This window comes from Pseudotabrizicola sp. L79, assembly GCF_036553525.1.
Lineage (GTDB): Bacteria > Pseudomonadota > Alphaproteobacteria > Rhodobacterales > Rhodobacteraceae > Pseudotabrizicola.
Map to the genome: position 1 here is coordinate 389,534 of NZ_JAZHDA010000053.1, position 57,010 is coordinate 446,543.

Sequence of the window (57,010 nt, forward strand, 5' to 3'; positions counted from 1 at the left end):
CGCCCGGCCCGGCACCGATGAAAAGCCCGGCACGGGAATGGGGCCGCGCCACAGATCAGGCCGCCACGTCCAATCGGTGCCAAGCGGTTTGCGAATGGCGTTCGACCCGATCACCGGCAGCGCAAGGCGGTGTTCGGCCTGATGCAGCACCCTGTCCAGATGCCGCCGCATCGTGCGCGCGCGGCTGCGCAAACTGCGCAGGGCGTCCAGATCCATCTGCGGCGCACGTTCGGCCAACGATGCCCAGCGCCGTTGGACTCGTTTTTGCAAGAACTGGTCCATCCAGTCGGTCAAAGAGCGAGCCATTCACGCATCCGAAACATTCCCCAAACCCCAAGGCCATTGTTTACAGCCTGGAAACGATTCCTTTATTGCCGCAAACGGGTTAAGACTCCACCCCCTTGCTGGGATGTTTGCGTGGGGTCAGCGCGTCCGCCCACCTTGCGCCTAAGGCCGGTTCGCCCGTTGCAAGGCTTTGGCCGCCGCCTCAACCAGCTTGCGGCCCTCGGGCGGGGGCAGGTTCGGCCCCGTCGCACTGACCGACACCAGATAGCCGGCCACGGGCAGCATCGCCCGCCAGTAATTGCCTACCGCCTTGTCCTCGATCCGGGCCAGAAACACCCCCTCTGCCATCAGCGCCGTGCCGATGGTCACATCCCCGGCCCGCCCCCTGCGGCTGACCGAGGCACGCCCGGTCTCTGACGCCAGGAACGCCGCCAGCGCGGCACCGCCCGCCGTCATCACACCAGAGCTGCCCCGCGCGCCCACCGAAACGGTCAGCACCGCAGGCGGGGCTTCGCTTTCGGCCGAACAACGCCCAAGCAGAATGGCGGCCGAGCTTTCGGTCTCGCGCAGGCTTGACCGGTCGGGGCAGTAATCCGTGGGCCCGGCAATGCGCACCGCCCCATCCCGCACCGTGACGGTTTGGGTCGGTGTCAACAAAGACAGCGCCGGCAAGGTCGGCAGGCCCTTGGCCGGCTGACACGCCGCAAGGGCCAGGGCCAGCGCGATCCAGCCCCCTTTACTGATCCGCATAGACATGTCGCTCCGCCTGCGCGCCCGGATGTGTCACAGCCCCCCACCGGGCGCCGCCCACCATCTTGGCAAATTTCCACACCGCCCCCGACGCATATTGCGTGGGCCGCGGCCCCGCCCAAGCGGCCTTGCGCGCCGCCAGTTCATCGTCTGGCACAGCCACGCTCAGGGTGCCCGACACCGCATCAATGGTGATCACATCCCCCGTCTGCACAAGGGCAATCGGCCCGCCATGCGCCGCTTCGGGGCCAACATGGCCCACACAGAACCCGCGCGTCGCACCGCTGAACCGGCCATCGGTGATCAGCGCCACCTTCTTGCCCATCCCCTGCCCCGACAGCGCCGCCGTCGTGGCCAGCATCTCACGCATCCCCGGCCCGCCCGCAGGCCCCTCATTGCGGATCACCAGCACCTCGCCTTCGCGATAGGCGCGCGTCTTGACCGCTTCAAAGGCATCTTCTTCGCATTCAAACACCCGCGCAGGCCCGGTAAACACCTGATCAGCCGCACTGATCCCCGCCACCTTCACAATCGCCCCATCCGGCGCCAGATTGCCCCGCAGCCCGACCACCCCCCCGGTGGCCGTGATCGGCGTCTCGACCGGATAGATCACCCGCCCATCCGCCGCCCCGGTGATCTTGTCCAAAGCCTCGCCCAGCGACTCGCCACTGGCGGTCAGGCAGTCCAGATGCAACAGCCCCGCACGCGCCAGTTCCTTCATCACCACCGGCACGCCGCCCACCTCATAAAGATCCTTGGCCACATATTTCCCACCCGGCCGCAGATCGACGAAATAGGGCGTATCGCGCATGATCTGCGCCACATCGAACAAATCAAAGGCGATCCCCGCCTCATGCGCGATGGCGGGCAGATGCAGGGCCGCATTGGTGCTGCCCCCCGTGCAGGCCACCACCCGCGCCGCATTCTGCAAGGATTTCAGCGTGACGATATCGCGGGCCCGGATGTTCTTTTCGATCAACCGCATCACCGCGGCCCCACTGGCCTCGCCATAGTGATCGCGGCTTTCATAGGGCGCCGGCGCACCCGACGAATTCAGCAGCGCAAGGCCAATCGCCTCGGACACACAGGCCATCGTGTTGGCGGTATATTGCGCCCCACAGGCCCCCGAGGTCGGGCAGGCCACCCGCTCCAGCACATCCAGTTCGGCATCGCTGAAATTGCCCGCCTGATGGCTGCCCACGGCCTCGAACACATCCTGCACCGTCACATCGCGGCCCTGATACTGGCCCGGCAGGATCGACCCGCCATACAAGAACACCGACGGCACATTCAGCCGCACCATCGCCATCATCATGCCCGGCAGGCTTTTGTCACACCCCGCAAGGCCCACCAGCGCGTCATAGCAATGGCCGCGCATCGTCAATTCCACCGTATCGGCAATGGCATCTCGGCTGGCAAGGCTGGCGCGCATGCCTTCATGCCCCATGGCAATGCCATCGGTCACGGTGATGGTGGTAAACTCGCGCGGCGTGCCCCCTGCCGATTTGACCCCCCGCTTGGCAACCTGCGCCTGACGGTTCAGGCTGATGTTGCAGGGTGCGGCCTCGTTCCAGCAGGTGGCAACCCCAACCAGCGGCTGATGGATCTCCTCCTCGGTCAGCCCCATCGCATACAGAAAGCTGCGATGCGGGGCGCGTTCGGGGCCCTCGGTCACATGGCGGCTGGGAAGGCGTGATTTGTCGAACCGAGGCTTCGTCATGGGGAACCCTTTCCAGATTGTCACCCTTGGGAATAAGGGCGAAGCGCCCACGGGGCAAGGCGCGCAACCCCGCAGACGTGGAAAAGCCCGCAGACTTGGAAAAGTTGGCGCACAAGATCGGGGCCTTTCGCTTTGCCACGCCCTCGGCTAGCCTGCGCCAAAGGCCCCACAGGCCCAGCAAAGAAGACCCATGGCCCCGCCCAAACCTGCCCCGCGCCACCCGGCCCCGCAACGCATCGTCGCGCTGGATCACGCCCGCAGCCTTGCGCTGCTGTGCATGGCCGTCTTTCATTTCGCCTTTGACCTGATGCTGTTCGGCCATGCCGCGCCCGGCCTTGTCTTTCAGGGCTTTTGGCCATGGTTCGCCCGCGGCATCGCCTCCAGCTTTCTGCTGTTGGCCGGGGTGTCGCTGTGGCTGGCCCATGAACGGCAGATCCGCTGGCGGCCCTTTGCCAAACGCTTTGGCATCGTCGCCGGAGCGGCCGTGCTGGTCACACTGGCCACCTATTACACGATGGGCGCGCAATATATCCGCTGGGGCATCCTGCACATGATCGCCGCGGGCAGCCTGATCGGCCTTGCCTTCCTGCGCCTGCCGCTTCTTGTGGTGCTGGCCACGGCTGCCGCGGCCTTTGCCGCGCCGCATTACCTGCGATCGCCCCTGTTTGATGCCCCCGCCTTTATCTGGCTGGGCCTGTCCACCCAAACCCCGGTGACGATGGATTACGAACCCATCCTGCCGTGGATCTGCCCGGTTCTTCTGGGCATCGCCGGGGCGCGAATGATGTCACGCGCGGGGGTTTGGGCACGGCTGGCGCGCTGGCAACCGGGGCGGTTTGGCCATGCGCTGGCCTGGCCGGGGCGGCACAGCCTTGCGATTTACCTGATTCACCAGCCCGTGCTGTTCGGCGCAGTCTGGGCCTATACCCTTTGGATAAAGCCATGATCCCCGACCAGCCCGATCTTTACGCCGCCCTGCGCCAGTCTGGTGTCGCGCCCCAGGATCTGCCGCAGCTTTTGGCCAGCGCGGCGCCGCAGGTGGCCCAGCGCCTTGCCCCCATCGACAAGGGGCTGCTGGCGGCGATCCTGCGCGCGGGAGCGGGGGGCCCGGCCATTCCGCAGGCCGCTGAAATCATCGCCTATCTGCGCCGCACCCCACCCACGCCGCTGTTTCACCCAGACCCGGCCAGCGCCCGCCTGCTGGCCCTGCCCACCACGGGCCAGCACCCCGACATGCCCGCCTTTTCCGACCCCGCCTTTGATCCGTGGTTTGCGGCCTGCCATGTTGATTACGGCATCGGCCTTTATGGGGAAAACCGCACCGTCTATGCCACGCCCCAATTCGCCGACACCGCCAGCCCCGAGCGTCGGACGATCCACCTTGGCATTGATGTCTTTGCCCCGGCGGGCACACCCGTCTTTGCCCCCTATGCGGGCCGTGTGCATGTGCTGGCCTATAATGCCGACCCGCTGGATTACGGCCATACCCTGATCCTTGAACACCGGGCAGGCGATGTGCCGTTCTTTACGCTTTACGGTCATCTGGGGGGCAGCCTGCCCCGGCTGCTGTCATCGGGGGCCACGGTGCGCGCGGGCCAGCATATCGCCGATCTGGGCGACTGGCCCGAAAACGGCGGCTGGGCCCCGCATCTGCATTTTCAGATCATCACCGACATGCTGGAACAAACCGGCGGCAATTTCTTTGGCGTGGGCCATGCCAGCCTGTGGGATATCTGGCAAGACATCAGCCCCGATCCGAACCTGATCCTGCACCTGCCTGACAGCGCAATTCCGCGCTGACAGGGGCTGCGCGCGTCTGTACGGGGGGTGTACGCCGTCTGTACAGCAGGTGACAGCCTGCCGATTGCAATTCTCGGCCTGTTTCTCTATCTCAAGGCATCCGTCGGAACCCGAAAGGCCCGCCCGCATGAACTGGATTTCGAACTACGTTCGCCCCAAGATCAACTCGCTGTTTTCCCGCCGCGAGGTGCCCGAGAACCTTTGGACCAAGTGCCCCGAATGCGGCACCATGCTGTTCCACCGCGAATTGGCGGGCAATCTGAATGTGTGCAGCAACTGCGAACATCACTTGGCCATCTCGCCACGCGATCGCTTTAAGTCTTTGTTTGATGGCGGTATTTTTACCGAGGTCAAGGTCAAGGATCCGGTCGCCGACCCGCTGCATTTCCGCGATCAGAAGAAATATCCCGACCGCCTGAAGGCCGCGCAAAAGGCCACGGGCGAGAAAGAGGCGATGCTGGTCGCCGAGGGCGAAATGGGCCGCACCCCGGTGGTGATGGCCGCGCAGGATTTTGCGTTCATGGGCGGATCGATGTCGATGTATGTCGGCAACGCCATCATCGCCGCCGCCGAACGCGCCGTAAAACTGAAACGCCCGCTCATCCTTTTCTCAGCCGCCGGCGGCGCCCGCATGCAGGAAGGCATCTTGGGCCTGATGCAGATGCCGCGAACAACCGTTGCAATTCAAATGCTTAAAGAGGCAAAGCTGCCCTATTTGGTGGTGCTGACCCACCCGACGACGGGGGGGGTTACGGCCTCTTACGCCATGCTGGGCGACGTGCAGATTGCCGAACCCAACGCCCTGATCGGCTTTGCCGGGGCGCGTGTGATTGAACAGACGATCCGCGAAAAACTGCCCGAAGGCTTTCAGCGCGCGGAATACCTGCTTGATCACGGCATGCTGGACCGTGTGACCCATCGCAAACAGATGCGCGATGAGTTGATCACCATTCTGCGCATGCTGATGGGCCATCCCCCAGCGGTCAAAGGTGATTTGCCGCCCCCCGCCGATCTGGCCGCCGCGGGCGAAACCACCCCTGAAACGGCAGGATAATCTTGGCTCATTCCTCTGATGTGATCCTTGAGCGTATGATGACCTTGCACCCCAAGGTCATCGACCTGACCCTTGATCGCGTGCACCGCCTGTTGGCTGCGCTTGGCAACCCTGAACGCGATTTGCCACCGGTGATTCACATCGCCGGAACCAATGGCAAGGGCAGCACCCAGGCGATGATCCGCGCAGGGCTGGAATCGCAGGGCCTGAGGGTTCACGCCTATACCTCGCCGCATCTGGCGCGGTTTCACGAACGCATCCGCCTGGCGGGCGAGCTGATATCCGAACCGGCGCTGGCTGCGCTGCTGGATGAATGCGTTCAGGCCAATGGCCCGGATGAAATCACCTTTTTTGAAATCACCACCTGTGCCGCGCTGCTGGCTTTTGCCCGGACACCTGCCGATTACACCCTGTTGGAAGTGGGGCTGGGGGGTCGGCTGGACGCAACGAATGTGGTGGGAAAGCCTGCGCTTAGCATCATCACGCCCGTCAGCATGGATCACGAATCCTATTTGGGGGATACGCTGGCCAAGATTGCGGGGGAAAAGGCGGGCATCATCAAACGCGGCGTGCCCGTGATCGTCGGCCCCCAAGCCGAGGCCGGGCTTGAGGTGATTGAGTCCACCGCTGCCCGTCTGGGGGCACCCAGCCTGGTTCACGGCCAGCACTGGACCGTGTGGGAGGAGCGTAACCGCCTGATCTATCAGGATGAAAACGGATTGCTTGACCTGCCGCCACCCAATCTGCCAGGGCCACATCAGTTTCAGAATGCGGGGGCTGCCATTGCCGCTTTGCGCCATCTGGGCCATGGCCCCGAGGCCTGCGAGGCCGCGGTAACAGCGGCCGTTTGGCCCGCCCGGATGCAACGCCTGCGCCAAGGCCCGTTGGTGGATGCCGCCCCGCAAGCCGAGCTTTGGCTGGACGGTGGCCATAACCCTGCGGGCGGAGAGGCCGTCGCCGCCACGCTGGCGCGGATGCCCAAGCGTGAGACACATCTGATTTGCGGCATGCTGAACACCAAGGATGTGCGCGGCTATATGGCGCCGCTGGCCGGGCAAGTCACACGGCTGCATGCCGTTTCGATTCCCGGGGAAAAGGCCACCCTGCCCGCCGAAGCCACCCGTGATGCCGCCCAATCCGTTGGTATAGCGGCGGAAACGGCGGACAGCGTGGCGCAGGCCTTGGCACAGATCATATCCGTCGCGCCACAGGCGCGGGTGCTGATCTGTGGGTCGCTGTATCTGGCCGGGGCGATCTTGCGCGAAAACGGCTAAGTGCCGTAGCAGCGCATGAACATATGCACCGCCCCCTCGATCACCCTTTTGCGGTCGATGGGGGTGCAGCAATCGGCCATGCCGAAAATCAGGCGTTCGTGCAGATCTGCCTTGCACAGCTGCAAGAACTGTTCCGCCGCCAGATCGACATCATCGATTTTCAGCACCCCGCGGGCCACAGACTTGTGCAGGTATTCGGCCACCCGATCACGGATAAGCTGCGGGCCAGAATGGTAAAATTCGTGGCCCAAGCCCGGAAACCGATCACTCTCGGCAACGCAGATACGAAAGACGCGCTGGCCAAAATCTGACAGGATAAAAGCCAATATCCGCTCGGCCGCCAGCCGCAAGACCTGATCAACGGGCGCGGTATCGTTGATCAGTTCTTCTGCTTCATCCGCCTGCCGCCGGCATTCGGCCTTGGCCACCTCCATGAACAACAGGCGCTTGTCGGGGAAATAGCTGTAAAGCGTGGCCTTGCTGACACCAGCCTCGCGGGCGATGTCATCAACCGAGGCCCCGTCAAAGCCATCGCGCAAGAAGACCGTTCGGGCGCCATCAAGCACCTGATCAAACTTGCGCCCCTTGCGGACCTTTTGTGAAGCCGTTGCATCCATGGGCCGACCATAGGGCAGGTCTGGGGGCAACGGCAAGCGGCGCGCTTATTTGCAGACGGATGGGGTGCTGGCGGGTTGCTCGCAGCCTTTGGTGGACCCGGTGACGGTGTCATCGGCCGGCCAAGTCAGCCGCGGCAGATCAATCGCGACAGAGCCGGCAAAGGCGGGCGCACCGGCAAGGACCAAGGTCAGGGCAAGAAGGACGTTACGCATTGGAAACCTCTGATTTGAACTTGTTCGTTCAGAATCTTTTCTGAACCGTTTGGTTCAGTTTTGCAAGACAAATTTGAACCGATCAGTTCAGTTTTTGGCAAACTCATATCTTGCAACCCATTCCCAATGCAATATGTTAGAACCATTCTAAAAGGTGCCCCATGCTTTCAGCTTTGACCAACCGCCGCCGTTTCTCTGACCTGTCGGAACAAGAGGTTCTGGCGCTTGCGATTTCTTCGGAAGAAGATGACGCACGGATCTATCGCAGTTACGCGCAACGGCTGCGGGCCGATTATGCGGCCTCGGCGGCTGTTTTTGACGGTATGGCACGAGAAGAGGATGAGCACCGCAAGCGCCTGATCGAACTGCATCAAAGGCGGTTCGGTGAAACCATTCCGCTGATCCGGCGTGAACATGTGGCGGGGTTTTATGCCCGCAAGCCGATTTGGCTGATGGAAAACCTGTCGCTGGATGCGATCCGCGGCGAGGCCGAGGCGATGGAGCATCAAGCCGAGGCGTTTTACCTGAAAGCCGCCCAAGCCACCTCTGATGCCGACACCCGCAAATTGCTGGGCGATTTGGCGGCCGCCGAGGCCGGGCACAAGCGCAAGGCGGACGATCTGGTGCAAACCCATATCGATGGCGATGCCGCCGAAGAAGAGGCGCGCGCGGCCAAACGGCAGTTCATTCTGACCTGGGTGCAGCCGGGTTTGGCAGGGTTGATGGATGGGTCGGTTTCGACCCTGGCACCAATCTTTGCCACCGCCTTTGCCACCCAAGACACATGGACAACCTTTCTGGTCGGCACAGCCGCCAGCGTCGGGGCGGGTATTTCCATGGGCTTTACCGAGGCCGCGCATGACGATGGCGTGCTGTCAGGCCGGGGCAGCCCGTGGAAACGCGGCCTTGCCAGCGGTGTGATGACCACGGTCGGCGGCATGGGCCATGCCTTGCCCTATCTGATTCCCGATTTCTGGACGGCAACGACGATTGCGATGATCGTGGTGTTTGTCGAATTGTGGGCGATTGCGTGGATTCAGAACAAGTTCATGGAAACCCCGTTCATCCGCGCAGCCTTGCAGGTTGTGCTGGGGGGCGCGCTGGTGTTTGCCGCCGGGGCGCTGATCGGGGGCGGCTGACAGCGGGCGAAAAAACCGGGGCCTAGCCGCCCAAATGGCTTTCGCCGCGTTTTGCCGCCAAATCCATCTGCTTTTGCCGCTCGCGAAAGCGGGCGCGATCTTCGGCGCTGTAGTCGCCCACGCAGGCCGGGCAGCAGACACCCTTTTCGTAATCGGGGTGCTGGCGATCTTGTGGCGTGACGGCGCGACGGCAGGCCCCACAGCTTTCGTTCTGGCCCGGAACCAAGCCATGGCCAACGGAAACCCGGCCATCAAAAACAAAGCATTCGCCATGCCACAGGCTTTGGTCCTGCGGCACATCCTCTAGGTATTTCAGGATGCCACCCTTCAGGTGGAACACATCCTCAACCCCTTGCGACAAAAGGTAGTTTGTCGATTTCTCGCAGCGGATGCCCCCGGTGCAGAACATCGCAATCCTTTTGTTGTGAAAGCGGTCCTTGTTGGCCTGCCACCACGCGGGAAAATCGCGAAAGCTGCGGGTTTGCGGGTCAATCGCCCCTTCAAAGGTGCCGATGGCATATTCATAATCGTTGCGGGTGTCGATCACCGCCACATCGGGGGCGCTGATCAGTGCATTCCAATCCTGGGCGGAGACATAATGGCCAACGCGGGCCTTTGGGTCTACATCGGGCACGCCCATCGTCACGATCTCACGCTTGAGCCGCACCTTCATGCGGCCAAAGGGCATGTCGGCGGCATAGCTTTCCTTGCACTCCAGATCGGCACAGCCGGGCAATGCACGCAGATGCGCCAGCACCGCATCAATGCCCGCGCGGGTGCCCGCGATGGTGCCATTCACCCCTTCGCCGGCCAGCAGCAGCGACCCTTTGACCCCCTGTGCCGCGCACAGATCGATCAGGGGCCCGCGCAAAGCGGCGGGGTTGGGAAAGCGGGTGAAGTGATAAAGCGCACAGACGATCAGCATGCCCTGCCCCATGCCGCGAATGACAGCGGAATTCAAGCGCCTTGCTTGACGCAGGCGGGGTCTGGCGCTTACCCAAGGGAAAAGGCCACAGGAGAATGTGATGCGCGCCCCGACCCAAGCCCTGATCGTGATCGACGTGCAGAACGACTTTTGCCCCGGCGGTGCCTTGGCTGTGGCCGGGGGCGATCAGATCATCGCGCGCATCAACCGCCTGATGACCGAATTTGCCACGGTGGTGCTGACGCAAGACTGGCATCCGGGCGATCATGCTTCCTTTGCCGCCAATCATCAGGGCGCCCAGCCTTTCAGCCTGACGCAGATGCCCTATGGCCCGCAGGTTCTGTGGCCGGTGCATTGTGTGCAAGGCACGAAAGGGGCCGCCTTTCACGCAGATCTGCACACCGATCTGGGGCAGATGATCATCCGCAAAGGCTTTCGTCCCCAGATCGACAGCTATTCGGCCTTTTTTGAGAATGACCAGACAACGACCACGGGGCTTGAGGGTTACTTGCGCACGCGGGGTGTCAGTGCGGTGACGCTGGTCGGGCTGGCGACGGATTACTGTGTGGCCTATTCGGCGCTGGATGCCGCGCGGCTGGGGTTTCAGGCCACGGTGCTGCAAGATGCCTGCCGGGCGATTGATATGAACGGATCACTGGCCGACGCAATTGCGCAAATGCAGGCCGCAGGCGTAATTCTGGCAGACTAGCCGCCAATCACCCAGCCTGGCCCGATCTGCCCTTGCACCCTTGGGCCGGTTTGGGGCACCAAAGGGCGTCCGAAGGAGCCAGACATGGTCGATATTGCCACCCGCGTGCACAATCACAAATGGAAGATCGACCCGATCGTTCGGTCTTTGATCGATACCGATTTCTACAAGCTGTTGATGTGCCAGTCGATCTTTCGCAATCGGCCCGATACCAATGTCACCTTTAGCCTGATCAACCGGTCGCGCCACATCCGGCTGGCCGATCTGATCGACGAAGGCGAGCTGCGCGAGCAATTGGATCACATCCGCAGCCTGCGCCTGTCTCGCGGCGAAAGCACATGGCTGCGCGGCAATACCTTTTACGGCAAGCGCCAGATGTTCCGCCCCGATTTCATGGAGTGGTTCGAGGGCCTGCAACTGCCGCCCTATCATCTGGAAAAGCATGATGGCCAGTATGAGCTGACCTTTGAGGGCAAATGGCCCGAAGTGATGCTGTGGGAAATTCCGGCGCTGTCCGTGTTGATGGAGCTGCGGTCGCGTGCGGTTCTGAGAGACATGGGCAAATTCGAATTGCAGGTTCTGTATGCCCGCGCCATGACCAAATTGTGGGAAAAGGTGGAAAGCCTGCGCCAGATTGACGGGCTGAAGCTGGCCGATTTCGGCACCAGGCGGCGGCATTCGTTTCTGTGGCAAGACTGGGCCGTGCAGGCCCTGACCGAAGGGTTGGGCAGCAAGTTCATCGGCACGTCCAACTGCCTGATCGCGATGCGCCGCGAGGTTGAGGCAATCGGCACCAATGCCCACGAATTGCCCATGGTCTATTCCGCGCTTGCCCGCACCGATGAGGAACTGGCCCAGGCCCCCTATCAGGTGCTGGCCGATTGGCATGAAGAACATGACGGCAATCTGCGCATCATTTTGCCCGACACCTATGGCACCGAAGGCTTTTTGCAGCGCGCCCCCGATTGGCTGGCAAGCTGGACAGGCATTCGCATCGACTCGGGCGATCCGGCAACGGCCGCCGAAATCGCCATTCGGTGGTGGAAAGACCGGGGCGAAGACCCGACATCAAAGCTGGTGATCTTTTCCGACGGGCTGGATGTTGAAAAGATTGAAGAACTGCATCGCCAGTTCGTCGGGCGGGTCAAGGTTTCCTTTGGGTGGGGCACCATGCTGACCAATGATTTTCGTGGTCTGGCCCCGAATGACGGGTTGGCCCCGTTCAGTCTGGTGTGCAAGGCTGTCAGCGCCGATGGGCACCCCACGGTGAAACTGTCAGACAACCCCAACAAGGCGATGGGGCCGGCTGATCAGATCGAGCGGTATAAGCGGGTGTTCGGGGTTGGCCCCCAAAAGGCGATGGACGTCGTGGTTTAACCAAAGGCGTTCAGCACAAAGAACACGATAGCCGACAGCAGCGCAGTTGCCGGCACAGTGATCACCCATGCCGCTGCAATCGTCAGGAAATGCGCCCGGCGCACCAGTTTGCGGCGGCTGCGCTCCTCGGGTGCGACGGGTTTGCCCTTTTCGATGCCAAGCAAGCGTGATCGCCGCTCGGCATGCCATTCGCGATAAAAGCCGACACCAAACACGCCCCCCACAGCGATATGCGTGGAACTGACGGGCAGACCCAGCCATGATGCGACAATGACGGTGATCGCCGCCGACAACGCCACACAATAGGCGCGCATCGGATTCAGCTTGGTGATCTCTGACCCGACCATGCGGATCAGCTTTGGCCCAAACAGCACCAGACCAAAGGAAATGCCCGCAGCGCCAATCACCATCACCCACAACGGGATGGTGACCTTTGCCCCGGTCGCATCGTCTTGCACCGCATGGACGATGGCCGCCAACGGGCCAACCGCATTGGCCACATCATTCGCCCCATGTGCAAAGGACAGCAGCGCCGCCGACAAGACCAAGGGCAGGCCAAACAGCTTTTTCAGTGATTTCTTGCGGTTCTCCAACCCTTCGGATTGGCGATGCACAAGAGGCCGCGACACAAAAGTGGTGACCACGCCAATAACCAGCCCGATCAGCATGGCCTGACCCAGGCTAAGGCTGATGATCTTTTTCAGCCCCTTCAGCGCAAGATAGGCCGAAAAAGCGCCCGCCATGATGCCAATCAAGATCGGCACCCACCGGCGCGCGGCTGTGATCTTGTCAGGCACATCATTGATAAAGGCCTTGATAAACGCCAGAAACAGCGCCGCAATCACGCCGCCCAGAACGGGCGAGATCACCCAGCTGGCCGCAATCTGCCCCATCGTGGGCCAAGCCACAGCCGAAAATCCGGCGGCTGCGATACCGGCGCCCATGACGCCCCCCACAATGGAATGAGTCGTCGAAACCGGTGCGCCCAGCCAGGTGGCAAGGTTCAACCACAGCGCGGCCGAGATCAGTGCCGCCATCATGGCCGAGACAAAGACATTCGGATCAGCCACGGCCGAAGGCGCAACGATGCCGCCTGAAATGGTGGACACCACGTCTCCACCGGCAATCAGCGCGCCTAGCGTTTCAAACACGGCGGCAATCACCAATGCGCCCCCCATGGTCAGCGCATTGGCCCCGACCGCAGGGCCCATGTTGTTGGCAACGTCATTTGCACCGATGTTCAGCGCCATATAGGCGCTAAAGGCCGCCGCCACCACAATGACCAAGGACGACGACGCCCCACCAGCAAACAGCACAGCGATCAGCGCGCAGATCAGCACAAAGACCACGCTGACCGAAAGGGCGATCACCGGGCGGTTCGCCACAGCCAAGGCTTGTTCAAGCTGAACGATGCGGCCCAGATCTTTGTCCAGCGTCTTCCACTGGTTCTTATTCGGGGTCGAAGACTCGTCTGTCATGTGATGCGCCTGTCAGGATTGTGTCACAGCAGTGTTACAATTGCTGACTAGCGATTTGGGCCCTTGGCGGCAAGCCGTTTACCCAAGACCCAGCAGGCGACGTGACATCATCAGCGCACGATCAATATGGCTGCGGTGCACCGGATGATCCAAAGGCAGGCGCGTTGCCGCCCAGCCAACCGATGCCAAAGTGCGCGCCAGCGTAAAGGCATCAACCTCTGCGCCATCAACCGGCAACACCTGACCATAGCCCTGCAACAGGGCAGCCCGCAGTTGCGCATAGTCGGGCTGATACAGATCTTGCGACAGGACTGTGCCCAGATCATACCAGCGATACCCAAAACCACTGTCATCGAAATCAATCAGGGCCAACCCGCCCGTCTGCACGAAGACATTTTCGCGCAAGACATCTGCATGGATCAGCCCAAGCGGAGAGCGGGAGCGGCGCAGCATTGCATCCAACCAGTGACGCGCGGCGATCAGCACCTCATGCTCGGCGCTGTTCAGGTTTGGATGATCCCAGAAACGACCCCAAAACGGCGCCTCACCCACCAGCCCCTTTCGATCCCAGCTTGGGCGCTGAAACCATTCGGGCAGGGCCAGCAGATCTGTGGCGCTGTGAATCCGGGCCAAAAGCGCCCCCAAGGCGCGGTGTTGGGCCAGCTTTTCCGCCAAGGTGCCTGCCAGTGGCACACCCGCCTCGCCCAAGGCCTGGCCGTTGACCCAAGTGACGACCGACGCACTGCGGCCAGTGGTCAGGGTTTCCAAGGCAGCCCCCGCCCGGCTGTCAATCGGGCTGGCGACGGGCAGGCCCTTTCGCCCCAATTGCGAACACCACCACAATTCGGATCGGATGGCCGCGCTGGACTGATAGCCTTGCCGATGCAGACGCAGCGCGGCACGGCGGTCGCCCAGATCCAGCTCATAGACCTCATTCTCGCGCAGGCGCAGGGGCCGCAGGATGCGCCCGCCCCACAGGGCTGCGGCTTCTTCGGCCTCGGTCATCGTGCAGACAGCGCGCTTTGCAGCGCATCAGCCAAAAGATCGGCATGTTCAATGCCAAAGGGCATGGGCGGGCGCATCTTCAACGTGGCCCCGTTGCGCCCGATCCGGTTCAGCAAAAAGCCACGCTCGACCATGTCTTCAACCAGATCCGCCACGAAATCACCCGCCCCCTCGCCCCCAAATTCCAGCCCGAAAAACAGCCCCGCAGCCCGAGCATTCACGATGCGCGAATGGCGCAGGGCCGAAAGGCGGCCCAGCAGATAGGCCGAGGTGGCGGCTGCGTTCTGTTGCAGACCTTCGTCATGGATCACCCGAAGGGTCGCCAGGCAGGCCGCCGCAGAAACCGGATTGCCGCCAAAAGTGTTGAAATAGCCAAAGGCATCGCGAAAAGCGGCCATCACATCGGGCCGCGCAAGACAGGCGGCAACCGGGTGTCCGTTGGCCATCGGCTTGCCGATGGTGACGACATCAGGAGCAAAGCCCAAGGCATCGTGCCCCCAGAAGTGGCTGCCTACCCGGCCAAAACCGGGCTGCACCTCATCACACAAGATCAGCCCGCCGGCCTTGCGGACAACGGCAACTGTAGGGTCAAGAAAGCCTTTGACCGGGGCAAGCAGGCCTTCGTTGGCAAAGACCGGGCAAATCATCAGGCCCGAAAAGCCATGGCCCGCATCTTGCAGATCGGCAATGGCTGCGGCCACATTCTGCGCAAAAACCTGCGCTTGCAGGGCCAGATCGCCACCAAGGGGGGCAGAGGTTTCGGGCGCAGGCACCAGACGCACATGCCCTGCGCGCCCCCCGATGGGCGGACGACGCGTTGAGAGTTGGCTGACGGCGGCGGTATTGCCGTGATAGGTGTTGTCGGTCGCGATGATGCCAGTCTTGCCCGTTACCGCCTGCGCCATGCGCAAGGCCAGATCATTCGCCTCTGACCCGGTGCAGACCATTATGGCCTGACGAAGATCGTGGCCAAGGGTCGCGGTCAGCGACTCGATGTAATCCAGCACCAGATCGTGGTGATAACGGGTGTGGGTGTTCAGAACAGCCGCCTGCTGGCAGATCGCCTGCACCACTGCCGGGTGACAATGGCCCACATGCGGCACGTTGTTGTAGCAATCAAGATAGCGCTTTCCCGCCGCATCCCACAGCCAAACCCCCTGCCCCCGCACGATATGCACCGGTCTGCGGTAAAAGGTTGGCACATTCGGCCCCATCAGGCGGGTGCGGCGGTCGGTCAGGCTTTCGGTCATTCTTCGGGGTCCACCTTGCCACGGGCTGATTTCACCTCGCCCCTTACGGATTTGGCCTTTAGCCGGCGCAACTGGCTGCCATAGGTCGGCTTTGTGGCGATCCGGCGTTTTGGGGCGATCAGCGCCTGCCGGATCATCTCGGCCAGGCGTTCGCGCGCCAGTTCGCGATTGCGGGCCTGACTGCGGGTTTCTTCAGCGCGGATCACGATCGCACCCTCGGTTGTCCAGCGCCGCCCCGCCAGACGCTTCAGCCGTGACTTGACCGCTGGCGAAAGATGGGGCGAACGCTCTGCCTCGAACCGCAGTTCGACCGCCGTTTCAACCTTGTTCACATTCTGACCCCCCGGCCCCTGCGAGCGCGAGAAGGTTTCGACCAGTTCCCAGTCGGCAAGGGTGATGGCATCATTGATCCGCAACATGGCGTGACGTTACGCGATGCCGGGCGGCACGAAAAGGGGCCGTGCTTGGCCGGTGAAAACGAGAAAGGGTCGCCGATGAACGACGACCCTTTCCGAGTTCTAGGAGATGGGCCAGTTAGGATAACGGCCCAATCAAGTTGCGTGTTTGACTAGAGGGCTGCCCCTAGAAAACATGCCTCCCGACTGTCCCGACACCTCTCTCCAATATCACTCTAGACACTGGATCACCTCCTTTCAAAAGTTTGCCGATAGGGTAAACTTGGCACAGATTTTGTGTCTGTCAAACCTTTTTACGCAATCTTTGCCCCTAATTTGCCGACAACTATCCGGAATGGCACAAGTGCCAACAAAGCCAGCAACAGCTTTACCCCCCAATCCGCAACGGCAAGGGAAACCCACAACGGTGCGGCGGGCCCAAGACCCAACAGCGGCAAAACCTCGCCTGCCCAAGACACGTCATTGCCGGGCTCTAGGAAGACAAAGGTGGCGGAAAAGGCGATGGTGAAAAACAGTGCAGTGTCCACCGTTGACCCGACAAGCGTCGAGACAAGCGGGGCGCGCCACCAGCTGCCGGCACGAAAACGGTTGAACACCGCAACGTCCAGCAGTTGCGCCAAAAGAAAGGCCATACCCGAGCCAATGGCGATACGGGCCGTCACCAAGGGGCCGAATTCGCCCATGATCTGCGTGCCGATCAGCGAACAGATGACACCCGTCACAAACCCGACCAGCACCACTTTGCGGGCCGCTTGCACCCCATAAAGGCGGTTGGTCAGATCTGTCACCAGAAAGGCGATCGGATAGGTAAAGGCGCCCCATGTCAGCCATTGGCCGAACAGATGTTGCACCAGAATGTTTGAGGCCACGACGGTGGCGGCCATGGCAAGAATGCCGGGCAGAAGTTTTTGCATGATGTGATCCGTTTTTTATGCAAGGTCGCGGAGACTTGCCCCCCGTTCCTGGGGACGCGCTGCCCTAATCCGCTGCGGGCCCCGAGTCAATTCCCGATGCGATATTCGACAATTTCGGTGCGCTGGATGGGCAGAAAGTTGTTGTCTGAAATCATGGTCAGGCGGATCGCGCCAGTGCCGTCGCGCCAGACAGAAAGGCCTTCCAGATTGTCATGCAGGCCAATCGGGCTTTCCATTTCAACCCGCTCTGCGCCCAGACCTTTGGCCCCCACAGTGAAAGACCGCACGCGGCTGCCAAAGCCTGCGATGCCGCGAAACTGCCGCTCTAGCACATAAAACCGCCCATCCGGGCCGAAATCGGCCCCCACCGGCAGGTAATTTCCACTGCGGGGCAAAAAAAAGGGCTGGGTCCAAGTCGCGCCATCAAACCGCCAGATCGGAAAATCGGGGCCATTTGGGTTGCCCGGCTGCCCCGTGAACAGTCGCAGCCGGCGCGAGCCTGTCAGTTCTTCGGGAAGGGTGTACAGCACACCTTTGCTGTCAATGGCCAAAGCCTCGAACGCGGCGTTGCGCGGATAGCTGGCAAAGGCCTGCGGGCGCGGCAGATTTTCCGCCAGCCCGTCGATCCGATCATAGCGCAACACGCGCGCCACGCCCTCGAACGACACATAGACCGTGCCATCTTTGGCGATGGCCAAGCCTTCGCTGTCATTGCGGGTGGCGGCCAGCGGTGCCTGGGTATCGGATTTCAGCCGCTGCATCGGATGGCTGCGAATACCTGTGATGCGCCCCTGCGCATCGCGGACAAAGGTGCCGGTGACATAGCTGCCCTTGTCACTCAGCGCGGTAAAGGCATTGCCATCCGCCGACAGCTCAAGCGAGGAAAGACCCCCAAAGAGGTTATCCGGGTTTTTCCAGTGAAACGCCCCAACCAGATTTGACGGCAGACTGACACCAGCACTGCCTTGCAAACCTAAGCCGAAGAACACCACCAGTGTCAGGGCGAAGCGAGAACGTCTTGGCATTGCTTGGGCAGGTCGGCCATCGTATACTCGCGCGGATGGCGTTTGCGCGGTGCCGGATCTTTCGGCTTTTTCGTTGGTTTCGGCGGGTTCAGATAATCGGTGACCCACCACATCAACGTCTCGTCGCAGCCATTGCCGCCTTTCGACAATTCCGCAACCGTGGGTTTTTGCGTTTCACACAGCCGCGCGCCCTTGGGGCATTTCAATCGCACGTGGAAATGCGTGTCGTGGCCTTGGATGGGGCGAATTTTTTGCAGCCACTTGGTGTCTGATTTCTTGGCCGTCTTGCACATCTCGATCTTGACGGCGGCCGCCGTGAAAATCCGGTCAACACGCGGGTCAAGCGCGGCGGCCTTCATCACTTCGTAATGCTGACGTGTCCAGTTCTGGGTGACCGATTTTTGATCGGCCGAGCGCACAGGGATAGAGCTGAGCTTTTCACGGTCTGCCCGGCTAAGGTTCAGGCGTTTCGGCGGCAGTTGCCAGATATCGGCATCCAGCCCGATCTGGTGGCTGGCATGGCCGCTGGTCATCGGGCCGCCGCGCGGCTGACTGATATCCCCGATATACAGCCCCACCCAACCCAGATTTTGCGCCGTGCGTGACAGATCAACAAGGAAATCAATCATTTCCGGGTGGCCCCAGTTGCGATTGCGCGACAGGCGCATGGCCTGCCAACTTGGGCCGGTTTCGGGCAATTGCACCAAGCCTGCGCCACAGCCTTTGGCATATGATCCGATGGGCATGGATGCCTGCTGGCTTGCCACCGTCTTGGCCCCCAGCAGCTTGTTCGCCAGCTTTTCAGCCTGCACAGCAGAGGGAAGGGCAACAAGGGCCGCAATCGCAAGAAACCGGATCATCACTTAACCTGTTCGCCATTCGGTTTCACCCAGACTAGCAGAAACAGCCCGATAAGGAACAGGCCGATCAGCGGGGTCACACCAAGTTGTTGGCTTCCGGTCAGGTCGGTCGCCACGGCAATCGACAACGGCGCGATGAAAGAGGTGGCCTTGCCTGCAAGCGCATAAAGGCCAAATGCCTCGGTCATCCTGTCAGGATGGGCCTGACGCACCATCATCGTGCGGCTGGCCGATTGCAGCGATCCGCCGCCTGCACCGATCAGCGCACCCAAGACATAAAAGGCGATGTCGGGCAGGGCACTGTCGGGCCCGACCACCACACCGAACACACTCTCGCGGCTGACCATGACCACCGAGGCCGCCACGGCCGTCAGCACCAGCACGTTCAGGATGATCACCGGCTTGGGGCCGAAACGGCTGTCTGCCTTGCCCCCCAGCCATGCGAAAATCGCGCCGGTCAAGGCGGCAAGAATGCCGAAAATTCCAACTTGCGTGGTCTGCCAGCCCAGAACACCCGCCGCGTAAATGCCGCCAAACGTATACATCCCGTTCAGTGCATCGCGGTAAAACATCGACGACATCAGATAGCTGAACAGGCTTTTCTGCGATGGCAGGGCGGCCAAGGTGGATTTCAACTCGGGCCACGCGCCACGCAGGGCCTGACGGATGCTGACAGCATCGGGTTTGCGTGGCTCTCGCACCCATAGAAAATAGGGGATCATGAATACCGCATACCAGATTGCGGTCAACGGGCCGACGGCACGGGTGCCTTCTCGGGCCTCGGCATCCAGCCCAAAGATGGGCGACAGGCCGATCAGCGTCTTGCCGGTCTGACCTTCGGCCAAGAACAGCAGCATGATGACCAGCGATACGATGCCGCCCAGATACCCAAAGGCCCAGCCAGAGCCTGAAATCTTGCCCAACTCTTCCCGCGGGGCAAGGTCGGGCAGCATGGCATTGGTAAAGGTTGTGGCAAATTCCATCCCGATCAGGCCGATGCAGAACCAGATCATCACCGACCAGACATTGAAATCAGCCGGGGCCGAGAACCACAGCATCCAAGACCCAAGAACATAAAGCAGGGAAAACAACCAGATAAAGGCCAGCCGCCCCCCCGATTTATCGGCCACGGCCCCCAACAGCGGCGACAAGACGGCAATCACCAGGCCCGCGACCCCGATGCCATAGCCCCAGATCGACTGCGCGGCTGTGCCATCACCCACGACCGATACCACATAGGGGCCAAAGATAAAGGTCAGCAACAAGGTGTTATAGGGTTGGCTGGCCCAGTCAAAAAAATACCAGCCCCAGATGCGCTTCTTTGCACTGTCCATACTCTGTCCGCCCCTTGGCCTGTGATCGGCCTGTTGTGGCGATCAAGCCCGAAAAGGCGATGCGACGCAAGCGTGCTGCGTTACATCTCGGGCGGCCAGGGCCTTTGCGCATCGCCATCGGCCCAAGCCTGCACCCACGCGGGCAAGGCCGGGCTTTCGGGCGGCTGACCAAAGGCTATGGCCAACTCTGACGGCGGCACAATGCCCGCGCGCCCCATGCTGTTTTGCACCAAAGCCGACCGGATCAACATATGCGACGTGCAGTCATCGCCGCGCCACATCGACTGTTCCATATACAAAAACCGCTGATCCCAGCCAATCAGGCGGGTTTTCATCGTGATCTTGTCAAACAACTTGACCCGGCGGCGATAGCGGGTGGTGTTGCCGGCAACGGTCATCCCCCAACGCTTTTCCGACATGATCTTGCGAAAGCCCATGCGACTGGCAAGCGGAATGCGCCCCAGATCATACAGCGTCAGCGTGCGCCCATTGTTCAGTTCCATCCACGGGTCAAGATCCAGGGGCCAGATCCGGTGGGTGCTGACATGGGTGTCAAACAGCCCCAGCTTGGGGGCATTGCGGAACTTTATCAGTTCCTTGATCATGCGAATATACGGATACATCGGGCGACTCCAATCAGCTTTGCCGTGCAACGGAATGACGCAAACGTCAAGCGCGACGCGGCGGCAACCACGGCGGTTTGATCGTCGCACCAGGGCAAAGCCCATTGCCCTTATGGGGGTGGCAAGTTACCAATACCACAACCCCTAGCGTCCTCGTCAGAGTGCCCCCAAAGAGAGTTCCCGATGACCGCCCTTCTTGAAACCGTGCTTTTGATCCTGCGGATTGCCCAGTGGATCATCCTGATTCATATCATCATGTCGTGGCTGATCAATTTCCAGGTGCTGAACCTGCGTCAGCCGCTGGTGGCGCAGATCTGGTATGGCATCAACAATCTGCTTGATCCGATCTATTCGCGCATCCGCAATATGCTGCCCAATCTGGGCGGCATTGACCTTGCGCCGCTGGTCGTGCTGATCGGCATCTTCTTTTTGCAGCGGCTGATCGTCACCGGCGGCATGTGACCCGGGCCTGACCCCTTTATGGCCGATCCTGCCGATCTGTTGCACCGTGTCTTTGGCTTCCCCGGGTTTCGTCCGGGGCAGGAAGAAATCGTGCGCGCCGTTCAACAGGGGCGGAACACACTGGCCATCATGCCCACGGGTGGCGGCAAATCGCTGTGCTTTCAACTGCCTGCGCTTTGCCGCGATGGCGTTACGGTCGTAATTTCGCCGCTGATCGCCCTGATGCGCGATCAGGTGCGCGCCTTGCGGGCCGCAGGTGTGGATGCCGGGGCGCTGACCTCGGGCAATACCGATGAAGAAACGGAAGAGGTGTTTCAGGCCCTTGAGGAAGGGCGCCTGAAACTGCTGTATATGGCGCCCGAACGGCTGGCCTCTGGCGCGACACAGCACCTGTTGCGGCGCGCAAATTGCACCCTGATTGCCGTGGATGAGGCCCATTGCGTCAGTCAATGGGGGCATGATTTCCGCCCCGATTATCTGCGCATCGGTGATCTGCGGCGCGCCCTGAACGTGCCCTTGGCGGCCTTTACGGCAACGGCAGACGAAGAAACCCGCGCCGAGATTGTCACCCGCCTGTTCGACGGCACACCCCCCGAAACCTTTTTGCGCGGGTTCGACAGGCCGAATATTCACCTTGCCTTTGCCGTCAAGGACAAGCCGCGCGACCAGATCCTGCGCTTTGCCGCTGCGCGCAAGGGCCAGTCGGGTATTGTCTATTGCGCCGCCCGCGCCCGCACCGAAGTTCTGGCGCAGGCGTTGCGAGAGGCAGGACATGCCGCCTGCCACTATCACGGCGGGATGGAGGCCGAGGCACGGCGCGATGTTGAAATTCGCTTTCAGCGTGAAGACGGGTTGATCGTGGTGGCCACCATCGCCTTTGGCATGGGCATCGACAAACCTGATATCCGCTGGGTTGCCCATTCCGACCTGCCCAAATCCATCGAAGCCTATTATCAGGAAATTGGCCGCGCCGGCCGCGATGGAGCGGCGGCCGAGACCCTGACGCTTTATGGCCCCGACGACATTCGCCTGCGCCGCACCCAGATTGACGAAGGGCTGGCCCCTGCTGACCGCAAGGCCGCCGATCACGGCAGGCTGAATGCCTTGCTGGGCCTGGCCGAGGCCACGGGATGCCGGCGTCAGGTGTTGCTGGGGTATTTCGGTGAAACGTCTGACCCATGCGGCAACTGCGATCTGTGCGACCGTCCTGCCGATGTGTTTGACGCGACCGAGGCTGTGCGCAAGGCATTGTCGGCCATATTGCGCACAGGCGAATGGTTTGGCACCGGGCATCTGATCGACATTCTGACCGGCAATGCCACGCAAAAAGTCCGCGACCGCGGCCATGATGCCTTGCCCACCTTTGCCGTCGGGCAAGACCTGTCCAAGGCCGCGTGGGGGGCGGTGTTCCGGCAGATGATGGGGCGCGATCTGGTGCGCCCCGATGCAGAACGCCATGGCGCCCTGCGCATGACCGATGCCGCGCGCCCTATTCTGCGCGGCGAGGCCAGCATCACCCTGCGCCGCGATACAATTGCCAATGCGGTGCCGCGCGTTGCGGTAAAAACCCTGGTCTCCGAAGAAGACGCGCCCTTGCTGTCGGCCCTAAAGGCCAAACGGCGCGCTTTGGCCGAAGCGGCCTCGGTGCCCGCCTATGTGGTCTTTCCCGATCGCACATTGATTGAAATGGCCGAACGCAAACCCGCAAATCTTGACCAGATGGCCCAGATCACCGGGGTTGGGGCCAAAAAGCTGGAAAGCTATGGGGCCGAGTTCCTGGCGGTGATCACCGGCGCGGCCGAGCATCTGCACCCTGTGCGTTTGCGCCTTGCGGGCAGCGGGGCCGCCGATGTCTTTGACCGGCTGGCGCGGGCCAGCCAAGATTTGTATCGCGGTGTCGATGGCACTGAAAAACCCATGAGCCTGTCGCCCGCCATTCTGCGCAAGATCGCCGAGCGCCGTCCCACCACCCTTCCCGAACTCGACCGCGTCGCAGATCTGGGCCCCGCCCGCATCGAGCGTTTTGGCGATGCCTTTCTCAGCGTGCTGCGGGCCGATGAAACCCTCTAGCTCTGGACGCGGGGGCCACGGCCCTTAGATGACAGACAAAGGAGCTTGCCGATGCTGACCGTGATTTCGCCTGCCAAGAAACTGAACGAAACCCCGCGCGCCCTGCCCGATGGGCATGATCTGACTGATCCGCAGTTTGGCAAAGAGGCGATGGAGCTGGTGCTTCTTGCGCGCAAACTTTCGGTCGATGATCTGCGCAAGCTAAGCCATATTTCCGAGGCTTTGGCCAAGCTGAACCAAGATCGTTTTGCCGCCTTTTCGGACATACCGGCACCGGGCACAATCTATCCGGCAGTGCATTGCTTTGCAGGCGACACCTATGTCGGCCTTGATGCCGACAGCCTGTCGCCACAGGGGCTGGAATGGGCCAGCGGCCATTTGCGCATTCTGTCGGGGCTGTATGGGCTGCTGCGCCCGTTTGACGCCATTCAGGCCTATCGCCTTGAGATGGGCAGCAAGCTGGCAAACCCCAAGGGCCGTGATCTTTATGCCTTTTGGGGCGACAAAATCGCCAAAATGTTGAACGCACATGCGCGCGATCAAAAGGCCCGGGCCTTGGTCAATTGCGCCAGCGTCGAATATTTCGGCGCGGTCGATCAATCAGCCCTTTCCCTGCCCGTGATTACGCCCGTCTTCATGGAAGAAAAGGCAGGCGATCTGCGGATCGTCAGCTTCTGGGCCAAGCGGGCCCGCGGGGCGATGGCGCGGTTCATCTGCGAAAACCGGCTGACCAACCCGCAAGACCTGCGCGGTTTTGATCTGGGCGGTTATGCCTTTCGCGCAGATCTTTCTGACACCGGGCGCTTGGTGTTCGCCCGCAAGGACCAGGCCGAACAAGCCGCCTAAGACCAAAGGCATCATAGTTCTACCGGGGCGGCATCGGCGGGCCGGAATTCAACCATCGTTGCCAAAAGGGCCGACTTTTTCAACGGCTTGGTCAGATATTGATCCATGCCGCTGGCCAGAACCCCGGTTTCATCCCCTTCCATCGCATGGGCGGTCAGCGCCACAATCGGCACATGCGACCGGCCTGCCTCAAGCCTGCGGATGGCCTCGGTGGCTTCGCGCCCATCCATCTCGGGCATCGAAATATCCATAAAGATCAAGTCAGGCTTTTCGGCCTGAAATTTCTCAACCGCTTCGCGCCCGTTGTCTGCAAAGATCAGCTCAATGTTCAGGTTGCGCACCATCTTGCCAAATACCAACTGGTTCGTCCGATTGTCCTCGGCCGCCAGAACCCGCATCTTGCGCTGACCCGCCGACACTGCGGGGCGGGCCGTTGGCTGGGCCGGCACAGGCGCGGAAAGCGCCTGCAAGTGACGGTAGAGTTCGGCCCGCAAAACCGGCTTTTGCAAGATCCCGGCAAGATCAAGATCGCCGCCCTTTTCGCGCGCGGCGATCGGGTTTGAGGACAGCATGACGATCGGCAAGGTCAAGCCAGCGGCACGCACCGCGCGCACGAAGTCTATGCCATCCATTTCGGGCATTTCATGGTCGGTCAGGATCACGTCAAAGCTGCTGTCGCGCGCCAGAACCTCCAGCGCCTCGGCGCTGGACCGGCACAGGGTGACTTTGATGTCATGCGGGGTCAACTGACGCTCAAGGATGGTGCGGTTGATGAATTGGTCATCAACCACCAAAGCCTTGTGAACCGAAATCGGCAAGCGTGTCGGCACTGCGTTTTCTGCCACCGGCAGGGCAACGCGAAAACCAAAGCAAGACCCCTTGCCCAACTCACTGTCCACCCAGACCGAGCCTTGCATCCGTTCGATCAGACGACGCGTGATGGCAAGGCCCAGGCCCGTGCCCTCAAATTTGCGGTTCTGTTCGCTTTCCACCTGATTGAACTCGCCAAAGACGTGGTCCAGATATTCAGGCAGAATGCCGATGCCGGTATCTTCAACCGTCACATGCAGTTGCTGGCGCCCCCCTTCGTCATCCAGACCGACGACGCGCACAAGAACGTGCCCCGCCTCGGTGAATTTGACGGCATTGCCCAGCAGATTTGTCAGCACCTGCCGCACACGCCCCGGATCGCCGATAAAACGGGTGGGCAAGAACATGTCGTAATCAATCAGCAGATCGATGCCTTTGGCCCGTGCGCGTGGCTGCAGCAGCATGGTCACTTCATGGATCATCCGCTCCAGATCAAACGGCTCTGGGTGCAGAGTCAGCCGTTCCGCCTCAATCTTCGAATAATCGAGAATGTCGTTGATGATGACCAACAACGCCTCGCCCGAGGATTTGATCGTTTCGGCAAACAGGCGCTGCTCTTCGGACAGGGCGGTATCGCACAACAGTTCGGCCATACCGACAACCCCGTTCATCGGGGTTCTGATTTCATGCGACATGTTGGCCAGAAAGGCTGATTTTGCCCGGTTCGCCGCCTCGGCCTGCTGCCGGGCAGCCTCAAGATCTGCCTGCTGCTGCTTGAGCCCGGTGATATCAACATGCAAACCGACCCGGCCACCATCGGGGGTGGGCTGCTCCAACACCCGCAGCCAACGCCCGCCAGCAACGGGCTGTTCCAGCATGGTCACCGCATCGCGATGCTGTTGCATTCGCTCTGACAGCCATTCCGCCTCTCGCCCGGCTGCATCGGTGAACTGGCCCTGCCCCAATCCATATTTCAGGATGGACTCAAAGGTCGCCCCCGGCACCACCGCCTCGGCGCTTTCAGGATAGAGTTCGCGGTAGCGCTGATTGCAGATCAAGAGTTTATCCTCCCTGTCAAAAAGTACAAAGCCATCGGGAATCGCCTCAATCGCCGCCCAGATCCGCATCTGTTCGGTGATATCCAGCGCCAGTGTCACCATGTCGCCATCCCGGGCACGGCGATCGACAAGGCGCACATAATTGCCATTTGAGAACTGGATGACCTCGGGTTCGATCGGGTCACTTTCCCAGCGTTGCACCATGCGGGCGATCCAATCCGCCGGGGCCTCGCCCCCCAAACGCACCAAGCCCGTCTCGGCACACAGCGCCAGAATGTCGGAATAAGGGCTGCCAATGCCCACATTCAGCCCCTCAAAGGCGGAAAGATAGGCCCGGTTTGCCGTGGCCAGCTTTTGCTGCGAATCAAAAACGGCGAAGCCATCCTTGATGGTGTTGATCGAATCCCAAAGCCGACGTTCGGCCATCACCGCAACGGTATGGGCATTCTCCAACTCGCGCAGAAAGCGGGCGTTCTGGCCTTTCAGCGCCTCGGCCTCTGACTTGGCAGAACGGACGGCGCTGCGCTGTTGGACCACCTGATCAGAAAGGCCCCGTGCATGCAGGGCAAGCTTTTCGTTGGCGGCAAAAAGTTCGCGCTGCTTATGTTCAAGCAGGCGTTCCGCCGCCAACCGCGCGCGCCTTTCCTTTGCCAGCCTTTCGGTCAGATCCATCTGCCGCAATCCATTCACCGGGCCTTCTGCCAAGCACCTTTGAACCGGAACATAGAAGCAACAAAGTGAATCCCCTCTTAACATGACAAAGGAATACCTGACCCTAACTTGGCTTGCGCGACTCTGGTCAGAGGTGCACCATGCCGCCATTCCAACCGGAGGATTTATAATGCGCATTCTGGTATCGGCCATGGTGGCCTGTCTGGCGATGGCTGCCCCTTCTCTCGCACAAGACACGGCCCTGATCCCGGAATCGCGCATGACCATTGTGCCGGGCATCGACTTGCCCGGGGGCGACATCGCCCAGCTTTTCGACACCACGATCGAGGCCTGTGAAAAGGCCTGCCTCACCAACAGCCGCTGCACGGCCTTTACCTTTAACACCCGCAACGGCAGTTGCTTTCCAAAGGCAGCGCCGGGATCCTCGGTGCCTTTTGCCAATGCTGTGTCCGGCTACGTTCTAAAGGCCGCCCCGGGGGCCAATGCGCTGGCAAACGCCGCGCGCGCCGATCTGGGCTTTCTGTCGGATGACGACTTGGCCGAGGCGCGCGATATGGCGCAAACTCTGGGCAGCACCCATACGTCGAACGGTTTCACCGCCGCCGATCACCTTGCTGCCGCGGCCGAGGCTGAACAGGCTGGCAACATCTTGCAAGCCATGCGGTTTGTGGGCGCGGCCACCAACCTGTCGGACGCAGGGGCCGATTGGACCGAATATGCGCGGCTGTTGCTGTTGTCGGCCCAGACGGATCGGGGCAATGCCCGTATGCATCTTGCCCGCGCCGTTACAGCCAGCACCAATGCCTATCTGCGCAGCGAAAACAAAGGGTTGCGTCACAGTATCTTGCTGACGATGGCTGATGCGCTGGAACAACTGAACCGTGGCCCAGATACCGTGCAGGCCCTGCGATTGGCACAAGCGCAGCAGTTTCGCGATGATACTGAAACGCTGCTGGACAGCGCCATTGCCAAATATGGATTCCGTATCATCGAAGATCAGGTGCAGGCCGACAGCACCCGTCCCAGAATTTGTGCCACCTTTTCCGAAGATCTGGTGAAATCGGGCGTCGATTACGAAAGCTATGTGCAACTGCCCGAACCGGGCCTGACCGTCACCTCGGATGGCTGGCGCAATCTGTGCGTTGAAGGTGTGGCACATGGCGCGCGCTATACCGTAACCTTCCGCGAAGGCCTGCCCGCGGCCGATGGCCAGACCTTGGCAAAATCCGTGGCCCTCACCGCCTATATCCGTGATCGCTCCGCACTCGTGCGCTTTCCGGGCCGGGCCTATGTTTTGCCCAAGGGCGATCAGGCCGCACTGCCAGTCGTCACTGTCAACACTGCGGCGTTGGATCTGACGCTGTATCGCGTAACCGACCGCAATCTGCTGCGGTCTTTCCAGAACGGCTATCTGAGCCAGCCGATGGCCGACTGGCAGGAAGACAACTTCCGCGACGAGGTGGGCACCAAGGTGTGGTCTGGAACAGCCACTGTGCCGGTCGATGTGAACCGCGATGTCACCACGCGCCTGCCAATGGCCCAAGCGTTGCAAGGCCAGCCTGCCGGGGTTTACGCCCTGAAAGCAGCGGTTCCAGGCGAAGACCCCTATGAAATCGCCCCCGGCTGGCAGTGGTTCGTTGTCTCTGATCTGGGGCTGACCACCCTGTCGGGCGTGGATGGCCTGCATGTCTTTGTCCGCAGCCTTGGCACTGCGGCGGCAAAAGCTGGGGTAGCGGTTGAATTGCTGTCATCGGCCAATGAGGTTCTGGGCCAGACCACCACCGATGCCAGCGGCTATGCCTGGTTTGATGCGGGGCTGACGCGGGGCACGGGCGGCCAGTCGCCCGCACTGGTCATCGCCCGCGAGGGCGAGGCCGATCTTGCCTTTCTGTCGCTGACTGACCCAGAGTTTGATCTGTCAGACCGTGGGGTTGAAGGGCGCGAGCCTGCCCCGCCCGTTGATGTCTTCCTGACCACCGACCGCGGGGCCTATCGTGCCGGAGAAACGGTTTACGCAACGGCCCTTGCACGCGACACCCGGGCCGAGGCAGTGGTGGACCTGCCGCTGACGGCCGTGCTGAAACGCCCCGACGGGGTTGAATATACCCGTGCCCTTGTGGCCGACAGTGGTGCCGGGGGCCATATCTTCCAGCTTCCGATTGCCGGCAGCGCACCGCGCGGCGTCTGGCGGCTAGAGGTGCTGGCAGATTTGCAAGCCGCCCCCTTGGCAACGAAAACCTTTCTGGTCGAAGATTTCCTGCCCGAACGTATCGACTTTGACTTGGCGGTTGCCGAAGGCCCGCTGCGCCTTGGCGAAACTCCCGAACTCACGGTGCAAGCGCGCTATCTGTTTGGTGCGCCTGGCGCCGATCTGCCGATAGAGGGTGAGGTTCTGCTGCGCGCTGCATCTGAATTGCAGGGCTATGCGGGCTATGTTTTCGGCCCCCACGACGACCCCTTTGTCGCCAGAATGGAAGGGTTCGGCGGCGATGTCACCGATGCCAGCGGTCTGGCCACGATTTTTCCGATGTTGCCAGAAACGGATGACCCACTTCGCCCGATCGAGGCGCGGTTCACCGTGCGCGTGGCCGAAGGCTCGGGGCGGCCCGTGGAACGGCAGACCACCAAACTGTTGACCCCTTCGGCCCCGATGATCGGCATCAAACCGATGTTCGACGGCGTGGTCGCCGAAGGCACCGAAGCCCGCTTCGGCCTGATCGGCGTCGGTCCCGAAGCCGCGCCGGTGGCAATGCCGGTGAAATGGGTGCTCAGCCGCATCGAGACCGAGTATCAATGGTATCAATCTTACGGCAATTGGAACTGGGAGCCTGTAACCTCGCGCAGCATTGCGGCCGAGGGCGTGGCCCAATTGGGCAGCACAGCCGTTGAGATTTCCGCCCCCGTCACATGGGGGGAATATGAACTGCGGGTCGAACGCGCGGACGGCAGCTATGCCGTCAGCTCGACCACCTTTTACGCGGGTTGGTTTGCACCGGCCGATGTCTCGACCACCCCCGACATGCTAGAGCTTTCGCTGGATGCACCAGCCTATCGGCCCGGTGACACCGCCACACTGCGCATCGTGCCAAGGGCTGGGGGCACTGCTTTGATCAGCGTGTTGTCAAACCGCCTGATCGCGATGCAGGCCGTAGAGGTAACCGAAGGCGAAAACCTGATTTCCCTGCCCGTGACCGATGATTGGGGCGCGGGCGTCTATGTCACGGCTGCGGTTCTGCGCCCGATGGATGTGGCAGCGGGGCGCAACCCCACCCGCGCCCTTGGGCTGGCCCATGCCGCAATCGACCCCGGCCCCCACAAACTGACGGCAACTGTCGAGGTAGCAGCCGAAGCCGCCCCCCGCAGCCCCCTGAACATCGCCGTCAAGGTTGAAGGCGCGCAACCGGGCGAAACCGTGTATGCGACCCTTGCCGCTGTTGATCAGGGTATCCTCAATCTGACGGGATTTGAGCCGCCCTCCCCCTCTGGCCATTTCTTCGGTCAGCGCAAACTTGGCGTCGGCATTCGGGATCTCTATGGCCGACTGATCGACGGGATGAACGGGGCCGAGGGGCAGGTCCGCTCGGGTGGTGATGCCGGCGCGCAGGCGCGATTGCAGGCCCCCCCTCCGACAGAAGAACTGGTGGCCTATTTCACGGGCCCCGTGCAGGTCGGCACCGATGGCTATGCCCGCACCAGTTTTGACATGCCGTCCTTCAACGGCACGGTCAAGGTGATGGCCGTAGTCTGGTCGAAAACCGGGGTGGGCGAGGCAAGCGCCGATGTGCTGGTGCGCGACCCTGTCGTGGTGACGGCCAGTCTGCCACGGTTTCTGGCGCCGGGCGATGAAAGCCGGATGTTGCTGGAAATCGTCCATGCCAGCGGGCCTTCGGGTCGTATGGGGCTGGACGTGGTGGCCAACGGGCTGACGCTTGGCACGGTGCCTTCGGGCTTTGATCTGGGTGACAAGGCAAAGGCGGTCTTTGCCGTGCCTGTGAAAGCGGGTGAAACGGGGCTGCACAGCATCGACCTGACCCTGACCACGCCAGATGGTAAGGTCTTGCAAAAAACCCTGACCGTTCCGGTTCAGGCCAATGACCCCGAGGTGGCGCGCACCACCCGCCTGACATTGGCCCGTGGCCAGACCTTGACCTTTGATCAAAACGCCTTTGCCGATCTGGCCCCTGGCACTGCAAAGGCCACGCTGGCCATTGGCCCGCTGGCCCGGCTGAATGCGCCGGGCCTTTTGGCGGCGCTTGACCGCTATCCCTATGGCTGCACCGAACAAGTCACGTCCAAGGCTTTGCCACTGCTGTATCTGGATGAGATGGCGCAGGCGATGAATCTGCCCGGTGCCACCAACATCCGCAGCCGCATTGATCAGGCGGTGACCGAAATCCTGACCAATCAGGGGGCCGAAGGCGGGTTCGGCCTGTGGGGGCCGGGTGATGGTGACTTGTGGCTTGACGCCTATGTCACCGACTTCCTGTCGCGCGCGCGGGCACAAGGCCATGCCGTGCCCGACATCGCCTTCCGGCAAGCGTTGGACAATCTGCGCAATCAGGTGAACTACGCCCCTGATTTCGACGACAGCGCCAATGGGGGCGGGCAGGCGTTGGCCTATGCGCTGATGGTTCTGGCCCGCGAAGGTGCGGCGGCCATTGGCGATCTGCGCTATTACGCCGATGTGAAAGGCGCCGATTTCCGCACCGCTTTGGCGCAGGCACAGTTGGGCGCAGCCCTTGCCAGCTATGGCGATCAAACACGGGCAGATGCAATGTTCCGCCGCGCCGCCGCCCGGACCCAGGCGCTGATGCAAAGCGAAACTGCGCAAGTCTGGCGCAGCGATTATGGCACCAATTACCGGGACGCCGCTGCCCTTCTGACGCTGGCCATCGAATCCGGCACTCAGACCATTGACCAAGAGACCCTGACCGCCGCACTTGCAGCGCGGACTGATGGTCTTTCAACTCAAGAGGCAACCTGGGCGCTGATGGCCACCCATGCCCTGATCGACCGGCCCGCGGCAGATGGCCTGTTGATCGACGGCCAACCCGCCAGCGGCCCCCCAGTGCGAATGCTGGATGCAAACTCGCGCCCGGTGATCGTGCAGAACACCGGGGCCGATACACAGATCACGCTGACAACCTATGGCGTGCCCTCGCAGCCCGAGCCGGCGGGGGGCAATGGCTATGCCATCAGCCGCAGTTACTATACGCTGGACGGAAATACCGCATCGCTTGAGGGGGTAAAGGTGGGTGATCGTTTGGTCACGGTGCTGGAAATTACCCCCTTTGCCTCGGGCGAGGCACGGCTGATGGTCAGCGACCCTTTGCCCGCTGGGTTTGAGATCGACAATCCAAACCTGATTTCCGGCGGGTCTTTGGCCAATCTTGACTGGCTGGGGCTGGAATCCGATGTGGCGCATAGCGAGTTTCGGCAAGACCGGTTCCTGACGGCCATCGACCGCGACACGGGCGATGCCTTCAGGTTGGCCTATATCGTGCGGGCAGTGTCACCGGGCCAGTTCCACCATCCTGCGGCCTCGGTTGAGGATATGTATCAACCGATGTTCCGCGCCCGCAGTGAAACAGGGCGCTTGACGATTTCACAATGAAATCCGCAGGCTTCATCTTTACCTTGGCGGCGGGCCTGTGGCTGGCCGCCCTTGGCCGCGATCAGTGGTCAGATTGGGTTGATGCCACCCAACTGCCCCCGTTGGCGCTGGAAACCTCGGTCGAGGTAAAAGACCGGACCGGCACGTTGCTGCGCGCCTATACCGTTTCTGACGGGCGTTGGCGGCTGGCCATTCAGGGGGCCGAGGTGGATGACGGCTATCTCCGCATGCTGGTGGCTTATGAGGACAAAAGGTTCTGGACACATAGCGGCGTTGACCTGTGGGCGATGGCGCGGGCGGTCAAACAGGCCGCGCTGAATGGCCGGGTGATTTCGGGCGGATCGACACTGACGATGCAGGTCGCGCGCCTGCTGGAAGACAGTGGAACCGGGGCGCTTGACGGCAAGTTCCGTCAGATGCGGGTGGCCTGGGCCCTGGAGCGGCGGCTGACCAAGGACCAGATTTTGCAGCTTTATCTGCATCTTGCACCCTTTGGTGGCAATCTTGAAGGCGTGCGGGCCGCGTCTTTTGCCTATTTCGGAAAAGAGCCACGGCGCCTGACCCCGGCCGAGTCCGCCTTGCTGGTGGCCATTCCCCAAGCGCCCGAAAGCCGCCGCCCCGACCGCGCCCATGGCCGCGCAGTGGCCGCGCGGGAAAAGGTGCTGGCCCGTGCCATGCGGGATGGCATTCTGGCGCAAGATCAATCTGTTGCCGCACTGACCGAACCCGTGCCCCACATCCGCCGCGCCTTTCCAGCCCTTGCGCCGCATTTTGCCGATCGGGTCGTGGCCGAAGACCCCGCAGCGCGGGTGCATGTTCTGACCTTGCAGGCAGGGTTGCAAAAGTCACTGGAAGCCTTGGCAAAAGACGTCATCGCAGGTCAGGGAGAGCGGGTTCAGCTTGCCATGGTTGTGGCAGATCACGGATCGGGCGAGGTGTTGGCCAGTGTCGGATCAGCGGCATTTCAGGCCGATCATCGGCAGGGCTTTGTTGATATGACACAGGCCCTGCGCAGCCCCGGATCAACGCTTAAGCCATTGATTTACGGCCTTTCCTTTGACCAAGGCCTTGGCCACCCGGAAACGATGATCGATGATCGTCCGATGCGTTTTGGCACCTATGCGCCGCAAAACTTTGATCGGATGTTTCGCGGCACCCTGCGCATGCGTGAGGCCTTGCAGCTGTCACTGAACCTGCCCGCTGTGCAGGTGCTGGATGCGCTGGGGCCCGCCAAGTTGCTGTCAGCCTTGGACAAATCCGGGGTAAAATGGCACGCGCCCGGTGATCAGCCAGGGCTGGCCATCGGCTTGGGCGGGGTTGGCATCAGCCTGGAAGATATGGTGCAACTTTACGCCGCCATCGCAAGGGGTGGCGTTTCGCTGCCGCTGACCCACACGATGCAGGGGCAGCAAGAGCCGGGTCAACGGGTGCTGACGGCCGTGGCCGCCTGGCAAATCACCGATATTCTGGCAGGCCTTGCCCCGCCGCCGGGGGCGCCACAAAACCGCCTCGCCTACAAGACCGGCACCAGCTATGGGCATCGCGACGCTTGGGCAATTGGCTATGATGGGCGGCATGTGATTGGCGTCTGGATGGGGCGGCCCGATGGCACGCCGGTGCCAGGCGCCTTTGGGGCCGATACCGCCGCGCCAGTTCTGTTTCAGGCCTTTGCCAGACTCAAACGCCAGCTTGACCCGCAGCCCCCCGCCCCTGCCGCCACCCTGTTGGTGTCAAATGCAGAGCTGCCCCAACCCTTGCAAAGGTTTCAGTCACGCGCACAGGCGATGGCCGGGCCCGGCAACGGCCCTGCCGTGGCTTTCCCGCCCGAAGGGGCCGAGGTTGAACTGCTGCCACAAGGCCTGCTGGTCAAGGTCGAAGGCGGGCAAGCGCCCTTTACCTGGATGGCCGACGGCGTGCCGCTGGCCGTGGCAGAGCGCGGGCGCAGCAGCCTGCTGTCCCGCCTTGGACGGGGTTTTGTCACCCTGTCGGTGATCGACGCCAACGGGCAATCGGCGCGGGCCAGTGTTCGCCTGCGTTAGCCCACACTGGCGCGCAGGCCAAAGCCCCCCGGTCAGACCCGTTCAATCGCCAGGGCGATGCCCTGCCCGCCCCCGATGCACATCGTGATCAATGCGGTTTTGCCACCCGTCCGCTCCAGCTCGGCCAAGGCCTTGACCACCAGAATGGCCCCTGTGGCCCCAACCGGATGCCCAAGCGCAATGGCCCCGCCATTCGGGTTGACGCGGGCGGGATCAAGACCAAGCTCGCGGTTCACGGCGATGGCCTGGGCGGCAAAGGCCTCATTCGACTCGACCAGATCGAAATCGGTGGGCTTCATCCCCAACTTGGCACAAAGCGCGCGCACCGCTGGTACCGGGCCAATTCCCATCACCTTTGGGTCCACCCCGGCATGGGCATACCCCAGCAGGCGGGCGCGGGGCTTGATGCCGGTCGGCAATCCGCGCGACAAGACAAGGGCTGCGGCACCGTCATTGATGCCGCTGGCATTGCCCGCTGTGACTGTGCCCTCTTTCTGGAACACCGGCTTCAGGCCAGACAGCGCCTCCAGCGTGGTAGCCTTGGGGTGTTCATCGGTCTCGAACACCGTCATGCCCTTGCGCGTTTTCACCTCGATCGGGCTGATCTGATCGGCAAAGCGGCCTTCACTGATGGCACGAGCGGCGCGCTTTTGGCTTTCGAACGCAAAGGCATCTTGTGCGGCGCGGCTGATCCCATGTTCGGCTGCCACATTCTCGGCGGTGACACCCATATGGCCTGTGCCAAAGGGGCAGGTCAGCGCACCTGTCATCATGTCCAGCGCACGGGTATCGCCCATTTTCTGGCCAAAGCGGGCCGTTTGCAAAATATGCGGAGAGCGGCTCATGCAATCGGCACCCCCCGCAACGGCAATGTCACAATCGCCCAGCATCAGGCTTTGCGCTGCAGACACCACCGCCTGCGCGCCGGAACCGCACAGCCGGTTGACGTTCATCGCCGGGGTGGTTTCAGGAATACCTGCATTCATCGCCGCCACCCGTGACAGATACATGTCGCGCGGTTCGGTGTTGATGATATGGCCCATCACCACATGGCCGATCTGGCCGGGCGCAACACCGGCGCGGGCGATGGCGGCGCTGATGGCATGGCTGGCCAGATCAATCGGCGCAATACCAGACAGGGCACCGCCAAAAGTGCCGATGGCGGTGCGCGCGCCGGACAGGATGAAAATATCGGTCATGGGTGTCTCCCTTGCTTTGCCACAGTCTAGACTGAGTGGCCCCGTTTGGGGAGATGACGTCACGTTCCGGCAGCACTTGCCCGCAGGCCACCGCGCAGGCAGACTGTGGGCATGAAATTCGGACCATCACGCAAGGAATGGAAGATCAGGCTGGGTATTTCAGTGGCTGGGCTTGGATTGTTGGCGGCTGCCCTGTGGCTGCGCGGCCTGCCCGAGGGGCCAGGTCTGGTTGAGGTGGTTGGGGTGGCCGGGCTGTTCTTTGGCCTGTCGGCCCTTGCCGCGATTCGGGGGCTGTGGCGGTGACCCCGTGGTTGATCGTTCAGGCAGCGGTCTTTGCGGTCTGGGTCGTGCTGGCGTTTCGCAGCCTGTTTCGGCTGCTTGCGCTGATGCGCGCCCGCACCGGCCAGATGCTGCCCGGCCTGCGTCAGGGCATGGCCGCCCCACTGCTCTTTCTGCGCGAGCCGCAGTTTCAGCACGACCGGCGTTTGCTGGCCGTGCTGACGGTGGTGCTGCTGATGCTTAGCGCGGCCTTCGCGGCCACCCGCTAGGGCTGCAACGGGATGCGGCCTTTGGGCGTCAGGTGAAACACCTGCCCCCCATCAATCACGATCACCGAGAGCGGCCCGCCATAGGCCGCAGAACTGTCGATGTTGATGCGGTTGCCGTAATGGGTGGGCGTGTCGATGGCGGTATGGCCATGGATGACCAGCGGGCCAAAGCTGCCCTGATGTTCTAGAAACGGGGCACGGATCCACAGCAGATCGGTTTCCTGCTGATCTTGCAGCGCAATGCCGGGGCGTATGCCCGCATGAACGAACAGCAGCCCGTCCATCTGGTGCGACGTGGGCAAATTCTCGACAAAGTCGCGATGCGCCTGTGGAACAGCGGCGATGGCGTCTGCATGGACAGGGGCCAGCGGGCGATCGCCCGGCGCGTGCAGGCCGTATGAGGCCAGGGTTTCCGCGCCGCCAAGCCGGGGATGCAGCCACCCCAATTCGGCGCGCAAACCGGGTTCAGGATCAGCCGGATCGTTCAGAAACCGCCAGAACATGCGATCATGGTTGCCCTTCAGCACGACCCAGTCTTGGCCCTGTGCCATCCCCTGCAACAGAAACTCGATCACCCCTGCACTGTCGGGGCCGCGGTCCACCAGATCGCCCACATGCACAACAGGTGCGGGGCCATTCTGGGCCATGTCCTTGGCGATCAGGTCATGCACACCGTGAAGCAGGCCGAGATGGCCATGGATATCGCCAATCGCATAGGCGCGCATGGGCAGCCCCTTTCGCAAGCAAACAGGCCAGCGGGTCTGTCACGCCCCCGGCATTGGCCTTGGGATAGGGGAACCGGGCAGAAACGGCAAGTCGGCGATCAGGTCTTGCGGAATCTGGTCGGCTGCCGGGTCAGGCAAGAAGCTGTAGGAATGGCTGTTGATATCCCCGCTCCATCGCCAAAGCGCGACGAATCCCTGATCGGCAGTGCGGAAAGCATGGGGCATCAGCGAGGGATGGTGCACCGAGTCACCCGCAGAACGCCAACGGGTGTCGCCTCCGGCTGTCCAGAGCGCAGAGCCCGCGACAAGGACATAGGTTTCATCAGCATCATGATTGTGCAGCGGGTAGTAAGAGCCAGGGCGCATATAAAGCAGGCCAAGCCGGAACAGAGGGCTGTGGATCGGGCCATCTGGATCAAGCAAGGTGCAAACGGCCACCATGCCGGCGGCATCGGGCGTCATATGATCAGCCACAGGGTTGACGCCCCAAGGAATATTGCCCTGCGCAGCCAGCAAGGCCTTTGCTGCAGGGCGGTCTGAGCTGGCAAGGCAGTGGCGGATATCGTCATCAAAGGCGCAGGGGTGGCTTGCAGAGCCAAGCGACTGCCCCAGCCCCCGTCGCAGTGCCTGCGCCGTGCGGGTGGCCGGGACGCGGCCTTCGGCGGCATAGACATCGGCAATGGCCGAAAGGGCCCGATCGGTCGAAGACCGTTTGGCCTTGGCAAAAGGTTTGACCATGAAAGCGCCCCTTGCAGCTGAAAATCACCTGCAGGATGGGCAGCGCAATCCGTTGGAGCTTGTTCAAATGCGACGCAGTGTGGCGCGGGTTGAACAGGTAGCGGGGGGCTTCACACCCCCCGCACCCCCCGTGGAGTATTTTCACCAAGATGAAGAGTGGGGGCCGAAGCCCCCGCCCCCTTTATGCGCCTTCGAAATGCAGCGGCTTGACCTGCTGGAACATGCCGGTGGCTTCCAGCGTATCGACGACTTTCTGATCGATCCGCTGGTCAAGATACAGCAGCGCGATGGCATCTTGGTTGATGCCCGACCGGCCAAGGGTAAAGTTGGCGATGTTGACGCCGTTCTTGCCCATGGTCATGCCCAAAAGGCCGATGATGCCCGGAACGTCTTCGTTGGTGGTATACAACATATGCTCGCCCACCTCGGCGTCGATGTTGATGCCCTTGATCTGGATAAAGCGCGGCTTGCCATCTGAGAAGCAAGTGCCCGCGATCGAGCGTTCGCGCGTATCGGTGACCATGGTCACCTTGATATAGGCATCAAAGGCGCCCGATTTATCCTGACGGGTGGTCGAAATCTGGATGCCCTTGTCCTTGGCCACGATCGGGGCAGAGACAAGGTTCACATCCGGGTTCTGGGCCCGCAGCACACCGGCAATCACCGACTGGTTCAGGGCGGCGATGTTCATTTCGGTCACGCGGCCATCATACAGGATGTTGATGGCCTTGATCGGCTCTTCGGTCATCTGGCCGATAAAGGCACCCAGATGGCTGGCCAGCTTGACCCACGGCCCCATGACAGCGGCCTCTTCTGCGCTGACATTGGGCATGTTCAGCGCGTTCTGCACAGCACCGGTCAGCAGATAATCTGACATCTGTTCTGCCACTTGCAGGGCCACATTTTCCTGCGCTTCGTTGGTCGATGCGCCAAGGTGCGGCGTCACCACCACGTTTGGAAGGCCAAACAGCACGTTTTCGGTGGCTGGCTCCACCTCGAACACGTCAAGCGCAGCCCCGGCAACATGGCCTGACACCAGCGCGTCTTTCAGCGCGGCTTCGTCAATCAGGCCGCCACGGGCGCAGTTGATGATACGCACCCCCTTTTTCGTCTTGGCCAGGTTTTCGCGTGACAGGATGTTGCGGGTCTTGTCGGTCAGCGGAACGTGCAGGGTGATGAAATCGGCACGCGCCAGCAGTTCATCCAGCTCGACCTTGGTCACGCCCAGCTGGGTGGCGCGTTCTTCCGACAAGAAGGGGTCAAAGGCGATGACCTTCATTTTCAGGCCAACGGCGCGGTCGCAGACAATGCCGCCAATGTTGCCGGCGCCGATCACGCCAAGGGTCTTGTTGAACAACTCAACCCCCATGAATTTCGACTTTTCCCATTTCCCGGCATGGGTCGAGGCCGAGGCCTCGGGCAGCTGACGGGCCACGGCGAACATCATTGCAATGGCATGTTCTGCGGTGGTGATCGAATTGCCAAAGGGCGTGTTCATCACGATCACGCCTTTTTTCGACGCGGCGGGAATATCGACGTTATCAACGCCAATACCCGCGCGGCCCACGACTTTCAGATTGGTGGCCAGCGCCAGCAGCTTGTCGGTCACCTTGGTGGCCGAGCGGATGGCAAGGCCATCATACTGCCCGATGATTTCGGCCAGCTTTTCTTTGTCTTTGCCCAGTTTGGGCATGTAATCAACATCAACGCCACGGTCACGGAAGATCTGGACAGCGGTTTCAGACAGTTCGTCAGAGACGAGAACGCGGGGTTTGGTTTGACCGGCCATTGGCGGGACTCCTGTCAGGAATACGGGGGATCTGCCGGGGGGTGCCCCCGGCCTGTGATACGGTGATTGCGGTGAGGTGCAGGCCGGGGCTCAGCCCGGCCCCGACTTAGGCGGCGGCTCGCAGTGCCGCGATTTCCGTCTGGAAGGCCCAGTCCAGCCAGGGCATCAGCGCCGCCACATCGGCGGTTTCCACCGTCGAGCCGCACCAGATGCGCAGGCCGGGGGGGGCATCGCGATAGGCCCCGATATCAAGGGCCACGCCTTCCTTTTCCAGCCGCTTGGCAACGGCCTTGGCAAAGGCTGCGCCGTCGGTGATGCGCGGGTCGGTGAATTTCAGGCAGACACTGGTGGTCGAAGCCGTGGCCGGATCTTCGGCCAGATTGGCGATCCAGTCATGGGTGGCCACGAAATCGTGGATCACCTGGGCATTGGCCTCGGCCCGGGAAATCAGGGCCGGCTGGCCGCCAATCGACTTGGCCCATTTCAGGGTCACAAGATAATCTTCCACCGCCAGCATCGAAGGCGTGTTGATGGTTTCGCCCACGAAGATGCCTTCGGAAATCTTGCCCTTCGACGTCAGACGAAAGACCTTGGGCAGCGGCCATGCGGGGGTATAGGTTTCCAGCCGTTCCACCGCGCGTGGCGACAGGATCAGCATGCCATGGGCACCTTCGCCGCCCAGCACTTTTTGCCAAGAAAAGGTGGTCACATCCAGCTTGTCCCACGGCAGATCCATCGCAAAGGCGGCGCTTGTGGCGTCGCAGATGGTCAGGCCTTGACGAGTGGCGGGGATGGCATCGGCATTGGGCAGGCGCACGCCGCTGGTGGTGCCGTTCCAGGTAAAGACAACGTCACAGTCGAAATCGACCGTGGTCAGGTCAACGATCTGGCCGTAGGGGGCCGTTTTCACCTTGGCGTCAAGCTTAAGCTGTTTGACGGCATCGGTGACCCAGCCTTCGCCAAAGCTTTCCCATGCCAGCATTTCCACCGGGCGGGCGCCCAGCATCGTCCACATCGCCATTTCGACCGCGCCGGTGTCAGAGCCGGGAACGATGCCGATGCGGTAATCGGCAGGAACGCCGAGAATTTCACGGGTAAGGTCAATCGCCTCTTTCAGCTTGGCCTTGCCAACGGTGGCACGGTGCGAGCGGCCCAAGGGCGCGTCTGCCAGCATGTCGAGTGAATAACCGGGGATCTTGGCACAGGGGCCAGAAGAAAAGCGCGGGTTTGCCGGACGCGCGGCCGGAGCGGTATTAGCCATATCTGGTATCCTTGCAGATATATGCCCTTCGTTGGGGAAGGGTGTCCCGCTGTTGCTGATATCGGGGCGACCGATCTGGCACAAGCCTGAAAATCGGGCTAAAGCGTCGCATCACCTTTTGAAAGCGACGCCTTCGTTCACGATCGGAAACCTGATGTTTGTGGCCACCCTTTTGACCAACCCCGACACCCCGGTTCTGGACCGGGTCACCGTTGAATCGCTGCGCAATGCCTGGGGCGGGGGCGATGCGGTCTGGCTGAACCCCGGTGTGGCAGCCGAATTTGGGCTGGAGTCGATGCCCGCAAATCTGTGGGAGGTGTGGGAAGGCTTGCAATCCCTGCGGATTGATCTGGCCGTGCAACCCGCCGCAGGGCGCAAAAAGCGGATGCTGATCGCCGATATGGATTCGACGATGATCCAGCAGGAATGCATTGACGAGCTGGCCGATGAGGCGGGGGTGGGGGCCTATGTCGCCGAGATCACCAAGCGGGCGATGAATGGCGAGCTTGATTTTGAAGACGCCCTGCGGGAACGGGTGGGGCTGCTGAAAGGGCTGCCCGTTGCGGTGATTGACCGGGTGATCCGCGACCGGATCACCTTGATGCCGGGGGGGAAGGCGCTGTTGGCCACGATGCGGGCCAAGGGTGCCTATGCGGCGCTGGTGTCGGGCGGCTTTACCGCCTTTACCGCGCGGATCGCGGCAGTTCTGGGCTTTGACGAAAACCGCGCCAACACGCTGATGGTAGAGGGCGATACCTTGGCTGGTAGCGTGGCTGTGCCCATTCTGGGCAAACAGGCCAAGCTGGATGCGCTAGAGGAAATCACCGCCCGGCTGGGGATCACCCCCGCCGATGCCGTGGCCGTGGGTGACGGGGCCAATGATCTGGCGATGCTGAACCGGGCCGGGATGGGCGTTGCGCTGCATGCCAAGCCAAGTGTGCAGGCCCAGTGCTCGGTGCGCGTGAACCATGGCGATCTGACGGCACTGTTGTATCTGCAGGGCTATGGGGCAGAGGATTTCGCAGAATGATCTTGCGCCCGGCCATGGCCCGCGACGCCGCGGCCATGGCCGACATTCAGAACCAGCTGATCCGCATCGGGGGCACAACGGCGCATCAGGCGCAGAAACCAGCCTTGCAGGTGCGGCGCGATTATATCGACGGGCCTGATTGCCTGTGCTGCACAGTGGCCGAAGATAGCCTGCGGGTGATGGGCTGGCAGGCGGTCGGTCGGCATCCGGCCCTGCCCACGGGGTGGGGCGATATCGGCAGCTATGTGCGGCCGGGGCTGCAGGCCCGTGGCATCGGCGCGGCGCTGTTTGGGCAAACCCTGCGCGCCTGCCGGGCCCTGGGGCTGCTTGCGCTGAATGCCACGGTCCGGGCCGATAATGCCGCAGGGCTGGCCTATTACGCGCGGATGGGCTTTGTCGATTACGGGCATGACCCGGATTTTGCCCTGCAAGATGGGCGTGTGGTGGGCCGTATCCACCGTGTGCTTCACCTCTGACGCGATCGGTGGGCAGCCGCCTCTTTACTTCGCCCGCGGGGCGGATCAGAACCACGCCATGATGTTTGAAGTCACCGCCGATCTGGCCCTGTTGCTGATCCTTGCCGCCTTTGTGGCCGGGTTTGTTGATGCCATTGCCGGGGGGGGTGGCCTGATCACCGTGCCGGCCTTGCTGCTGGCCGGGGCCAACCCGGTGCAGGCCCTGGCGACCAACAAGCTGCAAGGCACGTTCGGGGCCGCAACTGCGGCGGTGTCTTACGCGCGGGCGGGCCAGGTGAAATTGCGGCATCAGGCGCGGATGGCCGTGGTGGCGGGCCTGTCGGGGGCGGCGGGCGCCATGGTGGCCCATCTGATCCCGGCCGAGGTGTTGCGGATCATCATGCCGGTGATCCTGGTGGCTGTGGCGCTGTTCTTTGCGCTGAAACCGGGCCTCAGCGATCACGACAGGGCACAGCGGCTGGCGCCGGGGGTGTTCACCTTTACCGCCGTGCCGCTGATCGCCGCCTATGATGGCTTTTTCGGCCCAGGCACCGGCAGTTTCTTCATGCTGGGGTTTGTCATGCTGGCGGGCTATGGCGTGCTCAAGGCAACGGCGCATACCAAGTTGCTGAACTTCGCCTCAAACTTCGGATCGTTGATGGTCTTTGTCTTTTCGGGCGCGATCTGGTGGGCCGTGGGGCTGGCCATGGCCTTGGCCCAGATCGGCGGGGCCTATGTCGGGGCCAGGTTGGCGCTGCGCATCGGGGCGCGGCTGATCAAGCCCTTGCTGGTGGTCACCTCTACCGCCATGGCCGCGCGGCTGATCTGGCAGGTCTGGCAGGGTTAGCCGCCAGTTCCGTCCGTGCCCCAATCGGCGGCCTGCATTTCGCGCAGGCGGCTGGCGGTGCGCTCAAATTCAAAGGCGCCCGTGCCCTCCAGATACAGCCGTTCGGGCGTATCGGCGGCCGAACAAATCAGGCGCACCTTTGCCTCATACAGCGCGTCGATCAGGGTGACAAAGCGCTTGGCCTCATTGTAGTTCGAGGCGGAAAGCTGGGGGATGTCTTCAAGGATCAGCACCCGGATGGCCGCCGCGATGGCCAGGTAATCGCCGGGGCCAAGTGGGCGGGCGCAGAGTTCCCAAAAGCTGGCACGGCCCACGCCATTGGCAAAGCGCGGCAATTCCACCGTGCGGCCATTGACCGGCAGGCTGAGCGGCTGGCCCTTGGCCCCACCGGTCAGATCATCCCAGATCGCGGCAATCTGGCCTCGGTTCTGGCCCGCCGGATGGAAATAGACCTGCGCCCCTTGCAGCCGGTGTTGGCGATAGTCATTCGGGCTTTCCAGTTCCACCACCGAAAGCCGATCGCGGATCATATCGATAAAGGGCAGGAACAACTGACGGTTCAGGCCATTCTTGTAGAGGTCTTCGGGCACCCGGTTCGAGGTGGTGACAATCACCACACCTGCGGCGAACAACCGTTCAAACAGGCGGCCCACGATCATCGCATCGGTGATGTCGGTGATCTGCATCTCGTCAAAGGCCAGCAGGCGGGTATCCTTGGCCACGGCCTGCGCCACGGGGGCAATCGGATCATCGACGCCCTTTTGCCGGGCGGCGTGAATCGCCTTGTGCATTTCTTGCATGAAAGCGTGAAAATGCACCCGGCGCTTTTGCGGAATATCGGTGGATGTTTCGAACAGATCCATCAACATCGACTTGCCCCGCCCAACCCCGCCCCAAAGATACAGCCCCTTGGGCGGTTGCACCGGCTTGGCAAACAACCCTGCAAACAGGCCCGTGCGCCGGGTGGCGGTTTCCTCAAGCCAGGCGCGCAGGTTTTCAAGGGCGGGCAGCACGGCATGCTGCGCCGGGTCGGGGCGCAGGGTGCCTGCGGCCACGCGGGCGTCATAAATCTGGGTCAGGGTCTGCCTCATGCATCCCGTATACTGTGGTATGCGGCGGCACGGCAACCGCTCTGAAATGCGGCTTGTTCATCGTCGCCAAAACCGATTGGATGGGCGCAGGCAGTCTGGGGGCATCTGATGACGGAATGGTGGCGTGGGTCGGTGACCTATCAGGTTTATCCCCGGTCGTTTCAGGATTCTGATGGTGACGGCATTGGCGATCTCAAGGGCATCACGATGCGCCTGCCCTATCTGGCCGATCTGGGGGTAGAGGCGATCTGGCTGTCGCCGATCTTTCGCAGCCCGATGGCCGATATGGGCTATGACGTGTCAGATTACACCGATGTCGATCCGCTGTTTGGCGATCTGGCCGATTTCGATGCTTTGGTGTCGCGGGCGCATGATCTGGGGCTTAAGGTGATCATAGATCAGGTGATCTCACATTCATCTGATCAGCATCCGTTCTTTCAGAACAGCCGCCAATCGCGCAGTGCCGACCGCGCCGATTGGTATGTCTGGGCCGATGCGCAGCCCGATGGCAGCCCCCCGAACAACTGGCTTTCGGTCTTTGGTGGCAGCGCCTGGGAATGGGACAGCAGGCGGCGGCAATATTACCTGCACAACTTTTTGCCCAGTCAGCCTGATTTCAATTTTCACAATCCGGCCGTGCAGGATTGGGCGCTGGATGTGTTGCGGTTCTGGCTTGACCGGGGGGTGGATGGCTTTCGTCTGGATACGGTGAATTACTATTTCCACGACCGGCAGTTGCGCTCTAACGGGCCATTGGCCCCCAAAGACAACCTTCCGCCCGTCAACCCCTATGAATTGCAAGATCACCTGTTTTCCAAGTCGCAGCCCGAAAATCTGGGCTGGTTACAGCGGATCAGGGCTTTGCTGGACGGCTATGAGGGGCGCACCACCGTGGGGGAAGTGGGCGACGCGCCCTGGCGCAATGTGCAGATCATGGCCGATTATACACGGCCCGGCCGGCTGCATATGGCCTATAGCTTTGATATGCTGGGGCCCGAGTTCACCGCCGCGCATTTCCGCGACAAGATTGAGGGCTTTTTCAACGGCGCCCCGGATGGCTGGCCGATGTGGGCCTTTTCCAACCACGATGTGGTGCGCCACGCCACCCGCTGGCAAGCGCAGGGGGCGGCGGATGCCGTGGCCAAGCAGGCCTGTGCCATGCTGCTCAGCTTTGAGGGGTCGATCTGTCTTTATCAGGGCGAGGAATTGGGGCAGACCGAGACCGATATCGACTTTCACGAATTGACCGACCCCCCTGGCATCCGGTTCTGGCCCGATTACAAGGGGCGCGACGGGTGCCGTACCCCGATGGTCTGGGATGCGTCTGATCAGGGCGGCTTTACCACGGGCCACCCCTGGCTGCCGATCAAGCCGCCGCAGCGGGCGCGGAATATGGCGGCGCAGGCCGGTCTGGCCGGATCAGTGCTGGAGTTTTACCGCGAGATGCTGGCCTATCGCCGCGCCACCCCTGCCTTGCGTGTGGGGCGGACCCGGTTCTTCGATCTGCCCGAGCCGGTGCTGGCCTTTACACGCGATCCGGGCCTTGGCTGTGTGTTCAACCTGTCGGCCAAGCCTGTGTCGATGACAGCCGAGGCAGATCTGGCCGGGGGGCCGCAGCATGCGGCGCATCTGGGCGGGGGACGGCTGACGCTGGGGCCGAATGGGTTTTGCTTTCTGCGTCCCAAGGATGGGGTGCTGACCCTGAAGGCGTGATCACGCCGCGAGGGTCCGCGCCTCCCATGCGCGCAGCATCGGGCGGGCCGCCGTTTGCCAGCCGGTGCCCTGATCTGTGGCGATGGCCGGGAACAGACGGCGCAGATCGGCCTGCACCTGTGGCGGGGCGCCCGCAAAAACTGTTGGACCCAGCAAAAAGCTCTCGGTTGCGGCCCCTTCGGCAAAGATGATCTGATGCTGGTCGAACACCAGATGCAGATAGACCGCGCCAAAGGGCAGGTCGTGCGGGCCAAGCTGTCTTGTTCCCGGCAAGTGACGCGCGGGCACAAGCAACTCAGGCTCGGCAAAGTGCAGTTCTGCCGCGGCCCCTGTCAGCAGCAGGCAATGCAGCGGCGACACCAGCATGTCGCGCTGCGGTTGGCCCGGGCCAAGGCAGCCCTTGGGCACCAGAACGGGCGCGTGCTGCGGTTGGGCAACAAGGCGGCGGTGGGGCAAGGAAGTGCGCGCCACATAGCGCAGGGGTTGCAGACCATCATCCGCGGTCAGCACCAGATCGCCGGGGATCAAGGTCTCGATAGGGCGCGGGCCAAGGTCGGTCTCGATCAGGGTGCCGGGGGTAAAGCAGGGCGGCGTGACATAGCTGTCGTAGGGGGTGGCAGGCTGGCCAGAGGCGCCGGGGCCCTCACGGGATGAGACCACCACAAGCGGCGTGCCGACGGGGGGCCAGCTTGCGGGGGGGCCGATGAACGCCAGCCCTTCGATCGTTGCGTAGGGCGGGTTTGAATTGACGACGTTATAGCCGATCACTGTCCAGGTCTGGCCCGTGGATGGATCGCGCAGAACCACGGTATATTCGGCCTCGACGCGGGTGTTGCCGCTGTAGGTGACGCCGTCGATCACCTGCGTGCCAGAGAGCACCTGATTGCCATCATTGTCGTCGAAATTCGCGTCGTTGTCGTCGATCAGCGTTTCCTGCCAGCTGGGGCTGGTCAGGGTGATGGTGCGGCCGACAAGGTGGCTGCCGTCGCCTTGGGTGATCCCGTCGAGCGTTGCACCCCCCGAAACGGTGATGTGACTCTCCCCCAGCATCCAGATCGATGTGACGGGCATTCTGCCCCCTTGGCCGTTGCTTTTGCCGTGAAATCGGCCCCGAGAGGGATGGCAGCGCGGGGTGGCCCGGGTGTGTCATCCTTTGGGAAAGAATGAGGCAAGCCGGCGGGGTGTCTCTGTCAGAGACATGAGTCTGCGTCCGACAGATCAATGGGTTAGGCAGATGGATTCAGGGATTGTTAAGGACTGATGCGTCAGGGCAGGCGAGGCCGACCCCGCCCTAGGCAAGCGGCCGCCAGTGAACACCCGCAGGCGGAATGGTGGTGTTATCCCACTCTACCGCCACAGGATTGTAGTTGAACCAAAAGCGGTGGGTGTCGCTGTCACGGCGGCGCAGGCCTTCGGGCAAGGGGTCGGGTTCCAGCCCGGCGCGGCGCAAAGCGTCTGTCAGCATCCGGTCAAGCGTGGCGTCGTCGGGCCAGCCTGTCAGATAGTGCAGCCCACCCGCGGCGATCAGGGCGGGCCAGCCATCCTCGGTCACCTCGGGCACCGGCGACGCGGTTTCCACCTTTTCGCGCCAATGCAGGAATTGCCCGCCACCCGCCAGCGGCACCGGCACATCGGGGGGCAGGCTTTCAACGCGGCTGACCGTGGCATCAAGCCCCGGCAAATTGGGCGGCAGTGGCACGGGTGTGGCGAAATCGGCGGTCTTGCTGTTGCTGCGCGGGCCGATCAGGCTGTGGCCCTGATGCGCGGCCAGTGCAGCCAGAAACGGCGGTGACAGTGTCGCCACGCCGGGTGCCAGCACCAACTTATAGGCCGAGAGATCCGCCGTATCTGGGGGCAGGATGTCGATATTCTGCCCCAACCGCCGCAAGCCACGATAAAAGTGGAAGGCCAACCGGAAATAGTCAAAATCGCGGCCCTGAGGCTGGGTGGCCCATGCCCATGCGCTTTCGTAATCAAAGACCAGCGCCACAGGGGCCGGGGCCGTGCCCTGTGCAGGCATGGCGCCCAGTTCGCGCAGCACTTCGGCAGCCTCGGCAAAGGCGGGGGCTGGCGCGCTGTCGGGGCGCAACAACCCTGCATGCATCTGTTCTTGCGCAAAGGGGGCCTGCCGCCAGCGGAAATAGCAGACCGCCTCGGCCCCGTGGGCAAAGGCCTCCCATGCCCAAAGACGGGCCATGCCAGGCAGCGGATCGGGGTTATAGGGCGCCCAGTTCACCGGGCCGGGTTGCTGTTCCATGATCCACCAGCGCCCACGCCCGACGGCACGATAAAGATCGTGGTGAAAGGCCTGCAAATCGGGGTCACCCTGCCGCACAAAGCGGCGCTTGTGGTCGGCACTGGCCTCTAGCCTGTCAGACAGAAAGCCCAAGGGATAGGCATCCCACGCAGCAATATCGAGATCGGCCCCAACCTTGTAATGGTCGAAATCCGTGATCCGGCCCATATAGTTATGGGCAATGGGCGCATCGGAATGGCGGCGAATGATGTCGGTTTGCACCCGGTTGAACTCTGCCACCATATCGCTGGCAAACCGGCGGAAATCCATGACATGGGCGGGGTTCGGTTCGGTCACCGTCAGGTTGGGCAGGGCGATGTCATCAAAGCTGGCGTAATCCATCGACCAGAAGACATTGCCCCAAGCCCGGTTCAGCGCCTGTGGGGATTGGTATTTCTGGGCCAGCCAGTTGCGAAAGGCCTGCAAGGCAACTGGCGAATAGGACAACACGGTATCATGGCAGGCATATTCATTGTCGGTCTGCCATGCCGCGACATGCGGATTGCGGCCATAGCGTTCGGCCATGGCGGTTACGATCCGGGCGCATTCGGCGCGATAACCCGCATGGGCAAAGTCATAATGCCGGCGCGAGCCAAAGCCGCGCGGGTTTCCGGCAGCATCATGGGCCAGCATGTCGGGGTGGCGATCCAGCATCCAGCGCGGCGGGGTGGCGGTGGGGGTGCCCAGCACCACCCGCAGCCCGTGCCGGCCCAGCGTTTCGATGGCCTGATCCAGCCAGCCCCAGTCATATTGGCCGGGCGTGGGTTCCAGCCGCGACCAGGCAAATTCGCCGATCCGCACCCATGTCAGGCCCAGATCGGCCATGCTGGCGGCATCCTGCGCCCACTGCGACTGGGGCCAGTGTTCGGGGTAATAGCAGACGCCAAGGGTGCGTTTCACAAGATCACCTGATGTTCGTTTTGGCCAAGCGCGACCGCCTTGGCCATCATTGTCATGCCCGCATGGGGGTGGGCGGCGCGGGCGGCGGCATCCATGCCTTGCAGCGCCGTGGTGCAATACAGCGTATCGCCCCCAAAAGCGGGGCAAGAGGTATGTGGGGCGTCAAAGGCCACGCTGGTCACGCGCTGGCCATCGGGGGCATAGGCTGCCACACGGGCCGCGCCCCATTCGGCCAGCCATGTCAGACCACTGGCATCAATGACAGCGCCATCGGGGTTCAACCCCTCGGGCTGAAGATCAAGAAACAGCTCGGGCTGGCCTTTGGGCCACCCCTGGGCATCCAGGGCCACACGCATCACGCGGCCTGTAACCGTATCGGCAAATTGCGCGCTGCCGCCACCCGGGGCGAAACAAATGGCGTTGGAAATGGTGATCTTGTCAAAGATCTTGCGCAACTCGCCCCGGTAATAGCGCCAGATCGCCCCTGCCCCTGTTTGGGCCGATTTGCCCATCGTGCCGATCCAGAAACCGCCATAGGGATCGGCGCGACCATCGTTAGAGCGGGTAAGGGATGTCTCGGCCTCAAGCCATGTCAGGGTGATTTCTGCGCCAGTTTCCAGATTGAACCGGAACAGGCGGCTTTCGCTGGCAATCAGCAATTCGTCTTGGGTGATCCAGCCTGCGGCGCTGACCAGTTCGCGGAAATGCCATTCCTGCTGTTCATCGCCCTTGCGCGTCATCAGGCGGCGGCCAAGGATATCGAACCAGAACAGCTGTTGGCGCAGGGGGTGCCAAAGCGGCCCCTCGCCCAAGTCGCAGCGCCGGTCGTCAAATATCATCCCATCGCCTCGTCATAGGCCGCGACGATCTGGGCGGCGCGTTCGGCCACCTCATCCGCCGTCAGGCCGGGGGTATAAAGCGCGGTGCCAATGCCAAAGCCATCGGCCCCGGCGGCAACCCATTGCGCGAAATTGGCCGGGCTGGCGCCCCCAACGGCATAGACCTGCGTGCCCTTGGGCAGCACGGCGCGGATCGCCTTAAGCCCGTCGGGGCCAAGCAACGATCCGGGAAAGAGTTTCAGCCCATCGGCCCCGGCCTGCAGGGCGGCAAAGCATTCGGTGGGCGTCATGACGCCGGGCCAGCTTTGCATGCCCAGTTTCTTGGTGGCGGCAATCACCTGTGGGTCGCAATTGGGCGAGACGATCAGGCGGCCACCTGCGTCTTTCACATCCTGCACCTGTTCGGTGGTCAGCACCGTGCCCGCCCCGATCTGGGCCAGCGCGCCCAGTTTATCGACCATTGCCACGATTGAGGTCATCGGCTGGGGCGAGTTCAGCGGCACTTCGATGCGGGTGATCCCGGCATCGACCAGCGCGCGGGCGACGGGAATGGCATCGGGCGGGGTAATGCCGCGCAGGATGGCGATCAGGTTGCGGTGACTCATGTCCGTGTCTCGGTTTGGCGGGCCAGAGTGGCAAGGCCGGCGAGGGTGCATTGGGGGCCGGGCAAGATTTGCGCGACAACGCCCTGGGCCGCAAGGGCGCGGGCGTAAAGCTGCGACAGGGCCTGCGCCCCGATCAGGGCAACGGGCTGGCCCAACCAATAGGGTTTTGCGGCGGCCAGTTCGATGCCGATCAGCAGACCTGACAGCCGGGCCCGCGCCTGTGGGCCGGTCAGCCCCGCGATCAGCCCCTCGGCCCGCAGCGAAAACAGTCGGGCGGCCAGTCGTTCGGGGCGCGACAGGGCATCGGACAGGCCGCTGTCAAAGGCCGTATCATCCCAACCGTCGCCCTGCATCCCGTGGCGCAGCACCGATTGTTCGGACAACAGGGCAAACAACTCGCCCGTCATGAAGGTTTGAAAGCTGACCACTTCGCCTGCGCTGATATGCGCCCATTTCGAATGGGTGCCGGGCAGGCACAGGATGCCATCGTAATTGGGCGTCAGCGCCAAGGCCCCGGCGATCTGCGTTTCCTCGCCGCGCATCACATCGGCGGGTTTGGGTTGTTTCAGCCCCGGCGCGATCGCCACGCGAATGCGGCCATCGCGGGTGGGCACCGACACAAGTGCGGCCGGATCAACCGGGGCGCAGGGCACCGTGCGATAGGGTGCCTCGTGCCAGCCCTGCCGGCTGCCGACCATGCCACAGGCAATCACCTGCACCGCAGAAGTGCCCAGCCAAGGGTCGATCAAGCGCAACAGCGCCGCTTCGAATTCGGTCGCGGCAAGACGGCCCATGCCCTCGTCTGACGTGGCCTCGGCCAGAATGCCATCAGGGGCCATCGCCCAGGCCCGCAAATGGGTGGTGCCCCAGTCAACGGCGATCCAGGTGGGGCAAAGGGGCGAGGTCACAGCCGCTCTCCTTCGATCACCCACAGGGTTGCGGGCCAAGCTACGGGCATCAGAATCCCCTGCCCCATCAGCGCCCTGCCCGTCAAGGTGATCGGGCCGGATTTCAGCGCATTGGGGCCGCGCGATTGTGGCGGGCGGTCATCAGGGTTGCGCAGCGCCACATGATAGCGGGCATCGGGGTCAAGCCCCGTCAGGCGCAGCGGTTTGGGCAGAATCTGACCACTGGCCTGGGCCTGCCCGACAAAGACGACAAAGCGATGGCCATCTTGTGCCAGTTGCATCTCGGCCGTCACGGCCGGATCGGGGCTGGGCAGGCGGTGGATGGTGCCGGCCATCATCCAGTCGCGATTGGCCTTATACCATGCGGTCACGGCAGACAGGGTTTCCGTTTCTTCCTGCGTCAGTTCGCGCAGGTCCATTTCAAACCCCATGTGGCGCTGCGCGGCGACCCAGGCGCGAAAGGCCATCGGCAGGATACGCCCCGAGGTGTGCGATTTGCGGGGGCCAACGTGGCTGCCGGTGATGGCCGACGGCAGGAACAGCGCCGCGTCATGCTGCATGCGCAGGCGTTCCAGCGCATCATTGCTGTCAGACAACCACACGCGGTGGGTGCGGGCCAGAATACCGGCATCAATCCGCCCGCCGCCACTGGCGCAGCTTTCGATTTCGACCCCCGGATGGGCGGCGCGCAGCCGGTCAAGCAGCGCCCATGTGCCGCGTGTCTGATCGGCATCGACCAGGGGCAGCAGGCGGTTGTGATCCCATTTGATATAGTCGATGGGGTATTCACGCAGAACCGCGTCGATGGCATCGAACAGGTAATCGCGCACCTGTGGCAGGGCAAGGTTCAGCACCATTTGGTTGCGCCCGGTGACCTGATCAACAGGCCCCAGCATCCAGTCGGGATGGGCGCGGAACAGATCAGAATCCGGGTTCACCATTTCCGGCTCGAACCACAGGCCAAAGGTCATGCCCAGTTTGTGAACATGGGCAATCAGCGGGTGCAGCCCATCGGGCCATTTGTTGCGGTCGATCACCCAGTCGCCAAGGCTGGAGGTGTCGTCATCGCGCCGCCCGAACCAGCCATCATCCAGCACAAAGCGTTCGGCCCCGATGGCGGCGGCGCGGTCGGCGATGGCCGTCAGGTCGGCCAGATTGTGATTGAAATAGATGGCTTCCCAGCAGTTGTAATGCACCGGGCGCGGGCGGGCCGGATCGGGCCATTGCACCACACGGTCGCGGATATCGCGTTGAAAGGCGGCGGCAATGCCGTTCAGGCCGCTGTCGCTGAAGGCGGCGATCAACTCGGCACTCTCAAAGCGGGTTCCGGGTTGCGTTTCCGCCCCGAGAGGCGCCCCGAATTGCAGCTGACGCCGGCCATCGGGCAATTCCTCGGCCAGCATCCGATGCCCGCCGGACCAGGCGTAATGCAGCGCCCAAGCCTGCCCTGTGGTGTCGGTGGTGCCAGCTTCTGGCACAATCAGATAGGGCGGGTGTTCATGGCCTGACCGGCCCGTGCGGGATTCGCGCAGACGAATGCCCGGCGTCCAGTCAACATGGGTCAACTGGAACTCGCCAATCCATTTGCCCGACACGTCAATCATCTGGGCAGCGCTGGCCGGGGCGGGCAGCACGGGTGCTGCCAGCCAGTGAACGCGGATGGGCCGATCGGCAACCAGCGTGGTTTGCAGGGTGATCACCCCGGTGGGCTGGGCCGTGATGCGGTGCGTCAGCGTCAGGCCCGGCGCGATGCTGATCAGGTGCAGGCCATCTGCGGTGGGTTCGGCGCGGTCAAAGGCGAACACCGGATGCAAGGCGGTGCCATCGGCAGCGCCAAGGATCAGGCCCGGTTGGCCCTGAAAGGCGCGCCCCGACTCTGGCGTCAGGGTCAGCGCGGGCAGTGCGTCAATCATGCCGCCGGTCAGATCTTGCCGGGTGCTGGCGGCAAGCTGGGCCAGATCTTCGTGGGCAGGCAGCGCCGCGCCCCACCAGATCACCTGCGGAATACCGCCCGATGTGGCCAAGGCCAGGGTCTGCGACCCGGTATCAACGCGCCACTGGGTCATTTCACCGCCCCAAGCGTCAGGCCCGCGATAAAGTGCTTTTGCATCAGAAAGAACATGGCCACCGGCGGCAATGCGGCAAGGATAGATCCAGCCGACACCAGATGCCATTGCGCGATCCACTGGCCGTTCAGCGACGACAGGCCCGCCGTCACCGGCTGGGTTTCGGGGCTGTTGGTCAGCACGGTGGCCCAGAAAAAGTCGTTCCAGATGAAGGTAAAGACCAGCACCGACAAGGCCGCGATGGCCGGGCGCATCAGGGGGATGACGATAAACCAGAAAATCCGCCATTCGGCCACGCCTTCGACGCGGGCAGCCTCGATCAGTTCAAACGGCAGGGATTTGATGAAATTGCGCATGAACAGCGTGCAAAAGCCCGACTGAAACGCGATGTGGAACAGCGCCAGCCCATACCAGGTGTTATACATGCCCAGTTGCAGCGTCAGATCGCGAACCGGCACCATCAGAATCTGGAAGGGCACGAAATTGCCCGCGACGAACAGAAAGAAGATGATCAGGTTTGATGGAAAGCGATAGATCGCCAATGCAAAGCCGGTCAGGCACGACAGCGCCACCGCTCCGATAACTGTGGGGATGGTGACCCAGAAGGAATTGATGATGTATTGCAGCATCGGGGTGTTCTGGAACACCAGCGCGTAGTTCTCGAAGGCAAGGCCCGAGGGCAAGCCAAAGTAATTGCCCTGCGCAAGATCAGACGCAGGCCGCAGCGAAGTGACAGCCACCCCCAAAAGCGGCAAAAGCCACAGGAACAAGGCGACCGGAACGGCGATCTTGTAGGCGGTCTGCGACAGGGCAGAGGTTTGCTCGATAGGACGGGGAAACATGCCTTAACGCTCCGTTTCGTCGCGCCACATCTTCCAGATGAAGCCCGAGATGAAAATCATCATGATGGCGAACAGCACCACCGCAATCGCCGCGCCATAGCCCATGCGATAGCCGTATTCTGACAGGGCCTGTTCATACATGTAGAACGACAAGACCCGCGACGAGCCATAGGGGCCGCCATCTGTCATGACCGAGACAAGGTCAAAGCTGCGCAGCGCCCCGATGACGGTGACGACCACGGCAATGAACGTGGCCGGGCGCAGTTGCGGCAGCACCACATACCACAGCATCTTCCAGCCCTTTGCGCCGTCCAGACGCGCGGCCTCGACCTGATCGGGGGCGACATTGTTCAACCCCGTCAGATACAGGATCATCACATAGGCGATCTGCGGCCAAAGCCCCGCAGCGATGATGCCATAGGTGACATAGCGATCATCGGCCAAAAGCGCGATGCCCTGCCCTGTCAGGCTTTCGATGATGCCATAAAGCAGGCCAAACCCCGGCGCGTAGAACCATGAAAAGATCAGCCCCACGACAACCTGACTGATGACAAAGGGAAAGAAGAACAGCGATTTGTAGAACCGCATGCCCCAGATCGTCTGATTAAGAAAGATCGCGATCAACAGCCCCGCAGGCACCGCCAGCATATACAACACCAGCCAAAGCACGTTGTTTTTCAGCGAGGTGTAAAAGGCATCGTCGTCAATCAGCTCGACATAATTCGCAAGGCCAATCCATTGCGCCTCGCCCAGACCATCCCAGTCGTAGAAACTGATCCACATCGACTGAAAGATCGGGATGATCACATAGATCATGAACATCAGGATGCCGGGGGCCAGAAACAGCCAGGGCGCCAGCTTGCGCTGATGGGATTTCCACGTTGCGGACATGGGGCAATCCTTGCTTGGATCGGGGGGAAAAGCCGCGCAAACCCCGACAAAGAGCACTTGCGCGGCCAAGAAGGGGCCGGGGCGACGGGAGGGGCCGCCCCGGTGGCGTCAGATCACTTGTAGATGCGCTGACGCGCTTTTTCGAGACGATCAAGGATCGCATCAAGGTTTTCAGGCTTGACCATGAACTCCTGGAACCCTTCCATGCCGACCTTTGCCATTTCGGCGGGGGCGTCACGGTCAAAGAACTGGGCCAAGGCATGGGCTGTCGAAAGCGCCTCAAACCCGGCAACAAGGAACGGATCATCAGCCGGAACGGACGATCCCTTGTTGGTCGGCAACTGGCCCACAGCCGTGTTCCACTTGGTCTGCGCCTCGGCCGAGGCGACGAAGGCCAGGAATTTCTTGGCATCTTCGACGTTCTTGGCACCAGCCGGGATGTGGATCGTATCGGTCGGGGCCTCTTCGGCGCGCGGCAGGCCGGGGGTGATTTCTGGGAAAACCATAAAGCCAAGGTTGTCGTTGGTCATGCCGCCTTCTTTGAAGACACCAACGGCAAAGTTGCCCATGACGTAATGCGCGGCCTTTCCCTGCACCAGCAGCGTTGCCGCATCTTGCCAGTCAATGGCCGCATGGTTGGCGGTGATATAGGGCTGAACCTTGGCCCATTCGGCAAAGACCTTGCGGGTTTCGTCGCTGGTCCATTCCACCTTGCCGGCGGTCAGATCCATATGCCACTCATACCCGTTGGTGCGCAGCGACATATAGTCAAAGATGCCTGCCCCAGGCCACAGGGCCTTGGTGCCGGTGGTCAGACAGTCGATCCCTGCGGCCTGAAACTTGGCGCAGTTTTCGACGAACTGATCCCAGGTCACACCGTTTTCGCCCGGCAGTTCAACACCCGCAGCGGCATAGGCGTCGCGGTTATAGTAGATGCCCCACTGGTAATAGGTATAGGGAACGCCCCATTTCTTTCCGTCGATCGTCATCGACGCGGCGGTCGAGCCCAAGGCATCGTTCAGACCATTGGCGTCCCAGACATCGGTCACATCCATGAACTGACCGGCGGCAACAAAGGGCGCCATCCGGTTGCCAGCATACCAATTCGCCAGATCAGGCGCATCGGCTGTCAGAAAGTTGCGGATCGCGGTCTTGTAACCTTCGTGGTCAAAGTTGTTCAGCTGAACGTCGATATCGGGGTTTGCGGCCTCAAAATCGGCGATCAATGCCTCCATCGCGGCCAGCGGAATGGGGTCATAATCGGCATTGTATTTCAGCACGCGCTGTTGGGCTGTGGCCGCCGTAGACAGCAGCAAAGCCGCCACAAGGGCAATTGCCCCCGTTTTGCGATGGACCATGGTTTCCTCCCTTTGGTTCCATTATGTGAAACTTAGTCTTGAATATTGAAAACTATGTCTGGTATTGATATGCCTGTCAACAGGGCTGGGAGGCAGGCAGCAGAATGGCAGCAGCGGGACAAGGGGATGGCACGGTGGGCAAGGCGCTTGACGTGCTGGACATGGTGGCTAGCCATGGCCGCCCCGTGCGCTTTTCGGATCTGCTGGAAAAATCAAGATTTCCAAAGGCCACGCTGTATCGCCTTTTGCAGACTCTGACGCATCAAGGCATGCTGCAACTTGACCCCGAGACCGGCGCCTACACGCCCGGCATGCGGCTGGTGCGGTTGGCCCATACCGCTTGGGCCCAGTCGTCACTGGCACCCATCGCCCGGCCCTGGATCGATTCGCTGGCCAGCGAAACCGGCGAGACGGTGCATCTGGCCCAACTGGATGGCGGGCAGGTGCTGTATGTGGACAAGCGCAATGCCACCAAGCCGGTTGATATGTTTGCCCAGGCCGGCAAGGTTGGGCCAGCCTATTGCACCGGGGTCGGCAAGGCGATGCTGGCCTTTCTGCCCGAAGACCAGC

At 62.1% G+C, this 57,010-nt stretch carries 50 protein-coding genes (2 of these 50 cut by a window edge); 19 read left to right on the plus strand and 31 right to left on the minus strand.

Translation table 11 applies throughout. The features are described from left to right. The 3 genes from V3C85_RS16855 to ilvD form a co-directional block, all read right to left on the minus strand. Positions 1-306 carry the 5' end (the start) of a DUF6478 family protein gene (locus tag V3C85_RS16855; RefSeq protein WP_331796547.1) on the minus strand. 468 nt of this gene lie to the left of the window's left edge, so 306 of the gene's 774 nt are visible here — the first part of the coding sequence; its start codon is at positions 304-306; the stop codon falls past the left edge of the window. A gap of 141 nt (positions 307-447) precedes the next feature. Then, positions 448-1,035, minus strand: coding sequence for a hypothetical protein (locus V3C85_RS16860; RefSeq protein WP_331796548.1), 588 nt, complete (start codon positions 1,033-1,035; stop codon positions 448-450). Beyond that, positions 1,022-2,755 carry a dihydroxy-acid dehydratase gene (ilvD, locus tag V3C85_RS16865; RefSeq protein ID WP_331796549.1) on the minus strand — a complete coding sequence of 578 codons (1,734 nt, stop codon included), beginning with the start codon at positions 2,753-2,755 and terminating at the stop codon, positions 1,022-1,024. Before ilvD ends, V3C85_RS16860 begins: the two co-directional genes overlap by 14 nt. A gap of 190 nt (positions 2,756-2,945) precedes the next feature. On the opposite strand from ilvD, the gene V3C85_RS16870 reads away from it, so the two are divergent. The 4 genes from V3C85_RS16870 to V3C85_RS16885 all read left to right on the plus strand — a co-directional run bounded on the left by V3C85_RS16870 (position 2,946) and on the right by V3C85_RS16885 (position 6,883). Then, entirely contained in the window at positions 2,946-3,701 is a 756-nt protein-coding gene (locus V3C85_RS16870; RefSeq protein WP_331796550.1) for a DUF1624 domain-containing protein, read from the plus strand. Beyond that, positions 3,698-4,555: a peptidoglycan DD-metalloendopeptidase family protein gene (locus V3C85_RS16875; RefSeq protein ID WP_331796551.1), complete on the plus strand. Its 858-nt coding sequence runs from the start codon at positions 3,698-3,700 to the stop codon at positions 4,553-4,555. The genes V3C85_RS16870 and V3C85_RS16875 overlap by 4 nt, the downstream gene beginning before the upstream one ends. Before the next feature lie 127 nt (positions 4,556-4,682). Beyond that, on the plus strand, positions 4,683-5,609 hold the full coding sequence (gene accD, locus V3C85_RS16880; protein WP_331796552.1) for an acetyl-CoA carboxylase, carboxyltransferase subunit beta: 927 nt from the start codon (positions 4,683-4,685) through the stop codon (positions 5,607-5,609). A gap of 35 nt (positions 5,610-5,644) precedes the next feature. Continuing rightward, a complete protein-coding gene (locus V3C85_RS16885) occupies positions 5,645-6,883 on the plus strand; it encodes a bifunctional folylpolyglutamate synthase/dihydrofolate synthase (RefSeq protein ID WP_445942040.1) in 1,239 nt (412 codons plus the stop codon). Here the strand turns inward: V3C85_RS16885 and V3C85_RS16890 are convergent. Together V3C85_RS16890 and V3C85_RS16895 are read right to left on the minus strand one after the other, a co-directional pair. Next, positions 6,880-7,500: a TetR/AcrR family transcriptional regulator gene (locus tag V3C85_RS16890; RefSeq protein ID WP_331796553.1), complete on the minus strand. Its 621-nt coding sequence runs from the start codon at positions 7,498-7,500 to the stop codon at positions 6,880-6,882. The two genes, V3C85_RS16885 and V3C85_RS16890, sit on opposite strands and share 4 nt — an antisense overlap. A gap of 45 nt (positions 7,501-7,545) precedes the next feature. Continuing rightward, a complete protein-coding gene (locus V3C85_RS16895) occupies positions 7,546-7,713 on the minus strand; it encodes a hypothetical protein (protein WP_331796554.1) in 168 nt (55 codons plus the stop codon). A gap of 161 nt (positions 7,714-7,874) precedes the next feature. Between V3C85_RS16895 and mbfA the strand changes: the two genes are divergently transcribed. Next, positions 7,875-8,852 (plus strand): iron exporter MbfA, encoded by a 978-nt coding sequence (gene mbfA, locus V3C85_RS16900; protein WP_331796556.1) that lies wholly within the window; start codon positions 7,875-7,877, stop codon positions 8,850-8,852. A gap of 22 nt (positions 8,853-8,874) precedes the next feature. Here the strand turns inward: mbfA and trhO are convergent, their stop codons facing one another. Further along, positions 8,875-9,777 (minus strand): oxygen-dependent tRNA uridine(34) hydroxylase TrhO, encoded by a 903-nt coding sequence (gene trhO / locus V3C85_RS16905; RefSeq protein WP_331796829.1) that lies wholly within the window; start codon positions 9,775-9,777, stop codon positions 8,875-8,877. 100 nt (positions 9,778-9,877) lie between these two features. On the opposite strand from trhO, the gene pncA reads away from it, so the two are divergent. Together pncA and pncB are read left to right on the plus strand one after the other, a co-directional pair. After that, complete coding sequence (gene pncA, locus V3C85_RS16910; RefSeq protein ID WP_331796557.1) at positions 9,878-10,486, plus strand: bifunctional nicotinamidase/pyrazinamidase; 609 nt, start codon at positions 9,878-9,880, stop codon at positions 10,484-10,486. 84 nt (positions 10,487-10,570) lie between these two features. Next, entirely contained in the window at positions 10,571-11,863 is a 1,293-nt protein-coding gene (pncB, locus tag V3C85_RS16915) for a nicotinate phosphoribosyltransferase (protein ID WP_331796558.1), read from the plus strand. Here the strand turns inward: pncB and V3C85_RS16920 are convergent. From V3C85_RS16920 to V3C85_RS16960, 9 genes are all read right to left on the minus strand, one after another. Then, entirely contained in the window at positions 11,860-13,341 is a 1,482-nt protein-coding gene (locus tag V3C85_RS16920; protein ID WP_331796560.1) for an inorganic phosphate transporter, read from the minus strand. The genes pncB and V3C85_RS16920 overlap by 4 nt on opposite strands. Positions 13,342-13,419: 78 nt before the next feature. Beyond that, positions 13,420-14,346, minus strand: a complete 927-nt coding sequence (locus tag V3C85_RS16925; RefSeq protein ID WP_331796562.1) for a phosphotransferase enzyme family protein — start codon at positions 14,344-14,346, stop codon at positions 13,420-13,422. Beyond that, on the minus strand, positions 14,343-15,596 hold the full coding sequence (locus tag V3C85_RS16930; RefSeq protein WP_331796564.1) for an aspartate aminotransferase family protein: 1,254 nt from the start codon (positions 15,594-15,596) through the stop codon (positions 14,343-14,345). Before V3C85_RS16930 ends, V3C85_RS16925 begins: the two co-directional genes overlap by 4 nt. Then, the gene (gene arfB / locus V3C85_RS16935; RefSeq protein WP_331796566.1) at positions 15,593-16,015 is read right to left on the minus strand and encodes an alternative ribosome rescue aminoacyl-tRNA hydrolase ArfB; all 423 of its coding nucleotides are present in this window, start codon (positions 16,013-16,015) and stop codon (positions 15,593-15,595) included. The genes V3C85_RS16930 and arfB overlap by 4 nt, the downstream gene beginning before the upstream one ends. A 290-nt stretch (positions 16,016-16,305) precedes the next feature. Continuing rightward, positions 16,306-16,926, minus strand: a complete 621-nt coding sequence (locus V3C85_RS16940) for a queuosine precursor transporter (RefSeq protein ID WP_445942035.1) — start codon at positions 16,924-16,926, stop codon at positions 16,306-16,308. Between the two features lie 86 nt (positions 16,927-17,012). Next, positions 17,013-17,951, minus strand: a complete 939-nt coding sequence (locus V3C85_RS16945; RefSeq protein WP_331796568.1) for an esterase-like activity of phytase family protein — start codon at positions 17,949-17,951, stop codon at positions 17,013-17,015. Next, positions 17,924-18,811, minus strand: a complete 888-nt coding sequence (gene mepA / locus V3C85_RS16950; RefSeq protein WP_331796569.1) for a penicillin-insensitive murein endopeptidase — start codon at positions 18,809-18,811, stop codon at positions 17,924-17,926. Before mepA ends, V3C85_RS16945 begins: the two co-directional genes overlap by 28 nt. Beyond that, on the minus strand, positions 18,811-20,145 hold the full coding sequence (locus V3C85_RS16955; protein ID WP_331796571.1) for an MFS transporter: 1,335 nt from the start codon (positions 20,143-20,145) through the stop codon (positions 18,811-18,813). The genes mepA and V3C85_RS16955 overlap by 1 nt, the downstream gene beginning before the upstream one ends. An 80-nt stretch (positions 20,146-20,225) precedes the next feature. Next, complete coding sequence (locus V3C85_RS16960; protein WP_331796573.1) at positions 20,226-20,768, minus strand: acyl-CoA thioesterase; 543 nt, start codon at positions 20,766-20,768, stop codon at positions 20,226-20,228. A gap of 183 nt (positions 20,769-20,951) precedes the next feature. Between V3C85_RS16960 and V3C85_RS16965 the strand changes: the two genes are divergently transcribed. From V3C85_RS16965 to yaaA, 3 genes are read left to right on the plus strand one after another with little or no spacing between them, the layout of a single operon-like run. Beyond that, positions 20,952-21,230 carry a YggT family protein gene (locus V3C85_RS16965; protein WP_331796574.1) on the plus strand — a complete coding sequence of 93 codons (279 nt, stop codon included), beginning with the start codon at positions 20,952-20,954 and terminating at the stop codon, positions 21,228-21,230. Positions 21,231-21,248: 18 nt separating this feature from the next. After that, a complete protein-coding gene (recQ, locus tag V3C85_RS16970) occupies positions 21,249-23,300 on the plus strand; it encodes a DNA helicase RecQ (protein WP_331796576.1) in 2,052 nt (683 codons plus the stop codon). A gap of 51 nt (positions 23,301-23,351) precedes the next feature. Continuing rightward, entirely contained in the window at positions 23,352-24,146 is a 795-nt protein-coding gene (gene yaaA / locus V3C85_RS16975; RefSeq protein ID WP_331796578.1) for a peroxide stress protein YaaA, read from the plus strand. Between the two features lie 11 nt (positions 24,147-24,157). Here yaaA and V3C85_RS16980 read toward each other — a convergent pair whose 3' ends face one another. After that, complete coding sequence (locus tag V3C85_RS16980; protein WP_331796579.1) at positions 24,158-26,686, minus strand: response regulator; 2,529 nt, start codon at positions 26,684-26,686, stop codon at positions 24,158-24,160. 169 nt (positions 26,687-26,855) lie between these two features. On the opposite strand from V3C85_RS16980, the gene V3C85_RS16985 reads away from it, so the two are divergent. Then, on the plus strand, positions 26,856-32,300 hold the full coding sequence (locus tag V3C85_RS16985) for an alpha-2-macroglobulin family protein (RefSeq protein WP_445942036.1): 5,445 nt from the start codon (positions 26,856-26,858) through the stop codon (positions 32,298-32,300). Then, positions 32,297-34,339, plus strand: a complete 2,043-nt coding sequence (gene pbpC / locus V3C85_RS16990) for a penicillin-binding protein 1C (protein WP_331796580.1) — start codon at positions 32,297-32,299, stop codon at positions 34,337-34,339. The genes V3C85_RS16985 and pbpC overlap by 4 nt, the downstream gene beginning before the upstream one ends. A 32-nt stretch (positions 34,340-34,371) precedes the next feature. On the opposite strand, the gene V3C85_RS16995 is transcribed toward pbpC, so the two are convergent. Then, positions 34,372-35,538: an acetyl-CoA C-acyltransferase family protein gene (locus V3C85_RS16995; protein WP_331796581.1), complete on the minus strand. Its 1,167-nt coding sequence runs from the start codon at positions 35,536-35,538 to the stop codon at positions 34,372-34,374. A 111-nt stretch (positions 35,539-35,649) separates the two neighbouring features. On the opposite strand from V3C85_RS16995, the gene V3C85_RS17000 reads away from it, so the two are divergent. Together V3C85_RS17000 and V3C85_RS17005 are read left to right on the plus strand one after the other, a co-directional pair. After that, the gene (locus V3C85_RS17000) at positions 35,650-35,841 is read left to right on the plus strand and encodes a hypothetical protein (protein ID WP_331796582.1); all 192 of its coding nucleotides are present in this window, start codon (positions 35,650-35,652) and stop codon (positions 35,839-35,841) included. Then, the gene (locus V3C85_RS17005; RefSeq protein ID WP_331796584.1) at positions 35,838-36,086 is read left to right on the plus strand and encodes a hypothetical protein; all 249 of its coding nucleotides are present in this window, start codon (positions 35,838-35,840) and stop codon (positions 36,084-36,086) included. Before V3C85_RS17000 ends, V3C85_RS17005 begins: the two co-directional genes overlap by 4 nt. Here V3C85_RS17005 and V3C85_RS17010 read toward each other — a convergent pair. The 4 genes from V3C85_RS17010 to V3C85_RS17025 all read right to left on the minus strand — a co-directional run bounded on the left by V3C85_RS17010 (position 36,083) and on the right by V3C85_RS17025 (position 40,599). Continuing rightward, complete coding sequence (locus tag V3C85_RS17010; RefSeq protein ID WP_331796585.1) at positions 36,083-36,811, minus strand: metallophosphoesterase; 729 nt, start codon at positions 36,809-36,811, stop codon at positions 36,083-36,085. The two genes, V3C85_RS17005 and V3C85_RS17010, sit on opposite strands and share 4 nt — an antisense overlap. Positions 36,812-36,850: 39 nt before the next feature. After that, entirely contained in the window at positions 36,851-37,549 is a 699-nt protein-coding gene (locus tag V3C85_RS17015; protein ID WP_331796586.1) for a dimethylsulfonioproprionate lyase family protein, read from the minus strand. A 181-nt stretch (positions 37,550-37,730) separates the two neighbouring features. Then, positions 37,731-39,338 carry a phosphoglycerate dehydrogenase gene (serA, locus tag V3C85_RS17020; protein WP_331796587.1) on the minus strand — a complete coding sequence of 536 codons (1,608 nt, stop codon included), beginning with the start codon at positions 39,336-39,338 and terminating at the stop codon, positions 37,731-37,733. Positions 39,339-39,444: 106 nt separating this feature from the next. After that, complete coding sequence (locus V3C85_RS17025; RefSeq protein ID WP_331796588.1) at positions 39,445-40,599, minus strand: phosphoserine transaminase; 1,155 nt, start codon at positions 40,597-40,599, stop codon at positions 39,445-39,447. 154 nt (positions 40,600-40,753) lie between these two features. On the opposite strand from V3C85_RS17025, the gene serB reads away from it, so the two are divergent. The 3 genes from serB (at position 40,754) to V3C85_RS17040 (ending at position 42,931) form a co-directional block, all read left to right on the plus strand. Next, complete coding sequence (serB, locus tag V3C85_RS17030) at positions 40,754-41,629, plus strand: phosphoserine phosphatase SerB (RefSeq protein WP_331796589.1); 876 nt, start codon at positions 40,754-40,756, stop codon at positions 41,627-41,629. Beyond that, positions 41,626-42,105, plus strand: coding sequence for a GNAT family N-acetyltransferase (locus V3C85_RS17035; protein ID WP_331796590.1), 480 nt, complete (start codon positions 41,626-41,628; stop codon positions 42,103-42,105). The genes serB and V3C85_RS17035 overlap by 4 nt, the downstream gene beginning before the upstream one ends. Before the next feature lie 61 nt (positions 42,106-42,166). Beyond that, the gene (locus tag V3C85_RS17040) at positions 42,167-42,931 is read left to right on the plus strand and encodes a TSUP family transporter (RefSeq protein WP_331796832.1); all 765 of its coding nucleotides are present in this window, start codon (positions 42,167-42,169) and stop codon (positions 42,929-42,931) included. On the opposite strand, the gene zapE is transcribed toward V3C85_RS17040, so the two are convergent. Then, positions 42,928-44,022 carry a cell division protein ZapE gene (zapE, locus tag V3C85_RS17045; protein ID WP_331796591.1) on the minus strand — a complete coding sequence of 365 codons (1,095 nt, stop codon included), beginning with the start codon at positions 44,020-44,022 and terminating at the stop codon, positions 42,928-42,930. The genes V3C85_RS17040 and zapE overlap by 4 nt on opposite strands. A gap of 108 nt (positions 44,023-44,130) precedes the next feature. Here zapE and V3C85_RS17050 point away from each other — a divergent pair, with 108 nt between their 5' ends. Beyond that, positions 44,131-45,735: an alpha-amylase family glycosyl hydrolase gene (locus V3C85_RS17050; protein WP_331796593.1), complete on the plus strand. Its 1,605-nt coding sequence runs from the start codon at positions 44,131-44,133 to the stop codon at positions 45,733-45,735. Here V3C85_RS17050 and V3C85_RS17055 read toward each other — a convergent pair whose 3' ends face one another. The 9 genes from V3C85_RS17055 to V3C85_RS17095 form a co-directional block, all read right to left on the minus strand. Next, complete coding sequence (locus V3C85_RS17055; protein WP_331796595.1) at positions 45,736-46,806, minus strand: Hint domain-containing protein; 1,071 nt, start codon at positions 46,804-46,806, stop codon at positions 45,736-45,738. A gap of 220 nt (positions 46,807-47,026) precedes the next feature. Continuing rightward, positions 47,027-48,931: a beta-galactosidase gene (locus V3C85_RS17060; protein ID WP_331796596.1), complete on the minus strand. Its 1,905-nt coding sequence runs from the start codon at positions 48,929-48,931 to the stop codon at positions 47,027-47,029. Beyond that, positions 48,928-49,770: an SMP-30/gluconolactonase/LRE family protein gene (locus V3C85_RS17065; RefSeq protein WP_331796597.1), complete on the minus strand. Its 843-nt coding sequence runs from the start codon at positions 49,768-49,770 to the stop codon at positions 48,928-48,930. Before V3C85_RS17065 ends, V3C85_RS17060 begins: the two co-directional genes overlap by 4 nt. Then, on the minus strand, positions 49,767-50,375 hold the full coding sequence (locus V3C85_RS17070) for a 2-dehydro-3-deoxy-6-phosphogalactonate aldolase (protein ID WP_331796599.1): 609 nt from the start codon (positions 50,373-50,375) through the stop codon (positions 49,767-49,769). Before V3C85_RS17070 ends, V3C85_RS17065 begins: the two co-directional genes overlap by 4 nt. Further along, entirely contained in the window at positions 50,372-51,283 is a 912-nt protein-coding gene (locus V3C85_RS17075) for a 2-dehydro-3-deoxygalactonokinase (protein ID WP_331796600.1), read from the minus strand. The genes V3C85_RS17070 and V3C85_RS17075 overlap by 4 nt, the downstream gene beginning before the upstream one ends. Continuing rightward, positions 51,280-53,349, minus strand: a complete 2,070-nt coding sequence (locus V3C85_RS17080; RefSeq protein ID WP_331796601.1) for an alpha-galactosidase — start codon at positions 53,347-53,349, stop codon at positions 51,280-51,282. The genes V3C85_RS17075 and V3C85_RS17080 overlap by 4 nt, the downstream gene beginning before the upstream one ends. Continuing rightward, complete coding sequence (locus V3C85_RS17085) at positions 53,346-54,191, minus strand: carbohydrate ABC transporter permease (RefSeq protein WP_331796602.1); 846 nt, start codon at positions 54,189-54,191, stop codon at positions 53,346-53,348. Before V3C85_RS17085 ends, V3C85_RS17080 begins: the two co-directional genes overlap by 4 nt. A 3-nt stretch (positions 54,192-54,194) precedes the next feature. Next, complete coding sequence (locus V3C85_RS17090) at positions 54,195-55,082, minus strand: carbohydrate ABC transporter permease (RefSeq protein WP_331796603.1); 888 nt, start codon at positions 55,080-55,082, stop codon at positions 54,195-54,197. Between the two features lie 113 nt (positions 55,083-55,195). Further along, on the minus strand, positions 55,196-56,440 hold the full coding sequence (locus V3C85_RS17095; protein ID WP_331796604.1) for an ABC transporter substrate-binding protein: 1,245 nt from the start codon (positions 56,438-56,440) through the stop codon (positions 55,196-55,198). Positions 56,441-56,544: 104 nt separating this feature from the next. On the opposite strand from V3C85_RS17095, the gene V3C85_RS17100 reads away from it, so the two are divergent. Beyond that, positions 56,545-57,010, plus strand: partial view of an IclR family transcriptional regulator gene (locus V3C85_RS17100; protein ID WP_331796606.1) — the 5' portion only. Its footprint extends 320 nt past the window's final position; 466 of the gene's 786 nt are visible here — the first part of the coding sequence; its start codon is at positions 56,545-56,547; its stop codon lies beyond the right edge, outside the window.

What these genes read in the sequence shown, in the direction of transcription:
- V3C85_RS16995 (WP_331796581.1), bottom strand. Translation starts at nt 35,538, where the DNA reads ATGACCGATATTTTCATCCTGTCCGGCGCGCGCACCGCCATCGGCACT.
- V3C85_RS16875 (WP_331796551.1), top strand. Translation starts at nt 3,698, where the DNA reads ATGATCCCCGACCAGCCCGATCTTTACGCCGCCCTGCGCCAGTCTGGT.
- V3C85_RS17065 (WP_331796597.1), bottom strand. Translation starts at nt 49,770, where the DNA reads ATGATATTTGACGACCGGCGCTGCGACTTGGGCGAGGGGCCGCTTTGG.
- V3C85_RS16925 (WP_331796562.1), bottom strand. Translation starts at nt 14,346, where the DNA reads ATGACCGAGGCCGAAGAAGCCGCAGCCCTGTGGGGCGGGCGCATCCTG.
- V3C85_RS17050 (WP_331796593.1), top strand. Translation starts at nt 44,131, where the DNA reads ATGACGGAATGGTGGCGTGGGTCGGTGACCTATCAGGTTTATCCCCGG.
- V3C85_RS17070 (WP_331796599.1), bottom strand. Translation starts at nt 50,375, where the DNA reads ATGAGTCACCGCAACCTGATCGCCATCCTGCGCGGCATTACCCCGCCC.
- V3C85_RS17000 (WP_331796582.1), top strand. Translation starts at nt 35,650, where the DNA reads ATGAAATTCGGACCATCACGCAAGGAATGGAAGATCAGGCTGGGTATT.
- V3C85_RS17010 (WP_331796585.1), bottom strand. Translation starts at nt 36,811, where the DNA reads ATGCGCGCCTATGCGATTGGCGATATCCATGGCCATCTCGGCCTGCTT.
- V3C85_RS17055 (WP_331796595.1), bottom strand. Translation starts at nt 46,806, where the DNA reads ATGCCCGTCACATCGATCTGGATGCTGGGGGAGAGTCACATCACCGTT.
- V3C85_RS16930 (WP_331796564.1), bottom strand. Translation starts at nt 15,596, where the DNA reads ATGACCGAAAGCCTGACCGACCGCCGCACCCGCCTGATGGGGCCGAAT.
- V3C85_RS17015 (WP_331796586.1), bottom strand. Translation starts at nt 37,549, where the DNA reads ATGGTCAAACCTTTTGCCAAGGCCAAACGGTCTTCGACCGATCGGGCC.
- V3C85_RS16955 (WP_331796571.1), bottom strand. Translation starts at nt 20,145, where the DNA reads ATGGACAGTGCAAAGAAGCGCATCTGGGGCTGGTATTTTTTTGACTGG.
- V3C85_RS17085 (WP_331796602.1), bottom strand. Translation starts at nt 54,191, where the DNA reads ATGTTTCCCCGTCCTATCGAGCAAACCTCTGCCCTGTCGCAGACCGCC.
- ilvD (WP_331796549.1), bottom strand. Translation starts at nt 2,755, where the DNA reads ATGACGAAGCCTCGGTTCGACAAATCACGCCTTCCCAGCCGCCATGTG.
- V3C85_RS16870 (WP_331796550.1), top strand. Translation starts at nt 2,946, where the DNA reads ATGGCCCCGCCCAAACCTGCCCCGCGCCACCCGGCCCCGCAACGCATC.
- V3C85_RS17090 (WP_331796603.1), bottom strand. Translation starts at nt 55,082, where the DNA reads ATGTCCGCAACGTGGAAATCCCATCAGCGCAAGCTGGCGCCCTGGCTG.
- serA (WP_331796587.1), bottom strand. Translation starts at nt 39,338, where the DNA reads ATGGCCGGTCAAACCAAACCCCGCGTTCTCGTCTCTGACGAACTGTCT.
- V3C85_RS16895 (WP_331796554.1), bottom strand. Translation starts at nt 7,713, where the DNA reads ATGCGTAACGTCCTTCTTGCCCTGACCTTGGTCCTTGCCGGTGCGCCC.
- serB (WP_331796589.1), top strand. Translation starts at nt 40,754, where the DNA reads ATGTTTGTGGCCACCCTTTTGACCAACCCCGACACCCCGGTTCTGGAC.
- V3C85_RS16985 (WP_445942036.1), top strand. Translation starts at nt 26,856, where the DNA reads ATGCGCATTCTGGTATCGGCCATGGTGGCCTGTCTGGCGATGGCTGCC.
- mbfA (WP_331796556.1), top strand. Translation starts at nt 7,875, where the DNA reads ATGCTTTCAGCTTTGACCAACCGCCGCCGTTTCTCTGACCTGTCGGAA.
- V3C85_RS16965 (WP_331796574.1), top strand. Translation starts at nt 20,952, where the DNA reads ATGACCGCCCTTCTTGAAACCGTGCTTTTGATCCTGCGGATTGCCCAG.
- V3C85_RS17025 (WP_331796588.1), bottom strand. Translation starts at nt 40,599, where the DNA reads ATGGCTAATACCGCTCCGGCCGCGCGTCCGGCAAACCCGCGCTTTTCT.
- V3C85_RS16940 (WP_445942035.1), bottom strand. Translation starts at nt 16,926, where the DNA reads ATGCAAAAACTTCTGCCCGGCATTCTTGCCATGGCCGCCACCGTCGTG.
- V3C85_RS16920 (WP_331796560.1), bottom strand. Translation starts at nt 13,341, where the DNA reads ATGACAGACGAGTCTTCGACCCCGAATAAGAACCAGTGGAAGACGCTG.
- yaaA (WP_331796578.1), top strand. Translation starts at nt 23,352, where the DNA reads ATGCTGACCGTGATTTCGCCTGCCAAGAAACTGAACGAAACCCCGCGC.
- zapE (WP_331796591.1), bottom strand. Translation starts at nt 44,022, where the DNA reads ATGAGGCAGACCCTGACCCAGATTTATGACGCCCGCGTGGCCGCAGGC.
- V3C85_RS17080 (WP_331796601.1), bottom strand. Translation starts at nt 53,349, where the DNA reads ATGACCCAGTGGCGCGTTGATACCGGGTCGCAGACCCTGGCCTTGGCC.
- arfB (WP_331796566.1), bottom strand. Translation starts at nt 16,015, where the DNA reads ATGTTGCGGATCAATGATGCCATCACCCTTGCCGACTGGGAACTGGTC.
- pbpC (WP_331796580.1), top strand. Translation starts at nt 32,297, where the DNA reads ATGAAATCCGCAGGCTTCATCTTTACCTTGGCGGCGGGCCTGTGGCTG.
- accD (WP_331796552.1), top strand. Translation starts at nt 4,683, where the DNA reads ATGAACTGGATTTCGAACTACGTTCGCCCCAAGATCAACTCGCTGTTT.
- V3C85_RS17035 (WP_331796590.1), top strand. Translation starts at nt 41,626, where the DNA reads ATGATCTTGCGCCCGGCCATGGCCCGCGACGCCGCGGCCATGGCCGAC.
- recQ (WP_331796576.1), top strand. Translation starts at nt 21,249, where the DNA reads ATGGCCGATCCTGCCGATCTGTTGCACCGTGTCTTTGGCTTCCCCGGG.
- pncA (WP_331796557.1), top strand. Translation starts at nt 9,878, where the DNA reads ATGCGCGCCCCGACCCAAGCCCTGATCGTGATCGACGTGCAGAACGAC.
- V3C85_RS17095 (WP_331796604.1), bottom strand. Translation starts at nt 56,440, where the DNA reads ATGGTCCATCGCAAAACGGGGGCAATTGCCCTTGTGGCGGCTTTGCTG.
- V3C85_RS16885 (WP_445942040.1), top strand. Translation starts at nt 5,645, where the DNA reads ATGATGACCTTGCACCCCAAGGTCATCGACCTGACCCTTGATCGCGTG.
- V3C85_RS16860 (WP_331796548.1), bottom strand. Translation starts at nt 1,035, where the DNA reads ATGCGGATCAGTAAAGGGGGCTGGATCGCGCTGGCCCTGGCCCTTGCG.
- V3C85_RS16960 (WP_331796573.1), bottom strand. Translation starts at nt 20,768, where the DNA reads ATGTATCCGTATATTCGCATGATCAAGGAACTGATAAAGTTCCGCAAT.
- mepA (WP_331796569.1), bottom strand. Translation starts at nt 18,811, where the DNA reads ATGATCCGGTTTCTTGCGATTGCGGCCCTTGTTGCCCTTCCCTCTGCT.
- trhO (WP_331796829.1), bottom strand. Translation starts at nt 9,777, where the DNA reads ATGCTGATCGTCTGTGCGCTTTATCACTTCACCCGCTTTCCCAACCCC.
- V3C85_RS16980 (WP_331796579.1), bottom strand. Translation starts at nt 26,686, where the DNA reads ATGGATCTGACCGAAAGGCTGGCAAAGGAAAGGCGCGCGCGGTTGGCG.
- pncB (WP_331796558.1), top strand. Translation starts at nt 10,571, where the DNA reads ATGGTCGATATTGCCACCCGCGTGCACAATCACAAATGGAAGATCGAC.
- V3C85_RS16890 (WP_331796553.1), bottom strand. Translation starts at nt 7,500, where the DNA reads ATGGATGCAACGGCTTCACAAAAGGTCCGCAAGGGGCGCAAGTTTGAT.
- V3C85_RS17040 (WP_331796832.1), top strand. Translation starts at nt 42,167, where the DNA reads ATGTTTGAAGTCACCGCCGATCTGGCCCTGTTGCTGATCCTTGCCGCC.
- V3C85_RS16945 (WP_331796568.1), bottom strand. Translation starts at nt 17,951, where the DNA reads ATGCCAAGACGTTCTCGCTTCGCCCTGACACTGGTGGTGTTCTTCGGC.